We start from the raw sequence: 57,671 nt of genomic DNA, 5'->3' as shown, positions 1-57,671 counted from the left end.
AGATTTCAATCCAATTTTCGGGAGTAATATAAGAAAAAATTTTGAACATATAGACATATCTTTTCAGAAACATTTTAATCAACTTTTAAATTGTTCAAATTTGGCTCATAATTATAAAGATAAATTTTCAGAGCTTTTTTTGGAGAATTTTGAAGAAAATTGTATGTTGGCCGAAATATCTGCTAAAATATCCCATACGATAAATTATGACAAATTACATTCGGCTTTATGCCACCTTGATTATGTAAATAAAAATATAATATTCGATAATAACAGACATATTTGGATAATAGATTTCGACAAATGCTCAACAGCTCATTGTTCTCATGATATATCTTACTTCTTGAGAAGATTTTTAAAGAGGACAAATACAAATTGGAATCTAAATTATGCGGCAGCCTGCCTTGAAACCTATGAAAAAAATTTCACTTTGAATCTGGATGATTACAAATATATAATTTCATATTTATCTTTTCCTCAAAAATTTTGGAAAATATCTAGAGATTACTACAATAATATAAACAAATGCAATCATAATTCTTTTTTTTATATACTTAAAAAGGCATCTGATAATACTAATGCCCAGCTAAAATTTATAATCGAATTTGGAAGATATATAGAAAAAAAATTTGATACAATATTAAGGTAAAAATATAAAAATGCCGTAAAATTTATTTTATGGCATTTTCATATTATAATTTTTCAGTATTATCTTGGATTCTTTACCTGGGCTTGTGCTGCTGCAAGTCTTGCCAAAGGGACTCTAAATGGTGAACATGAAACATAATCAAGTCCTACATTGTGGAAAAACTCTACAGATGACGGATCTCCTCCATGTTCTCCACATATTCCAAGATGTATATCAGGTCTTGTCTTTTTTCCTAGTTTAACTGCAATGTCTACTAGCTTTCCTACACCATTCTGATCCAGTCTCTGGAATGGATCAAATTCATATATCTTATTATCATAATAATAGTTCAGGAATTTTCCTGCATCATCCCTTGAAAAACCAAATGTCATTTGAGTGAGATCATTTGTGCCGAAAGAGAAGAATTCAGCTTCCTTTGCTATCTCATCAGCTGTAATAGCAGCCCTTGGTATTTCTATCATTGTACCAACTTTATATTTTAAATCAATTCCTGATTTTTTTATTATTTCATCTGCAACTCTTACAACTGTATCTTTAACATACTTTAACTCCTTCAATTCTCCAACAAGAGGTATCATTATTTCAGGAACAATATCATATCCTTTTCTCTTTTTGACATCTATTGCAGCTTCAATTATAGCTGTAGTCTGCATTTCTGCTATTTCTGGATAGGAAACTGTAAGTCTGCAACCTCTATGTCCCATCATAGGATTGAATTCATGGAGAGATGCTATTGTTGCCTTTAATTCTTCAAAGCTTATATTCATTTCCTTTGCTAGGTTCTCTATATCTTTATCATCTGTTGGTAGAAATTCATGTAGTGGAGGATCTAAGAATCTAATTGTAACAGGTCTTCCTTCCATAGCTTCATATATACCTATAAAGTCCTTTCTTTGCATAGGAAGTATACTATTCAATGCAGTTCTTCTCTGTTCTTCATTATTTGAAACTATCATCCTTCTTACAGCAGGTATTCTATCCTCGTCAAAAAACATATGTTCAGTTCTGCAAAGTCCCACACCTTCGGCACCAAATTTAACTGCCTGCCTTGCATCTTTAGGGGTATCAGCATTTGTCCTTACCTTTAATTTTCTAATACCATCAGCCCATTCCATAAATATTCCAAAGTATCCTGTTATTTCAGGTGCAGTTGTTTTTATAGGCTCTCCATATACATTTCCAGTACTTCCATCCAGAGATATATAGTCCCCTTCCTTATAGGTTTTTCCAAGTACTTCAAATGTATTATTTACCTCATTTATATTTATATCTCCGCACCCAGCGACACAACATGTACCCATACCTCTAGCTACAACTGCAGCATGAGATGTCATTCCTCCTCTTACTGTAAGTATTCCCTCTGCTGCTGCCATACCCTCTATATCTTCAGGAGAAGTTTCAAGTCTGACGAGTATTACCTTTTCCCCTTTATCATGATGTTTTTTTGCAGTATCCGCTGTAAAATAAATCCTTCCACAAGCAGCTCCCGGTGATGCAGGTAATCCAGTCGCAATTACAGCTGCCTTTTTAAGGTCATTCTTGTCAAAATTGGGATGTAAAAGAGTATCAAGTTGCTTAGGCTCAACCTTTAAAAGAGCTTCTTCTTTAGTTATAAGTCCTTCATTCACCATATCAACTGCAACTTTAAGTGCAGCTTGTGCAGTTCTCTTTCCATTTCTTGTCTGAAGAAAATATAATTTTCCTTGCTCTATTGTAAATTCCATATCCTGCATATCTTTATAATGCTCTTCCAGATTGTGTGCAATTTTAATAAATTCTTTATAACATTCAGGAAGATCTTTCTCTAATTTGGCTATTGGCTGCGGAGTTCTAATACCTGCTACAACATCTTCACCTTGTGCATTTATAAGATATTCGCCAAATATATCTTTTTCTCCTGTTGCCGGATTTCTCGTAAAAGCAACTCCAGTACCCGAAGTATTCCCCATATTTCCGAATACCATGGATTGAACGTTTACAGCAGTTCCCCAGTCCCCTGAAATATCATTCAATCTTCTATATACTATTGCCCTTGGGTTCTCCCATGACCTAAATACAGCTGTAATAGCCTCAATCAACTGTTTCCTAGGATCCTGCGGAAACTCACTTCCTATTTCATCTTTATATATTTTTTTAAATCTGGCAATTACATTTTTCAAATCCTCTTCAGATAATTCCGTATCAAATTTTACTCCTTTGGAATTTTTTATTTCATCCAATACATCTTCAAATTTTCTTTTTTCAATTGTCATAACAACATCTGAAAACATCTGAATAAATCTTCTATAAGAATCATAGGCAAATCTCTGGTTGTTCGTAAGCTTGCCCACTGCCTTTACCGAATCGTCATTTAATCCTAAATTTAATATTGTATCCATCATTCCAGGCATGGAAACCCTTGCCCCTGATCTTACTGAAACAAGTAAGGGATTATCTAGACTTCCGAATTTTTTTCCTGTAGCTTCTTCAAGCTTTTTAAGACTTGAATAGATTTGATCTGTAATATCATCATTAATTTTCTTGTTGTCCTTATAATATTTTGTACATGCTTCTGTAGTTACAGTAAATCCGTGTGGAACAGGTATTCCAAGATTAGTCATTTCTGCCAGATTGGCACCTTTCCCTCCAAGCAGATTTCTCATACCAGCATTTCCTTCACTGAAAAGATAAACATATTTTTTTCCTTTCATGAAATGTACATCCCCTTTTCTATAATATTTTTACATTTAATTATGTTTATTATATGTAAACGGAATAACCCGCTCACTTGCCCTATTTATTTTCTCCCATTTTCACAAAGAGTCTTGTTATATTTGTTTTTGAAACTTTCCCTACTATCTTAAGTTTATCTTTTGGATCATTTTTAAATCTTTCAATTACTGGAAGACTATCTACTTCATGTTCAATAATCTTTTGAGCTGCCAGATAAGCAGAATCCTTTCTCTCTACAGATATTATATTAGGCATTCTAGTCATTATTATTCCAACAGGTACTTTACGCATATCAGTACCTCCTATAGCTATTTTCAAAAAATCCTTACGTGAAACAGCTCCGATCAAAATACCCTCATTTTGTATAAAAAGAGTTCCAACATCATTTAAAAACAGGTTAACTACTGCATCATGTATAGTAGTATTCTCATCAACTACAATTGGCTTCGACATTATGTCTTCAACACTTATATTTCTTATATAATCATATAAAAGACTATATGAAGGTTTCTTTGAATATATATAACCTACTTTTGGCTTAGCTTCCAGTATACCTGTCATAGTCAATATTGATAAATCTGATCTAAGTGCTGCTCTTGTAACTCCAACTCTATCTGCTAACTGCTCACTTGTTATAGGTGCATTTTCTTTAACTAATTCTATTATTCTATGTTGTCTGTGCGAAAATTTAATATTGTCCACCTTCTTTCCACATAGTAAGCCAAGCTACTAAAAAGATTTATAAATATAAATTTACTTTTAAAAACATTATACCACATATATACGTAAATAGTATAGCATTTTTATTTTTGTTTATGTATTACTATATCTAGGTTAGCAACTATGCCACCGAAATCTATTACATAATGTGATTTTATGTGTTATACTAATTAAAAACCATATTATAGAAATAATTCATAGATATTACCCCATTACTTTGTGTAATGGGGTAATATAAAAATCCTAATTTTCATCTGTTTTATTATTATTATCGTCTGTATCTATATCATCAAATTTCACAGTATATTTATAAACATTTTTATCATTTTCTTTTCCTTCCTTTTTAGAAAACTTATCCTTTACTGATGTAGCTGTATCAAATACTTTATCCTTAACTTCATTTACAGTATTTTTAACTCCACTTTTAATTATCTTATTGACTACTTCAACTGACCCATCATCTTTAATTATTTCTATAGTCACCCTGGTAAATACAGCTGTAAGTATTCCAATTGCAATTAGAGGAGGCCATACAAGGGCTGTAAGTGTAGCTGCAATACCTGCATTTACGGGAATGTCTACAACTACTTTATCGTCTCTTTTTATTTTTATCCTGTTTACATTGCCTTTTTTTACTGTATTTTTAAGCCATTCCATGAACTCATCTTTAGTAGTATAAATATTGTCTTTAGTAGTTTTCTTGTTCTTTTCAATATATATGAGAGCATCTACAACATTTCCATCGCATTCCTCAAGTGCCTCCTTGGCATCAGCATAGCTTACATCAGTTCTCTCTCTTATAATATCGATTTTTTCCAGTGTTATTTCACTCATTTTATCCTCTCCTCTTAAATAATTTATTTTTTTAGATCAGGCACATAATTTAAAGCTTCAAGACTTTTTGGTTTCCTAAAATAATTTTGAGATATAATAAGTGCAAGAATTCTATACAATTCATCTTTTATCTCCCTGGATAGATTAATTCTATATACTTTTTCAATTGGTATCTTAGAAATATACTTAAGAGCATTAAAAGAAGCATACCTTATGAATATACCATTTATTCTGTTGCATTCATCGCATATGCCTCCAAGATACTGCATACTCAGATAATTGGAAGTACTTATTTTTTTTCTGCATATAGCACAATTTTCAAAATTGATCCCATAGCCTGTAGCTTCCAGAATTTTTAATTCAAAAGCTCTTGCCAGAGTTTCCATATCAACTGCGTTATTTTTCATAAGATAAAGTGATGTCACTAAATTTATGAATATAGATCTGCTCTTTTCATTATCATCCATAGCTATGTCAACTAATTCACAGAAATAAGATGCATAAGTTAAGCTATCTAGATCTCCTAGAAGATTCTGAAAAGAATCTATTATATTACCTTCATTTATAGCATAAAACTTTTTCCCTTTATAAAGTACATAATCTCCATAACAAAATTGAAGCGTTGTAGAAAAAAGTCTATTTCTAGTTTTCTTTGCACCCCTAACTATTGTAGATATTTTCCCCAGTTTCTCAGTAAATAACCAAACAATTTTGTCATTTTCCTTTATATCTTGGGTCTTAATTATAACAGCCCGTGTTTTTAATATAGCCAGAAAACCATCTCCCAAACTTATATATTATTTATATCCAAGTTCTTTTAAAAGTCCGCTGCTGTCTCTCCACTCCTTTTTAACTTTCACCCATACATTCAAATATACTTTTGAATTCAGGAATTTTTCCATATCCTGTCTTGCATAGGTAGATATCCTTTTAAGCATTAATCCACCTTTTCCTATTATTATTCCCTTGTGTGATGTTTTTTCACATAGTATAGTTGCATCTATATTATAAATACCTTTTTTGTCTTTTTTCATTGATACTATTTCAACAGCTATTCCATGAGGAACTTCCGCAGATAATAATTTAAGAGCCTTTTCCCTTATAATTTCAGATATTATAAACCTTTCCTGCTTATCTATTACCATATCATCCGGATAATACTTAGGACCTTCCTTCATATATTTTACTATAAGATTTTTAAGTTCTTCTATATTACTGCCCTTAAGTGCGGAAATAGGTATATATTCTTTAAAGTCAAATTCTTCGGAATACAATTTAAGGGTTTGAGCCACTTTTTCATGGGAACTTTCATCTACTTTATTCAATACAAAGAATACGGGAACTTTACATTGTCTTAATTCTTGTAAAATATATATGTCTCCATTTTTTATCTCTCTTCCGGGAGTAGTTAAAAAGAGTACAAGATCCACATCATTTATAGATTCTCTGGCAGATTTGACCATATATTCTCCCAATTTATGCTTTGGATTGTGAATTCCCGGTGTATCAACAAACACAAGCTGAAAATTCTTCTCTGTAAGTATTGCCTGTATGTTATTTCTAGTAGTCTGGGGTCTACAGGACACTATTGAAAGCTTTTCCCCAATCAACCTGTTAAGCAATGTTGACTTGCCTACATTTGGCATACCAACTATGGTTATAAATCCTGATTTAAACATATATAATTCTCCTCATAAATAGATTATATTATCATTTGTAATTAACTCATTCAGCCAAATACTCTAAAAAGTAAAACCGTTATGAGTACTCCAAAAATGCCGCCTAAAAAAACTTCCAGTATAGAGTGCACCTCTGAATCGACCCTGCTTTGTGCAACTATAAATGCCAGCAAATAACTCAATATAACTACTTCAAGCTCTTCCACCATAAGTGCAATTATAGTAGCTATAGAAAACGCAATTGCACTATGACCGCTTGGCATACCTCCTTTTAAAGGAGTACCTTCTCCAAATATAGCTTTTAAAACTATGGTGGCTATACATACTATGACAAGTATTATAAATATATTATAAGGACTTGTAGTCCTTATTTTTCTCATAAGCACAAAATTGATATAATTCAATTTATCCCAAAATATTATATAGCCGACAAGAATGGCATTAATTGCAGTTATGAGTACCCCGCTTGCGGCTACATTTTTTGCTATCTTAGCAAGAGGATGATAATAATTTGTAGTAGCATCTATTGCAAATTCTACTGCGGTATTAAAAAGTTCCGCCATTATTACCATAGTTATTGTTATTGTTATTGCCAGCAATTCAATTTTACTTAAATCATAAAAGAAACACAATACAAGAACTAGAAGTGCTGCTGCCATATGTATTTTCATATTTCTCTGAGTTCTAACTGCATATATTATACCCTGTATGGCATAATTAAAACTATCTAAAAGTTTTTTGACTTTCATATTAATTCCTCTTTATAGCTGAAAATTTTTCAGAATTTTTTCTTCTCTTTCTCTCATTTTCTTTTTTTCGTCTTCTTGCATGTGATCATATCCTAAAAGATGGAGCACAGAGTGAACGGTCAAATAACAGATCTCTCTAAAAAAAGAATGTCCAAACTCTTTTCTCTGCTCTTCTGCCTTTTCTAAGGATATGGCAATATCTCCTAGTATCAAATTTTTGCCGTCCATGTCACTTTCTTGAAATTCATATCCTGGATAAACTTCCTTGAATACTTTTCCTTCCGGATACTCCAACATGGGAAAGGAAAGTACATCTGTAACTTTATCTATTCCCCTATTTTCTCTATTTATATTTCTTATACTTTCATTATCTATAAATATTATACTTATTTCACAGGGTACATCTACCTTTTCTTCCTTTAATGTATGCTCTATAACTTCTACTATAATATTTTTTAATTCATCCGTAATACCTATTTTGCTTTGTCTGTTATCTATAAAAATCATATTAATCCTCCGTATGCTTTGGTGTATTCTCTATTCTTTCTATAATTTTATCATCAATAATTTCATCATTTTTTTTCTCCCATTTATCCTTAGGATATTCTATTCTACGATGATATATACTAAGCAATACCTTTAAAAAAGCTGTTTTTATTTTTCCTATATCCTTTAATGTGAGATCACAGTTATCAAGCTGTCCTTCCTCGAGTCTATCTCTTATTATACTGTTGACCATATTTTCTATATTTTCTTTATTGGGTTCGTTAATCGACCTAACCGATGCCTCCACTCCGTCAGCAAGCATTATTATACCAGATTCCTTAGTCTCAGGTATAGGCCCCGGATATCTAAAGTCCTCCTTCTTTATTTCTTCGGGATCTTCACTTGAGTTTTTCATGGTAACATAAAAATATTTAACAAGAGATGTTCCATGATGCTGTTCTATAACATCTTTTATAACTTTTGGGAGTTTATATTCCTTTGCCATTTCTACACCATCTTTTACATGCGATATTATTATAAGGGCACTCAATGCTGGTGTTATTTTATCGTGCGGATTATCATTTCCAAGTTGATTTTCCTTAAAAAAATATGGTCTCTTTATTTTCCCTATATCATGGTAATATGCAGCCACCCTGGACAAAAGTGAGTTCCCCCCTACTTCTTCCGTAGCCATCTCAGCAAGATTTCCTACCAATATACTATGATGATATGTTCCAGGTGCTTCAATAAGCAGTCTCTTCAACAGCGGATTATTGGGATTGGAGAGTTCCAGAAGCTTTATGGTAGTCACTATATTGAAAGTACTTTCAAAAAGTGGCAAAAATCCTATTACAAGTATTCCTGAAATTATACTTGCTGCCCCTGTAAACAATGCCTTCTTAGCTACATCCAGTACATTGTTACTTAATAAAAATCCCATTGAAGACGTAAGTACGATATTTATAACAGCAATATAGAAAGATGCATATAATATATCATTTCTTTGTTGCAATCTTCTAAGAATTATAGAACCTACAACTGTATTTATAATTGCAAGTATAGTAACCTCTATATTGAACTCCACTGCAGTACTTATCAATACACAGACAATGGTATTCAATATCAATGATACCCTTCCATTTACAAGTATTGAAAAAATCATAGGTATAAAAGCAAGCGGTATGAAAAAGGGTGATGCGAGTCCAAGCACCCTTGCAAACAGCACAGCCATACAGTTTAGTATATTTATCATAGCAAGCATACTTACATTGTCATATAAATCTCTACTGTATATTATCAAATATCCCCATTGGAGAAATAATATCAAACCTATAAGTATACCCAGCGATAAGTATATATACCACTTGAAATAAGAGCCATCATTTAATAGTCCAAGATCCTTTAAAACCCCTATTTGATATTTAGTTACCGGTTCTCCTTCCTTGACTATAATCTGGTCCTTTTTCACCATCACAGGGGGAACCTTTTTTGCAGTTTCTTCTTTTAACTCTTCGGTCTTATTTTTGTCATAAAAAAAGTTTGGAGATATTTGTGTATAAGCTATGTTTGTAGCTAAATCTCTGGTAGATTTAATAAAATTCGAGTCTCCAATTTTCAGCATTATATCTTCCTGTGCCTTTTTTATGTCTGCTTTGTTGTCTTTCTGGCTATTATCACTTATATTGTTATTATCATATAAGTCAGACATTATATTCACCAAAAACCCTTGAAGAGTTTTCATATCATTTTTATCCATCCTAATAAGGGAAAGATAATCATTATCAGATAATTTTATTTCCGGATTATTTTTAAGTTTTTGCTCTTTCTGACTTTCATCCAACTGATTATCTGCCGATACCTCCTGAACTCTAGAAAAAAAATTGTTCAACCTATCCACAGTCTGTGTTTTTATCTCAGGATTTTTATTATATTGAATTGGAACAGATTCTAGTACCTGATTTATTCTATCCTGGGTAGAGAGCTCATCCTTTACTTCTCTTGGAGCCTTAATATCAACTCTGGCAATCTCTCCTACCTTCAGGTTATATCTTTTAGTAGTAAGCCCTGTTAAAAGTACACCATATATAAATATAAAACTAATTGCAAAAATAATAATCTTGTTCTGTTTTCCTTTTATAAGGAATTTATCTAATACTAGCTTTTTCATTAGAAATCACCCTTTGTACACTAATTACTACTATTTTTCACGTTATCCTTTTCCTGTTTATCTTCTTTATGTTCTGCCTGAGATACTATATTTTCTTCTGCCACAACAAGTACTCTCACTTCAAGAACTTTACCATCTTTTTTATCAACTATCTTGTTCATTATTTTAACTGACTTATCCAAATTCGAACATATTTTCCTGTAAAGTTGATCAGAGACTTCGCTAGTTATTTTTTCTACATTACCTGTAACCAAAACTTCTTTTACTTCATAAAAAGTTTCTTTTTTTAAAAACAATTTACTTTCCTCTATTTTATCATACTTGCTAAAATTATTTTCATGTTTTTTTAAATATAGCTTCTTGCCATTTATGTTTATATAATAATTTTCTATTTTCCTACCTGTTCTATTTCTCTTTATGTTATCTAACTTAACACTTTTACTTTTTTCATAAAATGTTCTGCATATAACCTCTCCTGCAGCATGAACAGGATAGGTTCCCCCTTCCTTACCCTGTACTCCTTTTACAAGAATTTGCCCTTTTTTAACCATATCCCCTATCTTTACAACAGCTGTGCCCGCTGTTGTATAAAATCTTACCACTTCACCATCTTTTGATGCTACAAGATCACAGGGTGAATTGTCTGAGATTATATTGGGAGGTGACTTTCTTTCTTCTGCACTTATTACGAGCCTTGAACCATCAATTCTAGCCTTTACCCACATTATATTATCATCACTCTTTATAAGAAATTCCTCTATTTTATATACATCCAAGTTCTTTTTATTGATTCCCGGAACTATTCCATAATTTTTTAATTTCTGTCTTATCTCGTAGGGTGGCAAATTGGAATCAGAATTTATCTGTATCTCCCATATGAATGTTGACATATAGTATATTATTCCTATAAATAAGGCTATTCCTACAATCATCATTCTATTTTTTTTAAGTTTCAATATTAAAAATGAAAGTCCCCATCTTTTAATTATTTTTATCTTTACACCGCTTTTCTTGGCTATTCTCGCTATTTTATAATAATCCTGCAATTTTATATCCATTACTATGGTAGTTATACTCTTTTTCTTTATATTTTTTATATAGACATCATTCTTCCATATGAGATTTATAAACCTTTCAGGTATAATGGACCGTATCTCAATTGTTATAACTGCATTTTTATATTTGCCAAAATTAAATCTACTACTTCCCTTCATAGATTATAGATTTAAATTTTCCTCCTATTGTTATAGTACTTCCCCCCATAAAAAGTACTTCAAAATCTTTTCCGCATATTGAGATCAATCCTACCCCTGAATTAATTCTTATCCTATCCTTTTCAAATAACACTATGCCTCTATGATTTTCTATTACTATTTCCTTATCTCCTGTTACTAAAATCTTAGGCATATTCAAAATTATATCTCTTGGAAGATCCAACTTATCTGCGATATTTTGTTTCGTATTATACAACTTATCTCCCACAATATCACCTCTAAATTTATATAGTTTTTCTTCTTTTATTAATTTATGAATTATGCATCCAATAAATTACTTAAAGGCAATACTCATAATAATAAAAAAATAAAACCTTATAAAATATAAAGGTTTTATAAATAAAAAAGGCTGAGAAAACCCAACCCTTTATTTATTCAAATATTGTTTTACAATTTGACTCACAAGTTTACCATCTGCTCTACCTTTTGTCTTCGGCATAACACATGCCATAACTTTTTTCATGTCCTTTATACTATTTGCCCTGACTTCATTAACTGCTTGATGAACAATTTCGGTAATCTCTTCTTTATTCAACTGCTGAGGAAGGTACTCTAACAAGATTTTTATTTCCTTTTCTGTATCGTCAACCAAATCCTGTCTATTCCCCTTTTTAAATTCCAGTACAGCTTCACGCCTTTGCTTGACTTCCTTTGCCAATATACCTATAACTTGTTCATCGTCAAGTTGTTTGCCATCAGTCTTTTCAACTAACAGCACAGCCGCTCTTGCCATACTTATGGTATTAGCTTTAAATTTGTCTTTAGACTTTAAGGCCTGTTTCCAATCCTCTTGTAATCTTTTTTTAAGAGACATTAATTTGAACCCTCTTTCCAAAAGAACCCTACTTAAATTTTCTCTTTCTAGCAGCTTCTGATTTCTTTTTTCTCTTTACACTTGGCTTTTCATAATGTTCTCTCTTTCTAACTTCTGAAAGAACACCAGCTCTAGCACATTTCCTTTTAAATCTTCTTAATGCACTTTCAATAGTTTCATTTTCTCCAACTTTTATTTCTGACATATTATATCCCTCCCTCCGCTAGCTCAATTTAATTTTAAAAATTAAATACAGTTAACATAGGTCAAATAGCATATAGATTATTATACAACAAATGTTTTTCTACTGTCAACATGTTGAATTTAGCCCGGTGGCCAACTAAGTGATCTTCCACCTAGTAGATGAAAATGTACATGAGGTACAGTCTGTCCTCCATCTTTTCCAGTATTTGAAACAATTCTGTATCCATCTTCCGCTATATTTAAATCTTGAGCAATTTTTTTTGCTACCATAAATATATGAGCTATAATATTTGAACTATCTTTATCAAGATCATTAATACTGCTTATGTGCTTTTTAGGAATTATAAGCACATGAACTGGAGCCCCAGGATTTATATCCTTAAAACTTAATACAAAATCATCTTCATACACTTTCTCTGATGGTATTTCACCCTTCACTATTTTGCAAAAAATACATTCCTCCACATGTTCACCCCCTTAATTATGCTATAAACACTACGTCTAATTCACATTACTTATATTATTCAATATTAATAATAAATATCCTTCTAAATTAAATAAAAAATTTTTCCAAATTATAAAATTATACTTCCTTCCATATATCCTTTTTCAATTGTCAAAAGCCTTGTTTTAATTATACTATCCTTTAAATTTTTATCCGACCTTGTAACAACCTTTATGTAATTTGGCGTATAACCTTCATAGATATTTTCTGCTCCAGTAATATGCTGTTCATATAATACATCCATATCTCGGTTTAAAAAACGACTCATAAATTCTCTTTCCAAAATTTCATCTAACTCTATAAGTTTAGAACTTCTATATTCCTTTATATTTCCATTCACCTGATTGTCCATAGCTGCAGCTTTAGTTCCCTCTCTTGGGCTATATTTAAATACATGAATTTTTGAAAGTTTGATTCTTTTTAAAAATTCATATGTAATATCAAATTCCTCCTGCGTCTCTCCTGGGAAACCAACTATAACGTCAGTAGTTATGGATACATTCGAAATACTTTTTCTCAATTTATTCAAAACATCTTCATATTCAGAGGTAGTATATTTTCTATTCATTCTTCGCAGTGTTTCATCACAACCACTTTGAAGTGAAATGTGAAAATGTGGGCATAATTTTCTCAGAGAACTTATTTCTTCTATGACTTCAGATGTAAAAAATTTAGGATCTATTGACCCTATCCTGATCCTCTCAATCCCATCTACCTTATCTACTTTCTGCAAGATTCGGATAAGATTCCACTTTCCATTCATATCAGTACCATAGGAAGCTATATGTATACCTGATAATATTATTTCCTTAAAATTATTTTTAGCCAGTTTTTTGACCTCTTCCATAACCATTTCTGGTTTTTTACTGCAAACTGATCCTCTTGCAAATGGAATTAAACAATATGAGCAAAATCTATTGCAGCCGTCCTGTATTTTTAAAAACGCTCTAGTTCTATGCTGATACTTTTCAATACTTAGATTTTCAAACATGTTGTCTCTTAATACCTTGTTTACCTCCACAAATCTTTTCTTTTCTTTTTGAACACGACTTATCCAGTATAAAATATCGCCCTTATTTCTTGTACCTAAAACTACATCCACACCTTCTATTTTGGATACCTCTTCAGGTGCAACCTGAGAATAGCATCCTACCACCGCTATAATAGCATTTGGATTTTTTCTTCTGGCCCTGTGAATCATCTGCCTTGATTTTTTATCACCCATATTGGTTACAGTACACGTATTTATCACATATACATCTGCACATTTATCAAAATCTACAATATTATATCCTTCATTTATAAATTTTTCTATCATTGCTTCTGTTTCATACTGATTTACCCTGCAGCCCAGTGTAGCCATTCCTACTGCCTTTTGTCCATTATAAACACAAGAAAACTTATCCAAACTAATTCAATCCTCCTAAATCACCTAATTCATACATTAGCAATGATATGCACACAAAGCCTGCTGTTTCCGTTCTAAGTACCCTTGGGCCAAGAGTTACTATATTTGAAGGAACCTTTTTTAAAATATCTATCTCCGATTCTGAAAAACCACCTTCAGCACCAACAACTACCGCTATATTTTTTATATTGTCTTTATTTATTTTGCTCACCATATTTTTTATACCAAGTTTTTTCTCATTTTCATATGGAACTACCACCAAATCCATAGATTCCAATTTTTCTATAATTTGCTTGAAATCCAGAGGCAAGCCAACCTCAGGAATTATACTTCTTCCACACTGCTTACATGCCTCTTTAGCTATCTTGTTCCATCTTTCTATTTTTTTTAACTCTCCATTTTTGTTCTTTACAATTACTCGCTCTGTAAATATAGGTATTATCTTTCTTACTCCTAGTTCCGTGGTCTTCTGCACAATTAAATCCATTTTATTTGACTTCGGAAATCCTTGAAATAAATGAATTTCTATATCGCTCTCACTGTTCAGATCAAGTTCTTTCATTACTTTTATCTGAACCCTATCCCTATCTATTTTATATATTATTCCATAAAATTCACGGCCACAGCAATCATTTATTGCCACTTCATCATTTTTTTTCAATCGTAGTACTTTATATATATGCTTAACATCTTCATCTGAAATGTATGCCATACCATCTATTATATTTTCTTCTGGTACAAAAAATTTATGCATTTAGACAACCTCTTCTATATAATTTATATATCAGCCAGCCTTGCAGTTATACAAAACCATTCTCCATCTTTATTTATCTCTTCTATATTGAAATTACATTTTTTCAATTTGTCTATTACCTCATATTGCCTTCCATCAATTATTCCAGAAGATATAAAAATTCCATTTTTATTCAGGAAGCATTTAACCTGATCACTCAATGGTATTATAATATCAGCAATTATATTTGCAACTATAATATCTGCTCTGTCATGAATTACATCCATAAGATTGCCATGAAATATTTCTATATCTGAAACATCATTATACTTTATATTTTCCCTGGCAGATTTCACAGCCACCTCATCAAGATCAACACCTAAAACATGATTTGCTCCCAGCTTAGCTGCCGTTATTGAAAGTATGCCTGATCCAGTTCCTATATCAAATACAGTAGAATCTCTATTTACATGTTTTTCTAATTGCTTAATACACATTCTTGTGGTTTCATGACTTCCAGTCCCAAAGGCCATCCCTGGATCCAGTTTTACTATTATATCACCATCTTTTTTTTCATACTTCTCCCATATTGGAACAATCACTATATTTCTCCCTACCTTAGTAGGTTTATAATATTTTTTCCAATTGTTCTCCCAGTCTTCCTCATTTACCTTTCTTACCTTAACTGAACCACTGCCTTTATCTATGTTAAATTCTGATAGATTATCTATTGATTGTTTTATATAATTTAAACTCTCTTCAAAATTTTCATTTTTCTTGAAATATGCCTTTATCAATGTATAGTCCTTTACTTTTAAAAGGCTATTATCAAAATAATCCCAGTCTTCAGGGCTCTTCCTTTTAAACTCAATATCTTCTGGATCTTCTATTGATATACCGATAACGCCTATATTATACAATATTCCTGAAATTGCCTCCACTGCTTCACTAGTAGTCTCAATGGAAATTTCCATCCAATTTTTATCCATAATACACCACTTTTCAATAAATTTATATTATCAATTAGAGTTTACGCCTTATCCTATTTATAAGTGTGTCCTTTCCATTTTCTCCATCTATCGTTTCACCACCGGCTTTCATAAAATCAATCAATATTTCTCTTTGTTTTTGGCTTATATTCTTTGGAACATCAACTATTACATTTACATATTGATCTCCTCTGCCATGCCCATTTACCCTCGTTATACCTTTTCCCCTAAGTCTAAACACAGTTCCAGACTGCGTTCCTGGTGGAACATCATATTTTACTTCTCCGTCTATAGTTGGGACCTTAAGTGTAGTACCCAGAACTGCTTTCCCAAAGCTTATATGCCTATCTATATATACATCAGATCCCTCTCTTTTAAATGTAGAACTAGTACTTACCTTTATGTTTATATAAAGGTCACCTGATGGTCCTCCATTTGAACCTGCTTCTCCTTGTCCTCTTATAGGAATAATATTACCACTGTCAACTCCTGCTGGGACATTTACATTTATTCTTTTACGCTTTCTTACCTTTCCCTTACCCTTACAGTGAGGACACGGTTCAGTTATTATAGTTCCAGATCCACCGCATTTATCACAGGTACTCATGCTTACAAAACTTCCAAGAGGAGTATTCCTCTGTGTCCTTATTTGACCTGTTCCACCACATTTGTCGCAAGTATGCGGTTTTGTGCCCGGTTTGGCTCCTGTACCATGGCAGTGTTCACAAGTCTCATTTTTATTTATAGTTATCTCTTTTTTTACTCCAAAAGCTGCTTCTTCAAAAGTCAGATTAAGAGTATATTCAAGATCTGCTCCTTTTTCTGGTGCATTTCTTCTTCTGCTACTTCCATGAGAAAATCCACCGCCTCCAAAAAACGAATCAAATATATCTCCAAAACCACCAAGATCCGAAAAATCAAATCCTCCAAAGCCTGCTCCCTGTGCTCCTGCACCACCAAAATCAGTTGTACCAAACTGGTCGTATTGTGCCTTTTTTTGTGGATCTGATAGAACCTGATAAGCCTCATTTATTTCTTTAAACTTCGCTTCAGCTTCCTTATTATCTGGATTTCTATCCGGGTGGTATTTTAAAGCCATCTTTCTAAAAGCTCTTTTTATTTCATCATCACTCGCGCCCTTATGAAGTCCCAATACCTCATAGTAGTCTTTATTTGCCATTTTTATACTTCACCACCTAATGAAAACATACTAAATTTCCTAGAATAATTAAGTTTTACTTAAATTAAGGGAAGAGTAAAGAACTCATCCCTTAACTATTACCATTATACACATTTATTATATAATCGTGAAGAGAAAATACTATTTATCATCATCCACTTTATAATCTGCATCAACTACATTGCCATCATTTTTTCCTGCATTACCGTTGTCTGCCCCTGGATTTGAGCCTGCTTCCGGATTTGGACCTGCTCCCGGATTTGGACCTGACTGAGCATTCTGGCTGTATATCTTGGATGAAATGCCATAAAATGTCTGTGTCAAATCTTCGGTGGCTTTCTTTATGGCATCCATATCATCCCCATCTTTGACTTTTTTCAAAGCATCCATTTTGTCTTCTACAGATTTCTTATCCTCTGCAGATACTTTATCACCAAGATCCTTTAATGTCTTTTCAGTTTGGTAAAGCGCCTGATCCGCATTGTTTTTGATTTCTATAGATTCTTTTCTCTTTTTATCCTGCTCGCCAAATTTTTCTGCATCCTTAACAGCTTTATCTATTTCATCATCACTCAAATTAGTAGAAGCAGTAATTGTTATATTTGCTTCCTTTCCAGTTCCTTTATCTTTAGCAGATACATTTACAATGCCATTTGCATCTATATCAAATGTAACTTCTATTTGAGGAATTCCTCTTGGAGCTGGTGCTATACCTGAAAGCGTGAATCTTCCAAGAGTTTTATTGTCGGCGGCCATCTGTCTTTCACCCTGAACTACATGAATTTCAACAGAAGTCTGACCATCTGCCGCCGTTGAAAACACCTGGCTCTTCTTAGTCGGTATCGTAGTATTTCTTTCAATAAGCGGAGTAGCAACTCCTCCTAAAGTTTCAATACCAAGTGTAAGAGGTGTAACATCAAGCAACAATACATCTTTTACATCTCCTGTTAGAACTCCTGCCTGGATAGCTGCACCTACAGCTACACATTCATCAGGATTTACTCCCTTTGATGGTTCTTTTCCTGTAAAATTCTTAACAGCTTCCTGAACTGCAGGAATTCTTGTAGAACCACCAACTAATATAATCTTGTTTATATCATTTATTGTAAGTCCAGCATCGCTTAATGCCTTCTTCATAGGTTCTATTGTCCTCTGAACCAAATCTTGAGTCAGTTCATTGAATTTTGCCCTTGTCAGATTCATATCTATGTGCTTTGGACCCGTAGCATCTGCTGTAATAAAAGGAAGATTTATATTTGTTTGCATAGATGATGATAATTCAATTTTAGCTTTCTCAGCCGCTTCCTTCAACCTTTGAAGTGACATCTTGTCATTTCTCAAATCTATTCCATTTTCAGCTTTGAATGTATCTGCTATATAATCTATTATCTTCTGATCAAAATCATCACCGCCTAGACGTGTATCTCCATTTGTTGCTTTAACTTCAAATACCCCATCTCCAAGTTCAAGTATGGATACATCAAAAGTACCACCGCCAAGGTCATAAACAAATATCTTCTGACTCGTTTCAGTTTTATCAAGTCCATATGCAAGAGAAGCTGCTGTAGGTTCATTTATTATTCTTCTTACATTAAGTCCTGCAATTTTACCTGCGTCTTTGGTTGCTTGTCTTTGGCTGTCATTAAAATATGCTGGTACTGTTATAACCGCTTCAGTAACAGGTTCTCCCAAATATGCCTCTGCATCAGATTTTATTTTTTGAAGTATCATTGCAGATATCTCCTGCGGTGTATACTGTTTTCCATCTATATCTACCTTATGGTCTGTTCCCATTTGTCTCTTTATTGACATTATTGTCTTATCAGGATTTGTTATTGCCTGCCTTTTTGCCACCTGTCCTACAAGTCTTTCTCCATTTGCCTGAAATGAAACAACGGATGGAGTTGTTCTTGCCCCTTCCGAGTTTGCTATAACTACAGGATCTCCACCTTCCATAACGGCAACACAGGAATTTGTTGTACCTAAATCAATACCTATTATTTTTGACATGTTAACTTACCTCCTAAATTGACTAACTTCAAAATTCCCTTAATAAATTATTTATATTTTGTATTAATTTGCAACTTTAACCATGCTGTATCTTATTACCTTATCTCCCTTTTTATATCCTTTCTGAAATACTTCTACGATGGAATTTTTATCATATTTTTCATCTTCTATATGCATAACTGCATTATGTAGATGCGGATCAAATCCACTATCCACTGGAATTTCTTCAACATCCAATTTCCTTAAAGCATCATTAAATTGTTTCATTGTCATTTCTATACCCTTTTTCAGATCTTCCGCATTTCCTTCTATTGAAACAGCCCTTTCCAAATTATCAAGTACCGGAAGTACTTCCTTAAGTACATCCTCACAAACATCAGTATATATCTTTTCTTTTTCTTTGGCTGTTCTTTTCCTAAAATTATCATACTCTGCAACTGTTCTTGATAATCTGTCTTTTAGAGTTTCAAATTCACTCTTAATCTTATTATTTTCATCTTTTAAATTTTTGTTCTTATCTTTTAAACTTTTTATTAGTTTTTGATCTTCTATACTTTGGATATTAGCTGATTTTTTCTTACTATCATTATTTTCTTCATTACTTCCTTCTTCATTGTATTCCTCATACTCTTCAGAAACTCCTACTTCCTCATTACATTCAGACTTATCTAAATCTTTTTCTGAATTTTTTTCCAAGTTTTCATCTTCTTCAATATTATTGGCCTTAATATCATCCTTCTTTTTAAACATCTGATTGTTTCCTCCAATCTCAATTTAATATTTATATTAAAGGCAGGCCTACATAGAATTCAATCATCATCAAAATAAGTATTAGTCAAAATATAATTCAATTCCCTAACTACATTTGACAATACAGATATGACTTTTGAATAAGGCATTCTTGTAGGGCCTATCAATCCAATCTTTCCTATAGGCTTACTGCCTAAATTATAAACTGTTGATACAACACTACAGTCTTCTGCCCCTTCTATATAATTTTCACTGCCAATCTTCACTGAAATATTTGATGAATCATTTAAAAGTTCATTGACCTTATCTTTATTATCAAGCATTGATAAAAACTCTCTTGCTTTTTCAACATCCTTGTATTCCGGATAATTAAATATATTTACAGTACCTTGCATATATATATCAGAATTATCTGCGCTTCTCAGATTTTCGTATAGCACAGGAATTATTGCATTAAATATATCTTCGTAGCCTTTTAAATCATTTTTTATATTATTTATTACCTCTAAATTTATTTGTTCACTGTTTAGCCCTCTCAGTCTATTGTTGAGAAGATTGCTAAGCTTTGTAAGGACTTTATCAGAGACATTTTTTTTAACTTTTATTACATTATTTTTTATAACACCACTGTCTGTAACCAATACTAACAGTATATTATTGTTGAACTCCATATTTATAAGCTGCATATGTTTTATATAACTCCTACTTACAGATGGCGTTCTTACTATGCATGTAAGTTTAGTCAATTCAGCCAGCAGAAGAGTTGCCTGTCTTATTGCCCTATCCATCTCAAAAATTGCACTGTCTAAAATTTGTCTTTTTATTTCGTACATTTCCTCTTCGCTAAGATTTGGTATTTGCATTAATTTATCAACATAAAGCCTATACCCCTTATTTGACGGCTTCCTTCCTGAAGAACTGTGAAGTTGCTCTAAGTACCCCATATCTTCAAGATCAGCCATCTCATTTCTTATAGTAGCTGAACTTATTCCCAGATTATACTTTTTAGCTATGGTCCTGGATCCCACAGGCTCCGCAGTTTTTATATAATCATTTATTATTGCCTGAAGTATTTTTATTTTTCTTTCATCCATTTCCATATCATCACCTTTTTATTAGCACTCGCTATCGTTGAGTGCTAACTACCATGATTAAAAAATATCACTGATATTTTTTTTTGTCAACTATATACAATGTGTATTATATAGACAGATTTCACAATATATTAAATTTAAACAAATATTTATAGAAAATACTCAAGTTTCCTTTTGATATCTACATCATTTATCTATGAAGTCAAAATAAACTCACACATAACACTATTTGATACCTGTATTCCCCTTCTACTCAAGTACAACCTATCTCCTTCTCTAATTAATGTTCCAAATTTTATATGCTTATTTATAACATTTTTATATATGGAATATATGTCTACTTTGAACCTCAGTTCAAATTCAGATATGGATATTCCACTAAGCTTCCTAAGCCCCATAAATATAAATTCTTCCATATCATCTTCTATGGAATTTTTATGAAGATCATATTTAATAAATTTATTTTTTTCTGCTTCTTTTATATATTGTTCTATATTCCTTGATTTTCTATACCTGTACCCATTTAAATATGAACAGGCACCTAACCCACATCCAATATACTCTTGAAGATTCCAGTATGTTAAATTGTGGACACACTTGAATCCCTTCTTTGAAAAATTTGAGATCTCGTATTGTTCATATCCCTTTGAATTCAAAAAATCTAGGGCAAAATCATACATTCTCCTTTCTTTATCCTCATTTGGGAGCTCAATATATCCTCTCCTGTACATATTATAAAATGGAGTATTTGGTTCAATTATAAGACTATAGCAGGATATATGCTCTGGTTGCAATTTCACTACATTTTTTAGAGTTTCTTCCCAATCTGAAACCTCTTGACCAGGAATCCCAAACATCAAGTCCACATTTATATTTAAAAATTCAAGTTTTCTAGCACGATTATATCCTTCTATAAACTCTTCCACAGTATGTATTCTTCCCAGATTTTTAAGTATATGATTCTGCCATGCCTGGAGGCCAATGCTCAATCTGTTAACTCCTATTTTCTTTAAAAATCTTAATTTTTCTTCTGTAAGACTTCCTGGATTTCCTTCTACAGTGAATTCCATATTTTCAATAGTTTTAAGATTTACTATAGAACCATATATATTTCTCCATGAACTTATATTCATATAAGTAGGTGTACCACCTCCTATAAATATACTTTTTATTTTCATCTTTGACAAATTGCTTATATCTTTAGCAAGAGCCATGGAGTATTTTGACATTAATCCTTCAATTCCACTAAAGGATGTGAAATCACAATACAGACATTTTTTGCAGCAAAAGGGCATGTGTACATATAGTGATATGCCCTTTTTTAAATTGGTTCCATATTTATATAGTTCCATTAAAACATCACTAATCCTCCGTCTTTAAAATAGCCATAAAAGCTTCCTGTGGTATTTCAACAGAGCCTACCTGTCTCATTCTTTTTTTGCCCTCTTTCTGCTTTTCAAGCAATTTCTTCTTTCTGGATATATCTCCTCCATAACATTTTGCAAGAACATCTTTTCTCATAGCCTTGACTGTTTCTCTCGCTATAATCTTTCCACCAACAGCTGCCTGAATAGGTATTTCAAACAGCTGTCTTGGAATTATTTCTTTCAATTTTCCTGCTGTATATTTTCCTCTTTCATATGCCCTTTCTTCAGGAACAATCATTGACAGGGCATCCACTATATCTCCATTTAGCAGTATATCCAGTTTCACAAGCTTTGCTTCACTATAACCTTTCAATTCATAGTCAAAAGATGCATATCCTCTTGTTCTTGACTTTAGAGCATCAAAAAAATCATATATTATTTCATTAAGTGGTATATCATAATTTAAACATACTCTCGTAGTTTCAATATACTGCATATCCCTAAATGTACCTCTTCTATCCTGTGCAAGTTTCATAACGGCACCTACATAATCTGAAGGAGTTATTATTGAAGCTTTTACTATAGGTTCTTCCATATATTTTATTTCAGATAGTTCAGGCATATTAGTTGGGTTGGTAAGTTCTAAGATAGTACCATCAGTTTTCATTATTTTATATATAACTGAAGGTGCTGTGGTTATAATATCTAAATTAAACTCCCTTTCTATTCTCTCCTGAATAACATCCATATGTAAAAGTCCCAAGAATCCACATCTAAATCCAAATCCCAATGCTATAGAAGTTTCAGGCTCAAAAGAAAGAGCTGCATCATTAACCTGAAGTTTTTCAAGTGCATCTTTCAACTCTCCATATTTTGCTCCATCTACAGGATAAATACCACTAAATACCATTGGTACGGCAGGTCTATATCCTTCAAGGGGTTTTTCTGCCAATCTGTCATTTTCAGTTACAGTATCACCTACCCTAGCATCTCTTACATTTTTTATCGAAGCAGTAAAATACCCTACATCTCCTGCTTTTAATCCGTCATTTGGCATAAAACCCGGCACAAATACCCCTGTTTCAGTTACCTCATATATTTTATTTGTAGCCATAAGTTTTATAGTCATTCCAGGCTTTATTTCTCCCTCTTTTACCCGTATGTGGCAAACTACTCCTCTATAGCTATCATAATTCGAATCAAATATAAGCGCTCTAAGCGGTGCAGACTCGTCGCCTTCTGGAGATGGGACTTTTTCTACTATGGCATCAAGTACATCTTCTATATTAAGTCCTGTCTTTGCAGAAACCATAGGTGCATCCTGTGCTTCTATTCCAATAACATCTTCTATTTCATCCTTTATTTCATTTGGTCTGGCACTTGGAAGATCTATTTTATTTATCACGGGAACTATCTCCAAATCATGATCCAAAGCTAAATAACAATTTGCAAGTGTCTGAGCTTGTATACCCTGAGTTGCATCTACTACAAGTACAGCCCCCTCACATGCCGCTAAACTCCTTGATACCTCATAATTAAAATCCACATGTCCTGGAGTATCTATTAGATTCAATATATACTCTTCATTTTCAGATTTTTTATATATCAACCTTACAGCCTGTGATTTTATAGTTATTCCTCTTTCTCTTTCAAGTTCCATATTATCAAGTACCTGTGATTCCATTTCTCTTTTTGTAAGAGTTCCTGTCTTTTCAATAAGCCTATCTGCAAGTGTGGATTTCCCATGATCTATATGCGCAACTATAGAAAAATTTCTAATATATTTTTGCCTTTCACTCTGCATATTAATAACCTCCATTACTGGTCACTACATAAATTAAAAGATTTGCATATTTTGCAAATCTTTATATATAAAATCTATTATTGCTATAGTAAATTATAGCATAACACATATTTACTGAAAAGACTATTATCAGACCAATCTTCAGTATTTTAATACAATAACACTATAGAAATTAATGTCCTATATTTGCTTTAATTTCATAAAATGTTTTTTCTACACTGTCAGCTGCTGCATCTACTTTATATCTTATATTCTCTCCAACGTTCGTTATTGTTCCTAATAAATTTTCCTTAAAATTATAAATTGTATTTCCATTCATATTAACAAAATAATTTTGAGTTTCAATTTTGAAATCAAAAGGAGAAAAACTACAATTTATACTAAAATCAGATCTATCTTTAACAAACTTCGGCATACTGGCATTTACAATAACTATACCCGTTAGAATCAGTATAATGCAACATATAACCACTGATTTAAATGCCCTTCTACTCATAAAACCACCCTCAAAACAAAAAATTTCTATTATTAAGGATAAACAATTTTACATATTTTATTCAATAAATGAATTTATCTCTTCTAAATTGAGTTCTGGTTGTAATGCCATATTTACCGCACTTGCAAGTATTTTTGATATTGATTCTATGACTATATCAACATCTTTCGGAGTGACCATAATATTTTCAGAATATGGATTCAATACTTCGAGTATTAATTTTCTCTTTTCTTCCTTATCTATGGACTTTAACATCCTATAAAATTCTTCCCCCCTCTTTGACTTAGATATCATATCATTTAAAACCAGATCAATGGTATCATTTGCCATAGTTGCAGCATCTACTACAGTTGGGACTCCTACTGCTATTACTGGGATCCCCAGTGTCTTCTCACTTAATTCCATTCTCCTGTTTGCAACTCCCGATCCAGGAGATATTCCAGTATTACTTATTTGAATAGTACTATTAACCCTTTCAACCTTCCTAGAAGCCAATGCATCTATACATATTATAAGATTGGGTCTGATTTTATCAACAATTCCTCTTATAATCTCACTGCTTTCTATTCCGGTGATTCCCAACACCCCTGGAGCCACTGCACACACCGGTCTTATCCTTTCATCTATTTTATCGGGAATCAACTGCCTTAAATGCCTTGTGATCATCAATTTTGAAATAACTTTTGGTCCTAGTGAATCCGGAGTTATATTCCAGTTTCCAAGCCCTACAACCAAAACTGTCATACTTTTATCTATTCTAGTATCGATTGAATCCAGTATGCATTTTAATTCATCTCCAACAACCTTGCTCAATTTATTTCTCAGTTCACCATCATAATAGGCATATTTAGGTATATCCAGTGTAATATAAGAGCCCTTGGGTTTACCAATTTTTTTTTCGCCAGTATCCCCCGTTATTTTAACATCAGTTATTTTGATATTATCTCTCAGTCTCTCATTTACCTTAACTCCATCAACTTCTTCTCCTATTTCGCTTTCATATATTTCTTTAGCTTCTAAAGCCAAGTCCGTTCTGACATCCAACATTGCTCATCACTCCAAAATAGTTTTTTAATTTTCAAACTTATTATTTGTGTTTTCGCTTTATCTATTCATATGGCTAGTCTAACTGAAAATGCAAAATTTATGATTTTATCTTGAAGAAAGTTTATTTTAATGTTATAATAGCTTTTGTTAAATATTAGAGACTCACTGGCATTCCCCAAAGCTTCTGAGACTCTATAAAATTATAAGGGGGTGAAATATATGGCAAACATTAAATCAGCAAAGAAGAGAATAAAAGTTATCCAAACTAAAACTTTAAGAAACAAAATAATAAAGTCTTCATTAAAGACTACTATAAAAAAATTTTTAGCTGCTGTTGAAAATAAAAATGTTGATGAAGCAAAGGTTACTTTTATAAATTCAACAAAAGCTTTAGATAAAGCTGCTTCAAAAGGTATAATACATAAAAATAATGCAGCAAGGAAAAAATCTAGATTGGCAGCAAAATTAAATAATTTATCTGCCTAATATTTAATAGATAATATAAATAGAAACGTACCTGGATTTTTCTAAATCAAGGTACGTTTATTTTTGACCTCTAATTCAAGGGTATTTGAACATCTGCCTGCATTCCGGATTTGAGTATTCCACTCTTGTCCTTTATAGCAATTTTTATTTTTGTAGATATATGGTCTTTATCTGAGGCCGACTGCTTATCTTTAGGAGTATATTCTTTCTTTAAATCTATATAATTTATCCTGCCCTGCTGGTTTCCTCTTGATGTACTGACAACTATAGACTGATTATAGTATATTTTATCCAAATATTTGTCCGGTAAATAACAGACAACATATAGATCATTTTTTACAGCTATATCTGCAATATTGCTTCCGGCTGCAACAATATCTCCCAATTGAAAATTTTTACTTATTATAATTCCGTCACAAAGTGCGGCTATATTGAATTCATTAAGTTGATTCTTGGCTTGGTTCAACTGTGCTATAGATTGATTAACATCTTCCCGTGCTGCTTCGATTTCATCGGTGGCAGGTCCATTTTCAAGAAGCTTCAGCTGTTCAGAAACAGCTTCATAATTTGCAACTGCAGTTTCAACGGCCTGTGAAGTGGATCCTTCCTCCATCAAGCTCAACTGTTGTTTTGCATTGTCAAGCTTTGATACTGCAGATGCAAGGGAATAATTTGAAGTATCCATTTTCAACTTTACATCTTCCAATTCTTTTTGGGACACAGCTCCTGATTTATTTAAAAGAAGATATTTCTCATAATCAGACTTTGAATCTTCATAGGCGGCCCTGGCTGTATATAATTCATACTGTGCAATTGACATATTGTTTTTTGACTGATTTATTTGCTCCTGTCTGTTACCTGACTTTAACAGGTCCACCTGTGCCCCGGCAGCCCTAACCTGTGCCTTAGCTTGTCCAATTTGCTCAGGACGGGTACCTGCCTTCAGTAAAGCCAGTTTGGCTTTTTTCATACTAACTATCGCCTGCAATTGAGCTACCTGATATTTTTGATTTGAATTATCTATAACAGCAATTAAATCGCCTTTTTTTACTTCTTCTCCCTGATTTTTCTTCATAACTGTAATTTTGCCACCAACAGTACTGCTGGCAGAAACAACATCATTTTGAATATCTCCCTTTAAAGTTACGGAGGACTTTTTTCCACAGCCTGCAAGTAAAAGCATTGCAAGTAAAATCCATATAAATATCCGTTTCATAACCTCATCACCCTTCTACCTTCAAATAATTTTTCTAAATCCTGCGGTACTTTTTTAACGCTAATATATTCAATAAGATAAATGCAACACATATTGCCAGCAGCACAAAGATATCTGTGTAAATTGAATATAAACCTTTCCCCCGTATCATAATCTTCTTAAGCGCATCTGCTGAATAATATAAAGGCATGAATTTCCCTATCATTTGCAGCCAGGTTTCCATCGTACTCATGTCAAATATTCCAGAGAAAAACACCTGGGGAACTACAATAAGCGGTATGAACTGTATCATCTGAAGTTCATTATCTGCAAATGCAGATAATGCAGTTCCCATAGTAAGTGCAGTCATTGAAGTCAAAAATGTAATTATAAGTACTAGAAAAAAAGATCCAACCATCATCATATTAATAACATGAACTGAAAACCAGGCTATAAGTACTGCCTGTATTATAGTAAATGTCCCAAAGCCCAGGACATACCCCATTACAATTTCCCATCTTTGTACCGGAGTTGCAAGCAGTCTTTCCAATGTTCCCTGTGTACGTTCTCTTAAAAATGAAACTCCTGATATCAAAAACACAAAGAAAAATACGAAAAATCCAATAAGTATTGGTCCAAAGCTGTCAAAGGAGGACATATCCCTGTAACCGTATAAATAGGTTATATCAGGTTCAATATTAAGATTAAGTCCCTTGAGGCTGTTTTGAACCAGTACAATAACAGCCCTGCTTTTTTCAGGATCACTTCCCTCAAGAGTAATATAGGGAAGGCCTCTTTTATAATTTATGATCGCATCCAATTTGGATTCATTCAGGAGGGTATCTGCCTCACTTTCACTATATCTCCTGACAACTGCATTTTTATCTTCCAGTTCATTTATAAAACCCTGTGGTGAATTTATAACTCCTATGTTAGGATTATATTGCTTTCCATTGAATATATAGGACATCAGTGTAAGTACAAAAATAGGGGCCAGTATCATAAGTGCCACTGTTCTTTTGTCATTTTTAAGCTGACGTAAGATACGCAGGGCAATTGCAGCAATTTTCATTTTACAGCACCTCCGTAGTACAGAAAAGCTTCCTCTATAGTAGATGAATTTGTACTTTTTTTAAGATTTTCAGGAGTATCTATGGCAGTTATCTTTCCACCACGTATCATACAGAGATTATCACATTTATCCGCTTCATCCATTACATGTGTCGTAATTATAATAGTTGTGCCTTTTTTGCATAAGTTCTCAAGTTCATCCCATATTGATCTGCGGAGCAGCGGGTCAATTCCCACAGTAGGCTCATCCAGGATAAGTAGCGGAGGTTGATTCAGCATTGCTATGGCCAATGACAATCTCCGTTTCATACCTCCAGAATAATGACTGACCTTCTTCTTTAAATGTCCAGATAAATTCACAAGTTCCATGACATCATCAATACGTTTTATACAATCTTTTCTAGATATATTGTACATGGAAGCAAAAAACTTCAAATTTTCTTCCGCAGTAATATCTCCATATAGAGCATCAGATTGTGCCATATATCCAATTTTGCCCATGATTGAAAGTTCAGGCATCTTTCTCCCGAGTACATAAACCTCTCCATGTGTTGGTGCATCAATACCCGAAATCATTTTCACAAGGGTTGTCTTGCCTGAGCCTGACGGTCCCAGCAATCCAAAAATTTGAGGTGAGGATATCTCAAAATTTATATTCCAAAGTATTTTCTGTTTTCCAAAATATCTGTCTACATCTTTTACTTTTATAACGTAAGAATTGTATTCCATAATAATCCTCCAATTCCGTCCTTCACTCAACTTATGCATAAATTATACTATACATACAGATTTATATGATGAACACTTTTTTGAATTGTGTAAATCAGATAAAAAAATTGAAATAATTTATTTATTCATATAGAATATTACATGAGTTGAACTTAATATGAGGTGATTACATATTGAAGAATAGAAATAATACCGGAAAAGCTTCAGGAACAATAGACCAGCTGCTCAGGGATACATTTATTCAAATATACAAAAATAAACCACTTAACAAAATAAGGGTGAAAGAAGTATGTAGCACAGCTGGTTTGAATAGAGGAACCTTTTATATTCATTATGAAAATATTTATACCCTGCTTGAGGAAATTGAAGAAGATTTGCTTACAGATTTAAAAAGTCTTGTAAAAGTAGATAAGCTTATTGTTTATACAGAAAAAGATATTCCCGCCTTCATAAAAACTATTAAAAATCTGATAGAATATATAAAACTTCACAATACTTATTTTAAAGTACTTCTAGGTAAAAACGGAGATGCTCTATTTATATATAAAATAAAACGTATCATAAAAAACAATCTCCTTATAAAATTCAGAGCCGAAAACAGGCATTTTGGAAATCTTGACGAATATCTTCTGGAATACATTGCTTCGGGAAATATGGGAATTATGATATACTGGCTGGAAACCGGCATGAAGATAAGTCCCGAGGAACTAATTGGTTTAGTAATTAAAATACTGTTCAAGGGTCCTTTCAATATAAGGTAAAACCTGCTTATGCAGCAGTTGTATTTATTATCAAAAGCTCCATTTCAGTTTTTTCATTCACGGGCAGATTTTTCATTCTCTGTTCCGCATCCATACAGAATTCCACAGCTCGTTTTAACTGTTTCAAGGTAAATTTCTTACTCTGGTTAACCATGATACTATAGGCATAATCAGACCTAATTCCAAACATGCTCATTATATCTTTTTTCTGTATTTTATTATTCAATGCAATTTTTATCTTGAGTAAAATGCCAAACTGCCTTTCTACCATTGTTAAAATGTAATTTATCTTTATACCCTTATATATAAGCTCATCTAGAATAGACAGAGCCTCTTTGACCCTTTTATTTGCTATGGAATTCACCAAATCAAATATATCTTCATCGCTGTCTTTTACAAACAATTCCTTTATATCATCCTTACTTATATCTCTTCCATATGTATAATTGCAGAGTTTTTCCACTTCATTCTCTATTATACTAAAATTGCTGTCCTGCATAAGACTGCAAAATATCCTAAGTTCTACTTTATTTATATCCTTTTTTCTGTCGTTAAACAGTTTTTCAACTTTGTTTTCCAGCCTCCTACCTTTTAATTTATCTACTTTAACAGTACATATATCTTTACTCTGCTTATCAATTTTATACATTTTCCTACCGACTTTATCCCTTTTGCTCCCAAAAATATCATAGAGTATAAGTATACAATGCTCTGGAATTTTATTTAAATATTCACATATATTCTTAAATTCCTTCTCACCGGATAGTTTACCTTTATTTTTGGAATTATCATTTATAAAATATGCTCTATAGACAAGAACCACTTTCTTATTACTCATAAAGGGAAGTGTCTGACAGGCATTTATCACAGGGGAAAAACTTTCAAGTGAGTTTCCGTCAAACTTTATATAATTTAGCTCTAAAAAACTTGGATTAACAGCCCTGTCAATTATACTTTTTATACACTCACCTATAATTTTTTCATCCAATCCACAAAAGACATAACATTTCTTTAAATCTTCCTTTCTAATATTTTGTTGAAAGGTAGATGCATCTATCATAAATATCCACTCCGATTAAAAAATTATCTGATCCTAACGATCCTGTTAAATATTATAACATAAGCTGTACTTTTATCTAAAGGATTCTCATATCTATATAAAAATTTATTATTTGTATATTTCGGTATAAAGATCGGTTTACTAATTTTAAAAGCTTTAATATCATTATTCCCATTTCCAAGTAGAAAATTGAATTGTCTTTCTTTACTATATAAATTTACAGTCATAGAATTCTTATTCTCAAAATTCACATTTACAAATTTATTCTCATCCAGAAAATAAATGTACCTGTCTTTGGGGTTAGTTACAATTTTATCTATATTCATGGAATTTTTTATGTCGGTTACCCAGCTAGAAGAAAAAGAATCATAATTACATATCATCAGTTTATTGCTTCTACTATTTAAAATTACTGCTTCTCCTTTTTGAAAATTCAAGAAAGTTATTTCTGTAAAAAAACTATAACTCTCAAAAAATATCCCAATAAGCAATATGGCAGGAAGATATTTGATTTTCCTGTAACCTGCTCTGTAAAGTATACATGCCATATATGAAAATAATATAATAATACCTTCCATATAACTTAAACAAGCTACATTGGAGTATAATTTCAATATCAAAGAGGAAGCTCCTTCTGATGCTGTTAATACTATATTAATAAAAAAAGAAAGTAGATTAAAAGCTGGCTTTATAAATGAAATTGCAAGAGATGCATTACCCAATATAACAATTATTGAATAGAGGGGAAGTAAAATCAAATTACCAATTATTGATATATAACTAAAACTTTGGATAGTAAAAGCAACATAGGGAGTAGAATATATCTGTGAAGATAAGTCAAGACTTATACAAGCATTTAACTTCTCAGGAAGCATATATAATTTTCTTGAAATACTATTGTAATATAAAATTATACCAAGAGTAGATAAAAATGATAATCCAAAACCTATATCAATTATATAATACGGCTTTGCCATCATCAGTATTATAGCTGAAAGGCTCAAGGAGGACATGCTGTCATATTCTTTAAAAAACACTTTAGACATCTTAAAAATTAATATCATTATAAATGATCTCATAGTTGCTGCAGACATCCCTGTAAAAAAAGCATATATTGCTGAAAGTAAAACTGCCGTCTTGAAACCAAGTACACCTTCAACTGCCTTATATAGTATGGCCATATGGAAACCTGAAACACTAACAGCATGAACTATGCCTAATTTTTGAAATTCCATACTTTGATCAGAATCAATATACTTGGTATCCCCATAACATACAGCCATAACTACAGAAGTTCTATCCTTCCCAAGTATATTTTTAAATTTATTATAGATGTATCTCTTATATTCATATGAATAATATACAAGATCTTTTTTCAATAACTTATATTTATTTACAGTGTACTTTCCACATATTCCCCTTGAAAAATCCCTATCCGCTTCAAAATTTCCGTAAGCATCTATTTTATATCCTTCTTTTAATGCTCCTATATTTCCATCCAATATTACTTTTCTACCATTTATATTGCCTATCAGATAATAATTTTTACTTTGAATTATCCTGATCTCTGCATTTTTTCCCGGATTTAAATTGAAGTAGTTGAATGAACTCATCACCGCCAGGATAAAAAACATAATATTTAAAACAAAAAACTTTGTCTCCAAAGTAGTAAAATATATTACAAAAAATAAAACAGCAATAGCTATGCCTATAAGGGAATTATCAATAAATTCCAGTGCTGATAGACAACCACTTGCTGTAGAAATCGCATAAAATATCAACGGTTTTTTCATAAACGGCACCTCTGTCTACAATTATGTCCACGCCAGCCGTTGTATAAACAAATCTCATTAAATTTTTATTGTATATATCAATCGATATAATAATTTTCTTTATCCAATTTATAAAACACACAAAATAAAAACCATACTAAAGCAAAGGCAAAAATAATTATCCAGTAAATAACATCAAATAAACTATTAAATCTGTCAAGGAATATTGCCATGATGAGTTGAAGCATAAAATTAATAACTATTATAAAGCTTGAAAGTTTATTTTTAAACAGTCTATTATTGGAAAAACTATATGTAAGCAATACTGCACAAATATTTAAAATTACAAATGGTATATTATATGAAAACTTGCATCCTAAAAGATCAGCACACTCAAAAGCAGCAAATGCTGAAATGCCCATTAATACTCCAATAAATACAATAAATGGAATTCTATCTTTTACAATATTTTTATTGATAATATAATTGTTATATTCCGCAGATTCATCGTTATATTGGCATATAAGTGCCAGAGAAGACAGAAACATAATTATGGTATTAAACCATATTGATTTAAAGAAAACTCCTTCTACAATACTTGCTCCACCGCTATACAATGTTTCTATAAGTAAAAATGTTAAAATTCCAAAACTACAACTTACTATATATATAATTATCTTTCTTATAACATTTATTATTTTTCTAGAAGCCTCTATCAAGTTAAGCAAATTCATAAAATCTATATCCTGTATCAATATATCACTTAGCTTTTTAACAATATTACTTCTTGTGTTGGTTATTCCTATATTGGATATTCTAAGTGCAGGTAAATCGGTCAATTTCCATCCAGTTATGGCCGTCATATATCCGTAATCCTTCAATGTCTTTATAATTTTGATTTTATGACTCGAATTGATTCTGGAAAATACATTTATTTTTTCTCCAATACGTCTAAATTCCTCATCATCCATATTGTCTATTTCAACACCGGACAATATTTGATTAAGCCTTCGCACAATACCAAGTTTCTTTCCTACAGCCAGCGCAGTCAATTTACTATCTTCAGTAATTATAACAGGCTTTATGGAAAGTGCTGCTGATTTTTTTACAGACTCCTCTGCAGTTTCCTTCAACTTGTTGTCAAATCCTATCAATCCTGTAAATACAAGATTGCTTTCTATATTCTCTTTCTGACTCGGCTCATAATTAAAATTTCTATAGGCAAATCCAATAACATTCAATGAATCATTGGACATATTCATATCCGCATCACGTATGGAGCTTATATCATCTTCCGTTATTTGAACTTCAACTCCATTTTTCAGCACACGTGTACATCTTTCAAGTATAGAATCTACTGCACCTTTAACATTTGCCCTATATTTTTTATCCACTTCATTAACCGTAGTCATTATACGCCTATCGGTATCAAAAGAAATCTGAAATAATTTTCTATGATTTTGTTGAACTTCCTTTCTATAAATTCCATACTGTTCTGCGAACCTTGAAATAGCAGTCTCAACCAAATCCTCTTTAGAACTTTCAGTTTCCACATTATCCAATTTTATATCATTACACAACAGTCCTATATTCAACATTCTATATAAATTTTCATTCATACCATCCCTTAATGTTGCTTCACTAGTATCAATAAATCCCATGCTGCCATATGCTTTTACTATGTCCATCTTTTCTTTGGAAAATCCTCCAACTTTATCTGTACATAAAGCAGAAACCTTAGAAAATTTCTCAATACTGGAAATGTTCTTAAAAATTACATGTCCCTTTTTTAATTTATTCAATAGTACATTACTTATTGAATATAATATTATACAAAAGCCTATTGGAAAAGAACTTACTGCCGTAAATACAGAGTGAATCACCATATATGAGCTATCCCTATCCATTGCATACCTTAAAAAATTTACAATTAAAACACTACATAAAAGGAATTTAATAAACATATCAAGTATATCATTTAGATCTGATTTAAAAGAAGTATTTTTTTTACTTTCTTCCAATAATAATTTCACTATACCTGCAATTTCAGTTTTCATTCCTACAGATACCACTATTCCTGTGGCATCTCCTTTAACAACGATAGAGGATTTAAAAAGCATATTTTTCATATCAGATAAATTAATTTCATTATCCTCTATCTTAGGTTCATATTTATCTGAGAAAAATTTTTCTCCAGTAACAGAACATTCATCCACTTTCAACTCGTTGCTCTCAATAATTCTAATATCAGCAGGTACCGATTCTCCCTCGCCAACTATTACAATATCTCCTACTACTAGTTCTTCCGAAAGAATCTTTATTGTCCTCCCATTTCTTATCACCCTTGCATAACCTAAATTCAATCTCTGTAACTCTTTAATATTCTTTTCAACTTTATATTGTTCCAAAGCCACACATATGCTATTTATCAAAATTACACCTAAAGCTATATCTGCTGATAAAAATAACTTTGAGTACAACAATACTATAAAAACTGCAATAAAAAATAAAACCCAGATGTCTTTTAATTGCATTAACATAAGTAAAATGAAACTTTTAGTATTAGGTATAATTATCTTATTACTTCCATATTTTTTTCTATTAGCTTCAATCTGCTCATCATAAAGTCCATAATAGCTATTGCTATTTAATTCTTTTATAATTTCACTCCAGGATTTTTTGTACCATTTAATCATATATTTTTTATTCACCTTCCTCTATAAAAAAGGACAACATATATCTTTAATTATATCGTATTTAAATGTAGCAACTTTATAAAATTAATTTTAATACATAATTAATTTCAAATTTAATTGAAAAATGAATTCTTATACATCACTTAAATTTAATTGAAAATCATCATAATTATATTTAGTATATTAATAAACCTTCATTTTTCAGAGTTTTTTTATTAAAAGTTGCTAATAAAATCATTATTCAGAATTCAAATTATCAAGGATATTCCTTCAATATGATACTTAAATAAATTAATATACATTTAAATTTATAAATTATGCATTTTTATATAACAATTTTTTCTAATGAAAATGTTTAACAAACGGCATAATTACGTTAATATTTTTTTACGTTAAATCAATAAAGCGTTTCAACCCAATGCCTTCAATGCATTGACATAATATTAATTCTATGATACCATTACAAAAAATATATAAATTGCAATATGAATTTTATGTTCATTCATCAAAATATTTTTGAATTGAATGTTCTATTTTTTATTGTATTCTTAATATTATATAAATCTAGTACAACCTAGTATAAAAAAATTAACTTATTATGCTTAAGCATTAAAATAGTTGATATTTATTATGCTGTTTTTATAAATTATACTAATACTTCTGCTTTAACTTAAGAAAAGCAGTAAGCTTACAATAAAATACACAATTGGGGGTTAAAAAATGCCGAAGTATATTTTAAAAAGATTAGTTTATAGTGTTATTACAATCTGGGTTGTAATATCTATAACCTTTCTGTTAATGCACTTAATTCCAGGTGGTCCTTTTGACGATGAAAAAAAGCTTCCACCACAGATTAAAGCTAATCTGGAACAAAAATTTGGACTAGATAAACCACTCAACAAACAGTATACTACATATTTAGGCAATGTGGTATTCCATGGTGAACTAGGTCCATCTATGAGATATGAAGGAAAAACCGTAAATGAAGTAATATCTCAATCATTTCCCGTATCTGCCAAGGTAGGTATATTAGCTGTATGTTTTGCTCTGATATTCGGCCTATTAATGGGAATAATTGCAGCCTTACACCAAGGCAAATGGCAGGACAGTCTTGCAATGCTCATATCAACGGTGGGAGTAACTGTCCCTAACTTTGTAATGGCCACATTTTTTATTTATTTTTTTGCCGTTAAACTTGGATGGTTTCCTGCAGTTGGATTAGATACTCCTTCTGGCTATGTACTTCCATCTGTTGCTCTTGGTGCATATTCTATGTCATTTATAGCCAGGTTGTCAAGATCAAGTTTACTAGAAGTAATACGTCAGGATTACATAAAAGTGGCAAAGGCAAAGGGCTTACCTCAAAGCAAAATAATATATAAACATGCTTTGAAAAATTCACTTATACCTATAGTAACGTACATAGGTCCATTATTTGCAGGAATACTTACTGGAAGTTTTGTCGTTGAAAATTTGTTTGGAATACCAGGTCTTGGAAGAGAATTTGTCCAAAGCATATATAATAGAGATTATACTACTATATTAGGTGTTACTATATTCTACAGTGCATTTTTAATAATATGCAATCTAGTCGTAGATATATTATATGTAATCATCGATCCAAGAATAAAACTCGAATCTTAGGAGGTTAAAATATGGAATTACCAAAGGATGAATTCGAAAAAGTCTCAAAAAAAGAGAAACAGCCAGAAGCCCTAGTGAGACCCAATATATCTTACTGGCAAGATGTATGGAGGAGATTAAAACTCAACAAGCTAGCTATGGTCGGTTTGATATTTGTAATATTTGTTACTTTACTTGCAATAATAGGTCCAATCTTTTCAAGATATAATTACTACAGCCAGAATTTGAATATGGCAAATTTATCTCCAAGTGCTGACCATTGGTTTGGAACAGATAAATTTGGAAGGGATATATTTATAAGAATACTATATGGAGCAAGAATTTCTCTTACTGTAGGATATGCAGCAAGTATATTAAATATAATAATTGGAATATTGTATGGAGGAATAGCCGGTTATTTTGGTGGAAAAGTGGACAATATAATGATGAGAATAGTAGATATTCTATACTCAATACCGATGACAATTTATGTAATACTCTTCATGGTTGTATTTGGTGCAGGACTTAAAAGCATAATAATAGCCCTAGCAGTTGCTTTTTGGCTTACAATGGCAAGGATTGTAAGAGGAGAAATAATGTCACTTAAGCAGCAGGAATTTGTACTTGCCGCAAAAACTCTCGGTGCCTCATCTACAAGAATAATTTTTAAGCACCTTATTCCAAACTGCATGGGTCCGATAATCGTAACTTTAACCCTTTCAGTTCCAGATGCTATATTTACAGAATCATTTTTAAGTTTCATAGGGCTTGGTGTATCGGCTCCAATGGCCTCCTGGGGAACTTTAGCATCTGATGCTCTAGATGGCTTTCAATTGTATCCACTTCAGTTGTTCTTCCCATCTATGGCAATATGTTTGACTATGCTTGCATTTAATCTATTAGGTGATGGACTGAGAGATTCTCTGGATCCTAAAATGAAAAAATAATAGGAGGATACATAAATGGATAGATTACTTGATGTAAATGATCTACATACATCTTTCCAGACTTATCTAGGTGAAGTAAAAGCAGTACGTGGAGTATCCTTTCATCTTAATAAAGGTGAGGCACTCGGAATAGTTGGAGAATCTGGAAGTGGAAAAAGTATAACTATGATGTCAATCATGAAGCTTCTTCCTGAAAATGGTAGAATAAAAGCTGATAAAATAAATTTTTTAGATAAAAATTTGACAGAATTAAGCGACAAACAAATGGAAAATATAAGAGGAAATGATATTGGAATGATATTCCAGGATCCTATGACTTCCTTGAACCCAGTTTTCAAAATAGGTTATCAACTAGCAGAGCCACTCATAAAACACAGGCATATGAGCAAGGAAGCTGCAAATAAAAAAGTTATTGAGATGTTGAAATTAGTCGGAATACCTAGTGCTGAAAAGAGAATAAATCAATATCCACATGAATTTTCTGGTGGAATGAGGCAAAGGGCCATGATAGCTATGGCACTTATATGTGATCCAAAGCTTTTAATTGCAGATGAACCTACTACAGCTCTAGACGTAACTATACAGGCACAAATACTTGAACTCATGAAAGATCTAAGGTCCAAGCTTGGCATGTCAATAATTTTAATAACCCATGATTTAGGTGTTGTAGCAGATTTGTGCAGCAGAATAAATGTAATGTATGGTGGAATGATTATTGAGAGAGGCTCAACAAGAGATATATTTTACAATTCAAAGCATCCATATACATGGGGACTTTTAAGAAGCATACCAAACCCTAAAGAAGACATAAAACATAGACTAAAGCCAATAGATGGAACTCCACCAGATCTGTTAAAGCCTCCGGCTGGATGTCCTTTTGCTCCAAGATGTGAATACGCAATGAAAATATGCTTAAATAAAATACCTGAGGCTTTTAAAATAGACAATGAACATCTCGCTTCCTGCTGGCTCAACCATCCAAATGCACCTAAAGTAGACAGGATAAGTGTAGGAGGTCTAAAAGATGAAAACTGATAAGCCATTTATTGAAATAAAAAATCTTAAAAAATATTTTCCTGCAAAAAAGTCTTTTGTAGGAAAAGTAACAAGCAATGTTAAAGCAGTTGATGATGTATCTTTTACCATAGAAAAAGGGGAAACTCTGGGGCTAGTCGGAGAATCTGGATGTGGTAAAACCACTACAGGAAGGACTATAATTAAATTATATGAACCAACGGATGGACAGATAATATATGATGGAGTGGATATATCCAAATTTTCTACAAATAAAATGAAGCCTTATAGAAGGAAAATGCAGATGATATTTCAGGATCCCTATGCATCTCTAGACTCTAGAATGACTGTAGGAGATATAATAGGTGAATCTATAGATATACACAATTTGATGAGGGGCAAGGAAAGACAGGACAGGATTCAATATCTTTTAAATAGAGTAGGCCTGAATAAGGATCATTCAAATAGATATCCTCATGAATTTTCAGGAGGTCAGAGGCAAAGAATAGGTATAGCAAGAGCTCTCGCTGTGGAACCTGAATTCATAGTATGTGACGAACCTATATCCGCACTGGATGTATCAATCCAGGCCCAGGTAGTAAATATGCTTGAAGACCTCCAGGATGATTTGGATCTTACGTATTTATTCATAGCACATGATCTATCCATGGTAAAACATATATCAACTAAAATAGGAGTAATGTATCTTGGAAAAATGGTGGAAATAGCAGAAAGCAATGAATTGTACAAAAATCCTCTTCATCCTTACACCAAGGCATTATTATCCGCAATACCTATACCTGATCCAGATATGGCAGCAAAAAGCAATAGAATAATGCTCGAAGGTGAAACCCCTTCACCAATAGATCCAGCACCAGGCTGTAGATTTAAAGACAGGTGTAAATATGCAATGAAAAGATGTTCTGAAGAGGAACCTGTTTTAAAAGATATGGGTAGCGGACATTGTACAGCCTGTCACTTATATGAAAAATAAAACAAAGCTATATAAGTGTTTACATTATGTAAACACATAATATATTAAAATTTTAAGGAGGACTATTATGTTAAAGAACAAATTTAAGATTCTGGCAGTTGCAATGTCACTTACATTTATAGGTTCATTGTTTGTCGGCTGTGGAAATTCTAAAAACAGTACAGGTTCAGGCAATAAAACCACAATAAAAGTAAATATTGCTGCTGATCCTAGAACAATTGACCCTGGACTGAACAATTCAGTTGAAGGCGCCCAGGTAATCTGTAATGCCTTCGAAGGCTTGACAAATCTGGATAAGGATGAAAAAACAGTACCTGGTGTTGCAGAAAAATGGGATGTATCAAGCGATGGACTTACTTATACCTTCCATTTAAGAAAAGATGCAAAATGGTCAGATGGAAAAGGTGTTACTGCAAAGGATTTCGAATACGCCTGGAAGAGAGCTCTTGATCCAAAAACAGCTTCTCAATATGCATATCAGCTATTTTACCTGAAAAACGGTGAATCCTATAACCAAGGCAAAGTCAAAGAAGATCAGGTAGGTGTTACTGCAAAGGATGACTATACATTAGTGGCTACACTTCAAAACCCTACTCCTTATTTTCTGTCACTTACAGCCTTTCCTACTTATGACCCAGTAAGAAAAGATGTTGTCGAAAAAAATCCAACTGCATGGGCTACAAAAGCTGAAACTTATATATCAAACGGTCCTTACAAAATGGTTGAATACAAAGCAAAAGACAGCTTAAACTTTGAAAAAAATCCTAACTACTGGGATAATAAAAACATAAAGATAGACAGAATTGAATTCAAGACTCTGGAAAATGAAAGCAGTTACTATGCAGCATTCAAGACAGGAGATCTTGACTTAATCGATAAACCACCTGCTACAGAAACTCCTAATCTATTAAAGAGTGGGACCGCAAAGGCCTATCCATATTTAGGAATTTACTACTATGATATAAACGTATCTTCACAAGCCAAGAATATTAACCCTGATGCAGCAAAAGCATTAAGTGATACAAAAGTTAGAAAAGCTCTTGCTCTTGCAATAGACAGGACTTCAATAACTGAAAAAGTCACAAAATCCGGTGAGGTTCCAGCTGGTTCTTTCGTACCTAAGGGTGCCAGTGATTCAAACGGAAAAGAATTTACAGACAAGGAATACCTTCCAAAAACTGCAGATGTGGCACAAGCCAAAAAGCTTCTTTCCGAAGCCGGGTATCCTGGTGGAAAAGGCTTCCCACAGCTTGAAATACTTTACAATACAATGCAGGGACATCAGAATATAGCACAGGCCATTCAGGATATGTGGAAAAAGAATTTAGGAATAAATGTAACCCTCAAGAATGTTGAAAGAAAGGTTCATCTTACCCAGCTTCAGAACCATCAGTTCCTATTGGGAAGAGATGGATGGATAGCTGATTACAATGATGCCATGACTTTCCTTGACATATTCACAACTGGAAATGGAAACAATATGGCAGGCTATTCAAACCCTAAATACGATCAGTTTATAAATCAAGCCAAAGCAGAACCTGATAAGGCTAAAAGAGCTACTTTAATGCACCAGGCAGAGAATCAACTTATGACTGATCTTCCTATAATACCAATTTACTACTACACTGAAGTTGTCTGCATGAATCCAAAACTTAAAGATGTTCATATATCAAACTTAGGTTTCTTTATTTTTAGAGATGCACATCTTGACAAATAATTTATGAAAAACAATAAAGAGCTATCTTAATTTTTTAAGACAGCTCTTTATTTATTCTATGGCATGGTAGGATCGCATATTGTATTTATACAATCCTACCTAACATCAATTTTGTCCTTCATCTTCTCAAAGGTCTTATCTCCTATTCTATCAACATTTTTTATGTCCTCTTTCGATGAAAAATCACCGTTCTGTTCCCTGTAATCTATTATGTTCTGGGCAGTTATATCTCCTACACCGGGTATTGTTTTCAGTTCTTCTATGGATGCGGTATTTATATTTACAACTCCGTCTTCATCCAGTCCTGATTTACCTTCCACTCCTACACTTTTACCTGACTCTTCTTCCTTCTGTATCTTATCTATATATATGTAGTCCTCATCCTTTAATTTTTTAGCTAAATTTATTTTATATGTATCTGCATCATCCTTGAATCCTCCTGAAGTTTTAATCAGATCACCTATCCTGCTGTCACTTTTCAACTTATATATTCCGGGATTTTTTACCTCTCCGTTTATATAAACCGTTATATCTCCAGAACTGCCTTTCATCCCTTCCCCTTTTTCCTGTTCTTCTTTGTAATCCTCCTGCTTGAAAATACTTTCACCATCAGTTATCTTAACAGGTTTTGAATTGTTATAGCCCACAACTAGAAATATAGCAAATGCAGCTAAAATAACCACAGATCCTATAATCTTTTTCTTATATTTGTTGCTGCTGCATTTTTCTATCCATCTTGCAATTTTATTTACTATGCTCACAAATGGCTCCTCCTCCTAAAAAACAAAGTTCATTTGCAATTTATAGAATACTCCTTCAAAATATATATTTGTACTAACTATCTATATTATTGACAATTAAAAGAAATTATGTCGCATATATCATATTTTTTTGATATAATATACTAGATAACATTTAGAGGAGGGAAAAATGAAAAAATTAATCATATTTGCAGTATCATTTTTATTACTTATTAATTACATAAATCCAATAAGAATTTATGCTAAAGAAAAACCTCCTTCCGTTTCAGCTGACAGTGCAGTATTATTAGATGCAAATACTGGCAAAATTCTATTTTCCAAAAATCCTGATTCTGCCTATCCTCCAGCTTCAACAACTAAAATAATGACTGCACTTTTAGTACTTGAAAAAGGAGATTTAGACAGCTATGTAACCGTTGGCAAGAATCCACCTAAAGTAGATGGAACCAGGCTTGGACTAATTGAAGGTGAAAAATTAAAGGTAAGAGATCTATTATATGGACTATTACTTGCTTCCGATAATGACTGTGCAGAAGCACTTGCAGAACATGTAGGAGGTTCTTTAAATAAATTTGTAGAAAAAATGAATAAAAGAGCAGTGGAATTAGGTGCTTCCCATACACACTTTGCAAATCCAAGTGGTCTATTTAACAAAAATCATAAGGTTTCTTCGAGAGATTTAGCACTTATGATGGAAAAATTATCAGAGAATCCAGAGTACTCGAAAATAGCTACTACACTCTCATACACAATCAAACCAACCAATAAATCAAGTAGTCCAAGAACCGTATGGAATGAAAATAGATTAGTTCAAAAACAGTCTCATTATTACTATGAAGGATCACTTGGAGGAAAAACAGGATATACAGTACAATCACTTCATTCTTATGTAGCAGCAGCTACACGTGGAGGTCACAAATTAATTGTGGCTTTGATTCATGACAAAAACAAAACCTTTTTTCCCGATACCATATCACTATTCAACTATGGCTTCAATAATTTTAAACTTGAAAAACTCTACTCAAAAGGTGAGTTGGTAACCACATATACAAAAGATGACTTATCAATTCCATTAATAGCTGAATCTGACTTTTATTATACTAAAAGCATTGATGATAAATCCGTACCTGTATTCAACCTATCAGATAAAAAATTGGATTCGAAATCATTTAAAGCAGGAGAGCCTGTAGAAGAGGCTGTAATCTCATTCAATGGCAGCAATATTGGAAGCTTAAAGCTCTTAAGCGGTGTAGATCATAATTCTAAAACTTTATTCAATCAGCATTCAAGCCAACTTCTACATATGGAAAACACCCAGTATACTGTTATAATTATATCTTTAATTGTATTGATAGGTATAACAATTATTGTAATAAAAAAATACATATCCATATAGAAATTAAAAAGATAAATTGAAAAACTTTATTTTTCAATTTATCTTTTTAATCAAATTTTTAATATCACAAGGGATATCCGCTTCCAATTCAACTATTGATCCAGTTCTTGGATGTGGAAATTTAACTTTATAAGCATGAAGTGCCTGTCTATTTATATAATTGTTATCATTATGTTCCCCATACAGTGTATCTCCAAAAATTGGATATCCCATATTACTCAAATGTACTCTAATTTGATGAGTTCTTCCTGTTTCCAAAACTAATTTAACTATATCACCAAGCTGCAGACTTTTAATCACTTTATATCTTGTTATACTCTTCTGTCCTCTTTCATCTATTATTCTCTTTATACCCATTCCCTCGGGCTTGTATATGGGCATATCTATAATTCCCTCTTTATCCTTCATATTACCGTGTACCACTGCAATATAGCTTTTCTCAAAATTACTGCATTTCATATCCCTAGCTAACGCCATATGTGCAAATTGATTCTTTCCAACTATTACAAGGCCAGAAGTATCCATATCCAGTCTGCTTACCAACCGCACTATACATCTTTCATTATTTTCTTTAAAATGATAAAGCAATCCATTTGCCAAAGTGCCACTCTGATAATTCTTTGTAGGATGTACAACCATACCTGGCCTCTTATTTACTACTATTATATCCTTATCTTCATATGCTATATCCATATCCATCTTTTCTGGACTTATATTTTGACTTTCCTCTTTAAATGGATTAAGAGATACCCTATCCTTTAATTTCAATATGTAATTCAATTTTACCTTTTTACTGTTTACTTCAATTCTTCCATCTAAAGCCGCACTTTTTATCAATCTTCCCGATAATTTCTTATGCTTCCTAAGATATTCTCTTAACTTTAATCCCTCTTCACCCTGTTCCACATCAAAAAATAACTCACCACATTGTGACATTACTATAACCTCTCTTTTGACTGCACATAGGGGTATAAAACGCCCCTATTACAACCAGCTAACCTGCCAACGCTATTACTTCTATTTCCACAAGAGCATCTTTTGGAAGTTTTACTTCTACACATGATCGTGCCGGCATATCAGCCTTAAAATATTTAGCATAAACTTCATTCACTTTCGCAAAATCATCCATATTTTTTATGAATACCGTAGTTTTAACAACATCTTTAAAAGATGATCCCGCTTCTTTTAAAATCGCCCCAATATTGTCTAAAGATCTTTTAGCAGCTGCTTTTACGTCTTCTGAAACCAACTCCCCTGTTTCTGGATCCAATGGAATCTGTCCCGAAACAAATAGTAAATTTCCGACTTTAACGGCCTGCGAATATGGGCCTACCGCTGCTGGTGCCTTTTTAGTACTTATTATCTTCTTTTTCATAAAAATTCCTCCATTCTATCTATATTGATATTTGTATTGAGAAATCAAAAAATTTCTTCCCTTTATAGTATTCAAATGAAGCAGCTGCTTTTTGTCAATAACATGTTTTATAGTATTATTGAAAGAACCAAGCAGCGCCCTATCCAAATTCTCCATTGCATCCTTTCTTATTTTATCTACTCCTGGAAAATCTCTCATGGGTTCAATATAATCTGCTACATATATTATCTTTTCCATTAAGCTCATATTTTCTTTTCCGGTAGTATGATATGCTACAGCACTTAATATATCTTCATCATATATTCCCATCTTGTCTCTTGCTATTATAGAAGCTACAGATCCATGGAGCAAATTAGGAGTTTCCTTTAAAACTTCATCTATGATAATTTTATTCTTGTTAGCGATATCTATCAATTCATTATCGGACATACATTTGGCACAATCGTGAATGAGACCTGCAATTCTGGCCTTTGTAACATTAGCACCATACAAATCTGCAAGTTTTACTGCTGTACTGCTAACGCCCAAACTGTGTTCATATCTTTTCACTTTAAGATTTGCCTTTAAATATTTATCTATCTGTTCCTCATCCCACATTTTTTACAATCACTCCAAAACAATAAATTATTTAATTTTATCTGTAAAGATTATACTTTTTTATTATATCATAGACACTTTCTGGTATAAGATAGCTTACGTTTCTACCCATCTTTATGTTCTCCCTTACTCCCGTAGAAGATATATCTAAAAGAGGTGCATCCAAAAATATAATATGTGCTGAATATTTTTTTTCAACATTTTCTTTTTGCATTTTCACACTGTCCATATTAAATCCAGGTCTATTAAATACTATAAATTTACACAATCTGAATATACCACTTGGATCATTCCACTGGTCTATATCCATCAAGCAGTCGACTCCTGTTAAAAAATACCATTCTGTATTTTCTTCAACTTCGTTAAAATGCAGTAATGTTCTATAAGTATAACTTAAATTATTGCTGTTTATCTCATAGTCACTGACTACAAATTTGTGTTCCTTTTCAACAGCATTTTTGACCATATCATATCTTATAGCAGCATCAGTTATATCATTTTCCAATTTATGAGGTGGATTACCCGATGGCATAAATATAACCTCATCTAAATTCAGTTTATACAATGCTTCATAAGCTATATGTATATGTCCGTTATGTATTGGATCAAAAGTACCGCCAAAAATAGCTTTTTTAATCATATGCTACCTCTTTCAATAAAATTATAACATATATTCAAATTCAAAATCATTTAATCGTATAGTATCTCCATCTTTAATCCCTTTTTGAATTAATTCTTCCATTACTCCCTTATTTTTCAATACATTATAGAAATACCTAAGCTCATTATAATCATTTACATTGACGCTGGCAAGCAATCTATCTACAAAACTTCCTTCAACAATGTAAGTATTTTCTTCTTTTCTTATAGTATAAGTAAATCTCTTCTCCTCCGGTATAAACCTTTCACTTTCATCTATCTCCATATCACTTATAGGTATTTCATTGAGCATTCTAGCTGTTTCTTTCATAAGTTCTTCAACACCATAACCTGTAGCTGCCGATATTTTAAATACCTTATCATATCCCAATTTTAATACTTTATTTTTAAAATCTTTAAATACAGTATCATCATACATCATATCGGACTTATTTGCAGCAATTATTTGAGGTCTATCCCATAATTTTACATCATACTTTTTTAGCTCTTCATTTATTTTAACAAAGTCATCAAAAGCATTTCTACCCTCTATCTGAGATATATCCACAACATGTATAAGAATCCTCGTTCTTTCAATATGTCTTAGGAATTCAAGCCCAAGTCCCGTGCCAGAAGATGCTCCCTCTATTATTCCCGGTATATCAGCTACTATAAAACCATTTATACCAGGAATATCAACTACTCCAAGATTAGGATTAAGTGTTGTAAAATGATAATTTGCAATTTTGGGTTTTGCCTTGGTTACAATGGAAAGTAAAGTTGACTTTCCTACATTAGGAAATCCTATTAATCCTACATCCGCCAATATTTTAAGTTCAAGAGAAATATACATTTCCTCTCCAGGCATACCTGGCTCTGCAAATTCAGGTGCCTGTCTTGTAGGGGTTGTAAATCTTACATTCCCTCTTCCACCTCTTCCTCCCTTTGCAACCATATATTTATCACCTTTATGTGAGAGATCCGCCATTATTTTATTTGTTTTCACATCTCTTACAACAGTACCTATAGGAACCTTTATATATAAATCATTTCCCTTTTTCCCAAAACATTTAGAGCCGGCACCATTTTCTCCCTTTTCAGCCTTATATTTTTTCCTATAGGTGAAATCCAGAAGAGTTGTGCTGTTTTCATCAACTATCAAAATCACACTTCCACCATCACCACCATCGCCACCGTCAGGTCCACCCAGTGGTACATATTTTTCTTTTCTAAAAGATATGGCTCCGTCACCACCATCTCCGGATTTCACAAATATTCTTGCCGTATCTACAAACATCCATATCACTCCCTTTATTATAAAGCTCTAGATTTAAAAAGGCACCCTGCTAATGGGTGCCTTATAAATATTATTCAGCTATTAATTCTTCCTCTGGTAAAGGATAAACGCTGGCTTTCTTTCTGCTTTTACCTACTCTTTCAAATTTTACTACACCATCTATTTTAGCAAAAAGAGTATCATCTGAGCCTCTTCCAACATTATTTCCTGGATGAATTTTTGTTCCTCTCTGCCTAACCAATATATTACCTGCTAAGACAAACTGTCCGTCCGCAGACTTAGCACCTAATCTCTTGGATTCACTATCCCTACCATTTTTTGAGCTACCTACTCCTTTTTTATGAGCAAATAACTGAAGATCCATAATAATCATTTAAACTACACCTCCTCTACATATGTACTTATATATTTACCGTAACTTAATTCTATTCTCTTTAAACCAAATAACATAGTTTTCATTAGTACCTGACATTTTTCTATATCACTTTGCGGCATATTCTCCAAAGAAAAACTTAAAAAGCCATTTTCTATAGAATAATTAACTTCAAGTCCCAACACTTCTGTCAGCCCAATCAATATACTCTGTGATAATACAGAAACGGCACAACAAACCAAGTCATAGCCATTGTTCTCCGAATCTGCATGCCCTGTCAGTCTAGCTGAAACCAAATTACAAGATTTACGTTTAAACTCTACCTTAATCATAATTAAGCATTTATTTTTTCTATCTGCAATTTAGTATATGGTTGCCTATGTCCCTGTTTTTTTCTGTAGTCTAATTTTCTCTTGTATTTGAATACAATTATCTTTTTGTTTTTACCATGAGACAAAACCTTGGCACTTACTTTTGCGCCATCAACTTTAGGCTTTCCTACAACTAAATTTCCATCTTCCTTCCCTACTGCAAGTACATTATCAATTTCAACTGTTGAATCAACTTCAACATTTAATTTTTCAACATATATAACGTCTCCTTCTGAAACCTTATACTGTTTTCCTCCTGTAACTACAACTGCGTACATTAAAAACACCTCCTCAATCCAGTCTCGCCTAAAAGGTATGCAGAAAATATTATTTCTACAATTTTAACCTACTTCGTGCGGCCTACAAAGGGTATTTTAGCACAGATAGCTTACTTTGTAAAGTTTTAAGTTCAAATCTATAACTCAAGTTTAAATTTCTGGAAATGCTGAATCTGGTTTGGAAACACAAGAGCTTCCATCTTGAAATATTCTCCATGACCATAAGTCAAATATATATTTTTGCCACAGCTGTCTATGTTTTTTAAGAATGAACCCCTATTTTCTTCAATATCTTTTTTATAATTATCCCCAATCTGAATATGTATATTCATTTCATCCATTTTATCTATTTCATTTCCTATAAGCATGCTCATATATGCTAATTTTATTCTACGTCCTCTCCCTCCACAATAGCCACAATCTTCATCTATATAATCACTTATAGGTCTTCCAGACCTTTTTCTAGCTATTTGAACAAGATTTAGCTCTGTAAAGGGATATACTATAGTTTTATTCTTATCATCATTAAATCCAACCTTTAGTATATCTATAATTTTCAACTTATTCTCAATTTTATCCATATCAATAAAATCTATCAATATAATTCCACTTAGATTTCTAAGCCTTATTTGTCTTACAATCTCTTCCGCAGCTTGAAAATTTGTAGTAAAAACTGTTTTTTCCATGGATCTATTCTTTACATTTTTACCTGAATTCACATCTATAACATACATAGCTTCAGTTCTATCAATAACTATATAGCCGCCACATTTTAAATACACTTTTCTATTTCTTAGATTTAATATTTTGTTTTCAATATTATAACAACTAAATAGGTTCCTAGCTCCACTATAAAATTCCACTTTATTTTCTGCATAATTATATCTTCTTAAAAAATATTTTATATTTTCGTAATCATTTTTATCGCTTGCATATATTTTAAAATCACTTGTTTCCAGCTTATCCCTTAGAATTTTTTTTACAAGCCCTCCATTATCAAAAATCAATCCCGGTTTCAATGAATATTTAGTTTTTCTAATTATATTCCTATAAATTTTGTGTAGTTCATCCAATTCATCTTGTATAATATCAGTTGTCATATTTTGGGCTTCTGTTCTAATCATGACTCCCATACCCTCAGGACGTTTCAAGTATCTGAGTACATTTTCCTTAAATTCACTATCTGATATTCTTCTCGAAAATTCTATGTTCCTATCAAAATTGTTCAATACACAATACTTTCCCGGCAGGGCAACTGAACTCATTACTTTAGGGCCTTTCTTACCTAGATCTTCTTTTACAACTTGAACTAAAATTTCTTCTCCCTTTTTCAAGCTAATATTTTTAAATCTGCTGTCAATATACATGTAAGCATTTCTGTCGCTTCCTATATCTATAAATGCACATTTTATAGCTGGGACCACATTCTTGACAACACCTTTATATATTTCTCCAGGATAGGTTTCACCGTCTTTTTTTAAAAAAATTTCTTTCAAATCATCATTTTTCATGATTACAGCCCTTAATAATCCTCTACTTCTATCTATAAATATATATTTCAAAGTTCCACCCCACTTATAAGAGGTATTAATTTGTCATTATAAATACTATACATTTCCTTCCTCATTATATCCACAAAAGCATTTTTATCAGGTTGCCTAGTATTGTTCTGTATATAATTTGCGAGAAGTCCTGCTGACAAATTATTTCTACTTCCACAGCTTATAACTGTATCTAATATAAGAATATTATCCTCTACCCTATAGTTCATTTCTTTTATAAACTTTTTTATATCAGTTTCAGCTTCTCCCCTTTTACTTTTCTTCATAGCTTTCCACATATCCTTTTTCATTACATTATTTATATCGACTAACAGATTAGATGCATCCAAATATTTAATTTTTATTATATACCTTGCGGCATATACTTCCGCCATTGATTTAAATATCTTTTTACCTGGATTGTCTTTTATCTTTTTAGCTTCAAATATTCTTATTCCTACTGGTGCATTTTCATTTAGCCTGCACTTTATCTCATCTTCTTCCACTTCTTTCTCAAAGCAAATATCCATATATTCTCCACAGGAATAAACACCTACTGAAAGTGGTTGTGCAATTGACATATTTATATGTGGATTAAATCCTCTTGAATACTGGACTGGTAACCTAGATCTCCTTATCATTCTCTGTATGGTTCTCATAACATCAAGATGTCCTATAAATTTCACACTACTTTCTTTGCTGAATTTAATTAAATACCGAACCACTAAAACATTCCCCCTCAAGATTTATATTTATTCCACAATTTTTACATCCTAACCTACAATCTTGAGTTACTTCAGCCTTTTTAGCTTTTTCATTCTCCCTTATTAGGAAGTTCTTATCTACTCCTATATCTATAAAATCCCAGGGTAAAATTTCATCATAACATCTTTTTCTATAGGCATAGAAATCTCCATCTACATTACATTTTCTAAAAGCATCCATCCATATATCAAAATTAAAATACTCTGACCATCCATCAAATTTCGCCCCCATCTTAAAAGCCTCTATCAAAACATCACAAACTTTCCTATCTCCTCTTGCAAATACAGCTTCAAGATAGCTTACAGGACTTTCATGCCAATTGTAATTTATCTGTTTTTTATTTATAGCTTTCCTAATTAATTGTATTTCAGCTTTTACATCTTCCATTTTTATTTGTGGCTCCCATTGAAATGGTGTAAAAGGTTTTGGGACAAATATGGAAGTACTTACTGTTACCCTCAATCCATTTTTTCTCTTTTCCCTAGGGACAGAAAAATATTCATCTACAACCTTACCTGCCAAATCTGAAATACCTATTATATCTTCTTTTGTTTCATAAGGAAGTCCAATCATAAAATACAACTTTATAGTTGACCATCCTGACTCAAACGCACTCTTTACAGAGGTCATTAGATCCTGCTCATTGACACCTTTATTTATGATGTCCCTCATTCTCTGGCTACCTGCCTCGGGTGCAAAAGTAAGTCCTGTTTTTCTGACTTTTTGTATTTCATTTATAAGCCCTACAGAAAATGAGTCTATCCGCAGGGATGGTAGAGACAACCCCACTTTGTCATCTTTATGTTCTTCTATGAAACCATTCACCAAACTCTTAAGGTCAGAATAATCGCATATGCTCAAAGATGTAAGTGAAACTTCGGAATAACCTGTATTTTTTATAAGTTCATTTGCTTGCTTCAAAAGTTTATCCACTCTTTTTTCCCTAACAGGTCTGTATATCATACCCGCCTGGCAAAATCTACATCCTCTGCTACACCCTCTAAAAGTTTCAAGCATTATCCTGTCATGTACTATATCTGTATATGGAACTATAAGCCTATCTGGATAAGGCACATCATTTAAATCCGGTATTATTCTCTTTTTGACTCTGGAAGGTACATCATCATATATCGGCGTAAATTGTCTCAAAGTACCATCTTTATTATAATCTACGGTATAAAGTGAAGGTACATATACTCCTTCTATATGAGATGCTTCTCGTAAAAATTTCTTTTTCTCCCCTTTATATCTTTTATAAAGCTCAATTATTTCCTGAAGTTGTCTTTCACCTTCACCGATGGCAAATAGATCTGCTATGTCATATAATGGCTCCGGGTTATAAGCACAAGGTCCCCCACATATTACTATGGGATCATGTTCTCCTCTTTCCGATGCTCTTACAGGCAGTCCTGCCAGATCAATCATATTCAATATATTTGTATAACTCATTTCATATTGGAGAGTAAATCCTATAAAATCAAAATTTCTAATAGGTTCTTTACTTTCCAGGGCATACAATAGAATATTATCTTTTCTCATAAGTTTTTCAAGATCCGGCCAGGGTGCAAAAACCCTTTCGCAATAAGTATCTTCCCTTTTATTTAAAATATAATACAATATCTTCATTCCAAGATGTGACATTCCAACTTCATAAACATCTGGAAAACAAAAAGCAAATCTAACATCTATATTTTTACTATCCTTTATAAAGGAGTTCATTTCTCCTCCAATATAGCGGGCTGGTTTTTCTACTTTAAACAATATGTCATCAGAAATTCTGTTCATCAAAATCTTCCTCCTAAGTATATCTCTATATTCTAACATAACACCAGTTTTTTTTAAATGATGTGATTGTCACTTAACTTTAAAAATTCCTCCAATGTTATATTACCATAAAATTTAAGCGCCTCTATTATTTCCTCCTCATACACCATATCTACAATCTTCATACAATCATCTAGTACAGTAAATACATTATATTTATTCTTGTCAAAAAGAGACATGGCAGTAAGCAAGCTTTGTCTATAATGTATAGAAATATTTCTGTTTTCTATATAACCTCTTTTTACAAATTTATACTTTTTTTTGATAATATCACCCATAATTATATATGATACCCTTTCATTCTCTCTAAGTGAAGACACAACTATAAACAGTCCTATAATTCCAATATTAAAGATATTGGTTCCTTTGAGAAAACCTATTACATAAATAAGCATTAATATACTTCCTATAATAATGCTTATGACAATCATAATTTTATTCGCTCTTCTATAATCAGTCTTAAAATTTAATATGCTTCTTAAAATCCTTCCACCATCCAGAGGAAATGCCGGTATTAAATTAAACAAACCTATAATGAAATTTATGCAAAAAAGCATATAAAATATTTCAACCTGAAACTTTTTATTCAATATATAAAATATGATAGAAAACAACAAATTAGCCATAGGTGCAGAAGAAGAAATAATAATATCTTCCTCTTTAGTGGCTTCATCCAGGTCCTTTAATTTTATTACAGTGCCAACAGCTATAAATTCTATATCAAATCCAGAGAACCTATGATACCTGGCAGCTAAATAATGAATTAATTCGTGGCAAAATACTATTATAAAAGTATAAAAAATCTGACCTCTATAGCCTATGATAATTAAAAATATTACATAAGGGATAAAATATCTGCTTATTTTTATCACAAAATCAGCCCTCGGCTATTTACTGTGGCATGTTGATTTGAACTCTATCGATTATATTTTTCGCTTTATCTTTTATAGTTTTTAGATTTATCTGACTTAGATCTTGTCTTAGCTTAGTATAATCATAGGTTTGATTCACTATTTTTTTAGAATAATTATATACAGCTTTAGTTTGGGGAGTTGATATAGCCCTACATCCCACTACAATTACAGATAATATTAGAACTCCAGTTAAATCTCTTATAATACGTCTTGTAATATAATTAACTTTAGTCGGTCTAATATTTTGATCTCCAATTTTATTATAGTGTGGTGAATATCCTGCCTTTCCCCTCAATCGATTGTAGTAATCCTCATACTGTGAATTATAATAACCCAAAACTTATCACCCTTCTATATCATTGATACATAAACTATATATATTTTAAATCATAATAAATTATGACCAAAATAATAGCCAGTAATTTAGTATTTATAAATACTAAATTACCGGCTACACATTTATTGACACTATTTGCTAGAATGCGTTCCTATTACCTTTGCAAATATCTCTGCCGCAGCCAGATTAGTAGCAAGAGGCACACTGTGTACATCACATATTCTCAAAAGTGCAGCTACATCTGGTTCATGAGGCTGCGCAGTAAGTGGATCTCTTAGAAAAAATACCAGATCTATATCTCCCTGTGCAACTCTTCCACCTATCTGCTGGTCTCCTCCAAGTGGTCCAGAAAGAAACCTATGAACTTTCAGACCTGTAATTTCATTTATAAGTTTTCCCGTAGCTCCTGTTGCAAACAATTCATGTTTTTCAAAAATATCTTTATATTTTCTTACAAAGTCAATCATGTCATCTTTCTTTTTATCATGTGCAATAAATGCAATTTTCATCATAAATCCCCCTGCAATACATTAATCAGAAATTTATCTTCTTCCTCCTCATTCCTATGCTCAACACCATGGCTATATTAATGAATGCTGTCAGTATTGAGCTTCCTCCATAACTCATAAACGGTAGAGTTATTCCCGTTATTGGAAGCAACCCTATAGTCATTCCTATATTCTGAAGTATAGAAAAAAGCATAGTAGAAACCACTCCCACACATACCATAGATCCAAATATATCCTTTGCTTCTCTGGCTATACTTATTATCCTGTAGAGAATGATACCATAAAACAAGATGAGAATTGAAGCACCTAAAAATCCCCATTCTTCCCCAACTACTGCAAATATAAAGTCCGTAGACGCAAATGGTACATATCCTCCAGAAATCTGTGTCCCATTTAAAAATCCTTTTCCTAATATGCCTCCAGAACCAATTCCTATCTGAGATTGCCTTAATTGAAGTGAATATGACATTTCATATTTTACAGGATCAAACAAGGATATAATTCTCATCTTCTGATATTTTTCTATTAAGGAAAATTTCCACGCTACTGCTACAGCTGCGGCAACAGTTATGATTCCTCCAAATATTGTCTTAATATTCAATCCTGCTACAAAATATATCCCAAGTACTGTAAAAAAACATACCATCGTCATTCCCATATCTGGCTGTTTTATTATAAATGCCATTGGTATAACTGCATATAACGTGAGTTCACAAAAATTTCTTAAATTATTTATATTACCTTTCATATCATCCAACTTTTTTGCCAGCATGACAATTATCCCTATTTTGGCAATCTCAGAAGGTTGAAAGGAAATAAATCCTAGGCTTATCCATGATGCAGCTCCATTAACCGTTGATTTTAACCCCGGGACACGATTTAAAATAAGCAAAAATACACCAAACCAATATATTATGCTCGCATAGTTTTTTATTTTGACATAATCTATGACCAATATAATATAGGTCAGTATGATTCCACCGATTATCCATATAATCTGAGTTTTAAAAGTTGAAAATCCATGTGTCATACGCGTTGCACTATATATATTTAGACTTCCAAATATGGCAATAACCATTACTGTTATTATTATTGTAAAATCAAGTTCCCGAAGGAACCTTTTCTCTATAGCAAACTTCTCCAGCATATTATCTAACCTCCACACAACTACATAAAATTATATCACATAGATTTAAAAAAGCTATGTATAATTTATACATAGCCTATTTTTTGCGCCTTACCTTCTTTATTGGTATGCTTGCAATTAATGCAGGAGAATTCTTACCTATATCTTCCGTACTTGTCATCTTCACATTTATATCTTTACAATCAATTTCTATATATTTTGAAAGTACTTTCAAAATATCTTCCTTTATATTTTCCAATAAATCAGGAGACATGTTGGATCTATCATGTATGAGTATAAGTCTCAATCTATCTTTGGCTACATCCTTAGAAGACTGCCTCGAGAAGATTTTAAATAAGTCCATTATATTACCTCCTATTTAATCCCAAATAATTTTTTTATGGATGAAAAAAAACTTTCTTGCCCCTGAGTTAAGTCCATAAATGGTACTTTTTCTCCAACTATCCTTTTAGCTATATTTCTAAAAGCTTGGCCCGCTATGGATTTTTCATTTAAAACTATAGGTTCGCCTCTATTTGTGGATACAGTTATTTCCCTGTCATCAGGTACTACTCCTATCAATTCTATAGCAAGACTATCCAGTATATCATTTACATCAAGCATTTCACCTTTTTTTGTCATCTCATAATTTATTCTGTTTACTATAAGCTGATGATTTTCAAGTTCTTTAGAATCCAATTTTCCAATAACCCTGTCGGAATCTCTTACAGACGTAACTTCTGGGTTAACTACAATCAAAGCCCTATCTGCTCCTACAATCGCATTCTCAAACCCTTGTTCAATTCCTGCAGGACAGTCAATTAAAACATAATCAAATTCTCTCTTTAATTCAGATATCAAATTAAGCATGTCCTTACTGTCTACATCTTCCTTATCCCTGGTCTGAGCTGTAGGCAAAAGATACAAACTTGAAAATTTTTTATCTTTTATAAGTGCCTGTTTTAATTTGCATTTTTCTTCTATTACATCTATAAGTGTAAATACAATTCTATTTTCCAATCCCATCAGTACATCTAAATTTCTAAGACCCGTATCACCATCAACTACAACTACACTTTTTCCCAATGCAGCCAGTCCCGTTCCTATATTAGCTGTAGTAGTAGTTTTGCCAACTCCTCCTTTACCTGATGTTACTACGATTGCTTCTCCCATAAAAAAACCTCCATTTATATAAATTTATTAGGCAAGTACGGTTCAACTATTATAGTATTACCTCTCACTCTTGCTACCTCAGGATACTGTGGCTTAACATTATCTTCAGGTGATCTTGTAACTACATTGGCAATCTGGAGCATTTCAGGCTCCAGATAAAACGAAGCAACTATTGCTTTAGAATTGCCTCCAAATCCAGCATGTGCATATCCTCTAAGCGCACCAAATACGATTATATTACCTCCAGCATATATTTCAGAACCAGCATTTACATCACCAATTACAACTATATTACCAGAATAATTTATAATTTGTCCACTTCTTACAGTGCGCCGTAAAAATTTTGTTCTTCCTTCATAAATACCGGAAAACATTTTGCTCGATTTTTCTTTTCTATCTTCAAATATACAATCCTTCACTAAAAATTCTTCAAATAGTATATCTTTAAGTTTTCTATATTGTCTTTCATTTATATATTTCAAATCTGTGGTTATTTTCAAGGTGCATCCTTCATAGAATATTTTTCCGGCCAAAAGCCTGTTATTTAAAGCCTCAACCATCTCATCAAAATCCTTATATTTATTTATATTTATGATTATGTTTATTCCATCTCTATTTCCTTTTACCACTATACCATCATCCATAATATTAGACCTCCA

Annotated in this window: 58 protein-coding genes (1 of these 58 cut by a window edge); 9 read left to right on the top strand and 49 right to left on the bottom strand. The window is 32.3% G+C overall.

Features of this window, described 5'->3' with window-relative positions:
* A protein-coding gene (locus ACSVC9_RS02220) for a CotS family spore coat protein (RefSeq protein WP_446898760.1) crosses the window boundary here: on the top strand, positions 1 to 649 show its 3' portion. The gene continues 398 nt to the left of window position 1, outside the view; only the last 649 of its 1,047 coding nucleotides appear in the window; its start codon lies beyond the left edge, outside the window; its stop codon occupies positions 647 to 649.
* 59 nt (positions 650 to 708) lie between these two features.
* On the opposite strand, the gene ppdK is transcribed toward ACSVC9_RS02220, so the two are convergent.
* From ppdK to gpr, 24 genes are all read right to left on the bottom strand, one after another.
* A complete protein-coding gene (ppdK, locus tag ACSVC9_RS02215) occupies positions 709 to 3,339 on the bottom strand; it encodes a pyruvate, phosphate dikinase (RefSeq protein WP_446898759.1) in 2,631 nt (876 codons plus the stop codon).
* Between the two features lie 82 nt (positions 3,340 to 3,421).
* Positions 3,422 to 4,063 (bottom strand): helix-turn-helix transcriptional regulator, encoded by a 642-nt coding sequence (locus ACSVC9_RS02210; protein ID WP_446898758.1) that lies wholly within the window; start codon positions 4,061 to 4,063, stop codon positions 3,422 to 3,424.
* Positions 4,064 to 4,324: 261 nt separating this feature from the next.
* A complete protein-coding gene (locus tag ACSVC9_RS02205) occupies positions 4,325 to 4,915 on the bottom strand; it encodes a DUF4342 domain-containing protein (protein ID WP_446898757.1) in 591 nt (196 codons plus the stop codon).
* Positions 4,916 to 4,938: 23 nt separating this feature from the next.
* A complete protein-coding gene (gene recO, locus ACSVC9_RS02200; RefSeq protein WP_446898756.1) occupies positions 4,939 to 5,703 on the bottom strand; it encodes a DNA repair protein RecO in 765 nt (254 codons plus the stop codon).
* 9 nt (positions 5,704 to 5,712) lie between these two features.
* Positions 5,713 to 6,594, bottom strand: coding sequence for a GTPase Era (gene era, locus ACSVC9_RS02195; protein WP_446898755.1), 882 nt, complete (start codon positions 6,592 to 6,594; stop codon positions 5,713 to 5,715).
* A 50-nt stretch (positions 6,595 to 6,644) separates the two neighbouring features.
* The gene (locus ACSVC9_RS02190; protein WP_446898754.1) at positions 6,645 to 7,343 is read right to left on the bottom strand and encodes a diacylglycerol kinase; all 699 of its coding nucleotides are present in this window, start codon (positions 7,341 to 7,343) and stop codon (positions 6,645 to 6,647) included.
* 12 nt (positions 7,344 to 7,355) lie between these two features.
* Entirely contained in the window at positions 7,356 to 7,850 is a 495-nt protein-coding gene (gene ybeY, locus ACSVC9_RS02185) for an rRNA maturation RNase YbeY (RefSeq protein ID WP_446898753.1), read from the bottom strand.
* A 1-nt stretch (position 7,851) separates the two neighbouring features.
* Positions 7,852 to 9,996 (bottom strand): HD family phosphohydrolase, encoded by a 2,145-nt coding sequence (locus ACSVC9_RS02180; RefSeq protein WP_446898752.1) that lies wholly within the window; start codon positions 9,994 to 9,996, stop codon positions 7,852 to 7,854.
* A 20-nt stretch (positions 9,997 to 10,016) separates the two neighbouring features.
* Positions 10,017 to 11,210, bottom strand: coding sequence for a sporulation protein YqfD (gene yqfD, locus ACSVC9_RS02175; protein WP_446898751.1), 1,194 nt, complete (start codon positions 11,208 to 11,210; stop codon positions 10,017 to 10,019).
* Positions 11,197 to 11,478 carry a sporulation protein YqfC gene (yqfC, locus tag ACSVC9_RS02170; RefSeq protein WP_446898750.1) on the bottom strand — a complete coding sequence of 94 codons (282 nt, stop codon included), beginning with the start codon at positions 11,476 to 11,478 and terminating at the stop codon, positions 11,197 to 11,199. Before yqfC ends, yqfD begins: the two co-directional genes overlap by 14 nt.
* Before the next feature lie 159 nt (positions 11,479 to 11,637).
* Entirely contained in the window at positions 11,638 to 12,084 is a 447-nt protein-coding gene (locus ACSVC9_RS02165) for a GatB/YqeY domain-containing protein (RefSeq protein ID WP_446898749.1), read from the bottom strand.
* Between the two features lie 28 nt (positions 12,085 to 12,112).
* Positions 12,113 to 12,289: a 30S ribosomal protein S21 gene (rpsU, locus tag ACSVC9_RS02160; RefSeq protein WP_007061146.1), complete on the bottom strand. Its 177-nt coding sequence runs from the start codon at positions 12,287 to 12,289 to the stop codon at positions 12,113 to 12,115.
* Positions 12,290 to 12,408: 119 nt separating this feature from the next.
* Complete coding sequence (locus ACSVC9_RS02155; RefSeq protein WP_446898748.1) at positions 12,409 to 12,753, bottom strand: histidine triad nucleotide-binding protein; 345 nt, start codon at positions 12,751 to 12,753, stop codon at positions 12,409 to 12,411.
* 110 nt (positions 12,754 to 12,863) lie between these two features.
* Positions 12,864 to 14,156 carry a tRNA (N(6)-L-threonylcarbamoyladenosine(37)-C(2))-methylthiotransferase MtaB gene (gene mtaB, locus ACSVC9_RS02150; RefSeq protein WP_446899785.1) on the bottom strand — a complete coding sequence of 431 codons (1,293 nt, stop codon included), beginning with the start codon at positions 14,154 to 14,156 and terminating at the stop codon, positions 12,864 to 12,866.
* Positions 14,157 to 14,202: 46 nt separating this feature from the next.
* Complete coding sequence (locus ACSVC9_RS02145; protein WP_446898747.1) at positions 14,203 to 14,955, bottom strand: 16S rRNA (uracil(1498)-N(3))-methyltransferase; 753 nt, start codon at positions 14,953 to 14,955, stop codon at positions 14,203 to 14,205.
* 23 nt (positions 14,956 to 14,978) lie between these two features.
* Positions 14,979 to 15,923 (bottom strand): 50S ribosomal protein L11 methyltransferase, encoded by a 945-nt coding sequence (gene prmA, locus ACSVC9_RS02140; protein WP_446898746.1) that lies wholly within the window; start codon positions 15,921 to 15,923, stop codon positions 14,979 to 14,981.
* Positions 15,924 to 15,957: 34 nt separating this feature from the next.
* Entirely contained in the window at positions 15,958 to 17,103 is a 1,146-nt protein-coding gene (gene dnaJ, locus ACSVC9_RS02135) for a molecular chaperone DnaJ (protein WP_446898745.1), read from the bottom strand.
* Positions 17,104 to 17,244: 141 nt separating this feature from the next.
* On the bottom strand, positions 17,245 to 19,113 hold the full coding sequence (gene dnaK, locus ACSVC9_RS02130; RefSeq protein WP_446898744.1) for a molecular chaperone DnaK: 1,869 nt from the start codon (positions 19,111 to 19,113) through the stop codon (positions 17,245 to 17,247).
* Positions 19,114 to 19,176: 63 nt separating this feature from the next.
* Positions 19,177 to 19,863 (bottom strand): nucleotide exchange factor GrpE, encoded by a 687-nt coding sequence (gene grpE / locus ACSVC9_RS02125; RefSeq protein WP_446898743.1) that lies wholly within the window; start codon positions 19,861 to 19,863, stop codon positions 19,177 to 19,179.
* Positions 19,864 to 19,922: 59 nt separating this feature from the next.
* Positions 19,923 to 20,963 (bottom strand): heat-inducible transcriptional repressor HrcA, encoded by a 1,041-nt coding sequence (gene hrcA, locus ACSVC9_RS02120; protein ID WP_446898742.1) that lies wholly within the window; start codon positions 20,961 to 20,963, stop codon positions 19,923 to 19,925.
* A gap of 188 nt (positions 20,964 to 21,151) precedes the next feature.
* Positions 21,152 to 22,309, bottom strand: a complete 1,158-nt coding sequence (gene hemW, locus ACSVC9_RS02115) for a radical SAM family heme chaperone HemW (RefSeq protein WP_446898741.1) — start codon at positions 22,307 to 22,309, stop codon at positions 21,152 to 21,154.
* 10 nt (positions 22,310 to 22,319) lie between these two features.
* Positions 22,320 to 24,128: a translation elongation factor 4 gene (gene lepA, locus ACSVC9_RS02110; RefSeq protein WP_446898740.1), complete on the bottom strand. Its 1,809-nt coding sequence runs from the start codon at positions 24,126 to 24,128 to the stop codon at positions 22,320 to 22,322.
* Positions 24,129 to 24,300: 172 nt separating this feature from the next.
* Positions 24,301 to 24,624, bottom strand: coding sequence for a hypothetical protein (locus ACSVC9_RS02105; RefSeq protein ID WP_446898739.1), 324 nt, complete (start codon positions 24,622 to 24,624; stop codon positions 24,301 to 24,303).
* Between the two features lie 57 nt (positions 24,625 to 24,681).
* A complete protein-coding gene (gene gpr / locus ACSVC9_RS02100; protein WP_446898738.1) occupies positions 24,682 to 25,671 on the bottom strand; it encodes a GPR endopeptidase in 990 nt (329 codons plus the stop codon).
* 219 nt (positions 25,672 to 25,890) lie between these two features.
* Here gpr and rpsT point away from each other — a divergent pair, with 219 nt between their 5' ends.
* Entirely contained in the window at positions 25,891 to 26,157 is a 267-nt protein-coding gene (gene rpsT / locus ACSVC9_RS02095; protein ID WP_446898737.1) for a 30S ribosomal protein S20, read from the top strand.
* A gap of 70 nt (positions 26,158 to 26,227) precedes the next feature.
* On the opposite strand, the gene ACSVC9_RS02090 is transcribed toward rpsT, so the two are convergent.
* From ACSVC9_RS02090 to ACSVC9_RS02080, 3 genes are read right to left on the bottom strand one after another with little or no spacing between them, the layout of a single operon-like run.
* The gene (locus ACSVC9_RS02090) at positions 26,228 to 27,373 is read right to left on the bottom strand and encodes an HlyD family secretion protein (protein ID WP_446898736.1); all 1,146 of its coding nucleotides are present in this window, start codon (positions 27,371 to 27,373) and stop codon (positions 26,228 to 26,230) included.
* Positions 27,374 to 27,407: 34 nt separating this feature from the next.
* The gene (locus tag ACSVC9_RS02085; protein WP_446898735.1) at positions 27,408 to 28,424 is read right to left on the bottom strand and encodes an ABC transporter permease; all 1,017 of its coding nucleotides are present in this window, start codon (positions 28,422 to 28,424) and stop codon (positions 27,408 to 27,410) included.
* Complete coding sequence (locus tag ACSVC9_RS02080; protein ID WP_446898734.1) at positions 28,421 to 29,152, bottom strand: ABC transporter ATP-binding protein; 732 nt, start codon at positions 29,150 to 29,152, stop codon at positions 28,421 to 28,423. Before ACSVC9_RS02080 ends, ACSVC9_RS02085 begins: the two co-directional genes overlap by 4 nt.
* A gap of 173 nt (positions 29,153 to 29,325) precedes the next feature.
* Here ACSVC9_RS02080 and ACSVC9_RS02075 point away from each other — a divergent pair, with 173 nt between their 5' ends.
* Positions 29,326 to 29,913 (top strand): TetR-like C-terminal domain-containing protein, encoded by a 588-nt coding sequence (locus tag ACSVC9_RS02075; RefSeq protein ID WP_446898733.1) that lies wholly within the window; start codon positions 29,326 to 29,328, stop codon positions 29,911 to 29,913.
* A 7-nt stretch (positions 29,914 to 29,920) separates the two neighbouring features.
* Here the strand turns inward: ACSVC9_RS02075 and holA are convergent, their stop codons facing one another.
* The 3 genes from holA to ACSVC9_RS02060 form a co-directional block, all read right to left on the bottom strand.
* Positions 29,921 to 30,973: a DNA polymerase III subunit delta gene (holA, locus tag ACSVC9_RS02070; protein ID WP_446898732.1), complete on the bottom strand. Its 1,053-nt coding sequence runs from the start codon at positions 30,971 to 30,973 to the stop codon at positions 29,921 to 29,923.
* Between the two features lie 23 nt (positions 30,974 to 30,996).
* Positions 30,997 to 32,766 carry a ComEC/Rec2 family competence protein gene (locus ACSVC9_RS02065; RefSeq protein WP_446898731.1) on the bottom strand — a complete coding sequence of 590 codons (1,770 nt, stop codon included), beginning with the start codon at positions 32,764 to 32,766 and terminating at the stop codon, positions 30,997 to 30,999.
* A gap of 77 nt (positions 32,767 to 32,843) precedes the next feature.
* The gene (locus ACSVC9_RS02060; protein WP_446898730.1) at positions 32,844 to 35,441 is read right to left on the bottom strand and encodes a cation-translocating P-type ATPase; all 2,598 of its coding nucleotides are present in this window, start codon (positions 35,439 to 35,441) and stop codon (positions 32,844 to 32,846) included.
* A 720-nt stretch (positions 35,442 to 36,161) separates the two neighbouring features.
* Between ACSVC9_RS02060 and ACSVC9_RS02055 the strand changes: the two genes are divergently transcribed.
* The 5 genes from ACSVC9_RS02055 (at position 36,162) to ACSVC9_RS02035 (ending at position 41,736) form a co-directional block, all read left to right on the top strand.
* Positions 36,162 to 37,085 carry an ABC transporter permease gene (locus tag ACSVC9_RS02055; protein WP_446898729.1) on the top strand — a complete coding sequence of 308 codons (924 nt, stop codon included), beginning with the start codon at positions 36,162 to 36,164 and terminating at the stop codon, positions 37,083 to 37,085.
* Between the two features lie 11 nt (positions 37,086 to 37,096).
* Positions 37,097 to 38,011 (top strand): ABC transporter permease, encoded by a 915-nt coding sequence (locus ACSVC9_RS02050; RefSeq protein ID WP_446898728.1) that lies wholly within the window; start codon positions 37,097 to 37,099, stop codon positions 38,009 to 38,011.
* Between the two features lie 15 nt (positions 38,012 to 38,026).
* Complete coding sequence (locus ACSVC9_RS02045; protein WP_446898727.1) at positions 38,027 to 39,046, top strand: ABC transporter ATP-binding protein; 1,020 nt, start codon at positions 38,027 to 38,029, stop codon at positions 39,044 to 39,046.
* A complete protein-coding gene (locus tag ACSVC9_RS02040; RefSeq protein WP_446898726.1) occupies positions 39,036 to 40,019 on the top strand; it encodes an ABC transporter ATP-binding protein in 984 nt (327 codons plus the stop codon). The genes ACSVC9_RS02045 and ACSVC9_RS02040 overlap by 11 nt, the downstream gene beginning before the upstream one ends.
* Before the next feature lie 67 nt (positions 40,020 to 40,086).
* A complete protein-coding gene (locus ACSVC9_RS02035) occupies positions 40,087 to 41,736 on the top strand; it encodes a peptide ABC transporter substrate-binding protein (RefSeq protein ID WP_446898725.1) in 1,650 nt (549 codons plus the stop codon).
* Positions 41,737 to 41,831: 95 nt separating this feature from the next.
* On the opposite strand, the gene ACSVC9_RS02030 is transcribed toward ACSVC9_RS02035, so the two are convergent.
* A complete protein-coding gene (locus ACSVC9_RS02030; protein ID WP_446898724.1) occupies positions 41,832 to 42,497 on the bottom strand; it encodes a helix-hairpin-helix domain-containing protein in 666 nt (221 codons plus the stop codon).
* Between the two features lie 169 nt (positions 42,498 to 42,666).
* On the opposite strand from ACSVC9_RS02030, the gene ACSVC9_RS02025 reads away from it, so the two are divergent.
* The gene (locus ACSVC9_RS02025) at positions 42,667 to 43,893 is read left to right on the top strand and encodes a serine hydrolase (protein ID WP_446898723.1); all 1,227 of its coding nucleotides are present in this window, start codon (positions 42,667 to 42,669) and stop codon (positions 43,891 to 43,893) included.
* 33 nt (positions 43,894 to 43,926) lie between these two features.
* Here the strand turns inward: ACSVC9_RS02025 and ACSVC9_RS02020 are convergent, their stop codons facing one another.
* From ACSVC9_RS02020 to minC, 18 genes are all read right to left on the bottom strand, one after another.
* On the bottom strand, positions 43,927 to 44,829 hold the full coding sequence (locus ACSVC9_RS02020) for an RluA family pseudouridine synthase (protein ID WP_446898722.1): 903 nt from the start codon (positions 44,827 to 44,829) through the stop codon (positions 43,927 to 43,929).
* 58 nt (positions 44,830 to 44,887) lie between these two features.
* Positions 44,888 to 45,268, bottom strand: a complete 381-nt coding sequence (locus ACSVC9_RS02015; RefSeq protein ID WP_446898721.1) for a RidA family protein — start codon at positions 45,266 to 45,268, stop codon at positions 44,888 to 44,890.
* A gap of 15 nt (positions 45,269 to 45,283) precedes the next feature.
* Positions 45,284 to 45,865: a bis(5'-nucleosyl)-tetraphosphatase (symmetrical) YqeK gene (yqeK, locus tag ACSVC9_RS02010; protein ID WP_446898720.1), complete on the bottom strand. Its 582-nt coding sequence runs from the start codon at positions 45,863 to 45,865 to the stop codon at positions 45,284 to 45,286.
* 37 nt (positions 45,866 to 45,902) lie between these two features.
* Positions 45,903 to 46,505 carry a nicotinate-nucleotide adenylyltransferase gene (gene nadD, locus ACSVC9_RS02005; RefSeq protein WP_446898719.1) on the bottom strand — a complete coding sequence of 201 codons (603 nt, stop codon included), beginning with the start codon at positions 46,503 to 46,505 and terminating at the stop codon, positions 45,903 to 45,905.
* 21 nt (positions 46,506 to 46,526) lie between these two features.
* Positions 46,527 to 47,801 carry a GTPase ObgE gene (gene obgE, locus ACSVC9_RS02000; protein WP_446898718.1) on the bottom strand — a complete coding sequence of 425 codons (1,275 nt, stop codon included), beginning with the start codon at positions 47,799 to 47,801 and terminating at the stop codon, positions 46,527 to 46,529.
* 70 nt (positions 47,802 to 47,871) lie between these two features.
* A complete protein-coding gene (gene rpmA / locus ACSVC9_RS01995) occupies positions 47,872 to 48,174 on the bottom strand; it encodes a 50S ribosomal protein L27 (RefSeq protein WP_446898717.1) in 303 nt (100 codons plus the stop codon).
* Between the two features lie 5 nt (positions 48,175 to 48,179).
* Positions 48,180 to 48,506, bottom strand: coding sequence for a ribosomal-processing cysteine protease Prp (locus ACSVC9_RS01990; RefSeq protein WP_446898716.1), 327 nt, complete (start codon positions 48,504 to 48,506; stop codon positions 48,180 to 48,182).
* Between the two features lie 2 nt (positions 48,507 to 48,508).
* Positions 48,509 to 48,823 (bottom strand): 50S ribosomal protein L21, encoded by a 315-nt coding sequence (gene rplU / locus ACSVC9_RS01985; RefSeq protein WP_446898715.1) that lies wholly within the window; start codon positions 48,821 to 48,823, stop codon positions 48,509 to 48,511.
* A gap of 137 nt (positions 48,824 to 48,960) precedes the next feature.
* Entirely contained in the window at positions 48,961 to 50,385 is a 1,425-nt protein-coding gene (locus tag ACSVC9_RS01980) for an Rne/Rng family ribonuclease (protein WP_446898714.1), read from the bottom strand.
* Complete coding sequence (locus ACSVC9_RS01975; RefSeq protein ID WP_446898713.1) at positions 50,382 to 51,089, bottom strand: TIGR03936 family radical SAM-associated protein; 708 nt, start codon at positions 51,087 to 51,089, stop codon at positions 50,382 to 50,384. The genes ACSVC9_RS01980 and ACSVC9_RS01975 overlap by 4 nt, the downstream gene beginning before the upstream one ends.
* The gene (locus ACSVC9_RS01970; protein WP_446898712.1) at positions 51,070 to 52,914 is read right to left on the bottom strand and encodes a TIGR03960 family B12-binding radical SAM protein; all 1,845 of its coding nucleotides are present in this window, start codon (positions 52,912 to 52,914) and stop codon (positions 51,070 to 51,072) included. Before ACSVC9_RS01970 ends, ACSVC9_RS01975 begins: the two co-directional genes overlap by 20 nt.
* A 53-nt stretch (positions 52,915 to 52,967) precedes the next feature.
* The gene (locus ACSVC9_RS01965; protein ID WP_446898711.1) at positions 52,968 to 53,825 is read right to left on the bottom strand and encodes a M50 family metallopeptidase; all 858 of its coding nucleotides are present in this window, start codon (positions 53,823 to 53,825) and stop codon (positions 52,968 to 52,970) included.
* A gap of 19 nt (positions 53,826 to 53,844) precedes the next feature.
* Positions 53,845 to 54,204 carry an endopeptidase gene (locus ACSVC9_RS01960; protein WP_446898710.1) on the bottom strand — a complete coding sequence of 120 codons (360 nt, stop codon included), beginning with the start codon at positions 54,202 to 54,204 and terminating at the stop codon, positions 53,845 to 53,847.
* 131 nt (positions 54,205 to 54,335) lie between these two features.
* Complete coding sequence (gene mgsA, locus ACSVC9_RS01955) at positions 54,336 to 54,713, bottom strand: methylglyoxal synthase (RefSeq protein WP_446898709.1); 378 nt, start codon at positions 54,711 to 54,713, stop codon at positions 54,336 to 54,338.
* 25 nt (positions 54,714 to 54,738) lie between these two features.
* Positions 54,739 to 55,860 carry a rod shape-determining protein RodA gene (gene rodA, locus ACSVC9_RS01950; RefSeq protein WP_446898708.1) on the bottom strand — a complete coding sequence of 374 codons (1,122 nt, stop codon included), beginning with the start codon at positions 55,858 to 55,860 and terminating at the stop codon, positions 54,739 to 54,741.
* A 76-nt stretch (positions 55,861 to 55,936) separates the two neighbouring features.
* Positions 55,937 to 56,203, bottom strand: a complete 267-nt coding sequence (minE, locus tag ACSVC9_RS01945) for a cell division topological specificity factor MinE (protein WP_446898707.1) — start codon at positions 56,201 to 56,203, stop codon at positions 55,937 to 55,939.
* Positions 56,204 to 56,214: 11 nt separating this feature from the next.
* Complete coding sequence (minD, locus tag ACSVC9_RS01940) at positions 56,215 to 57,012, bottom strand: septum site-determining protein MinD (RefSeq protein ID WP_446898706.1); 798 nt, start codon at positions 57,010 to 57,012, stop codon at positions 56,215 to 56,217.
* A 14-nt stretch (positions 57,013 to 57,026) separates the two neighbouring features.
* A complete protein-coding gene (minC, locus tag ACSVC9_RS01935) occupies positions 57,027 to 57,656 on the bottom strand; it encodes a septum site-determining protein MinC (protein ID WP_446898705.1) in 630 nt (209 codons plus the stop codon).
* Between the last annotated feature and the right edge of the window lie 15 nt (positions 57,657 to 57,671).

Source organism: Clostridium sp. LBM24168, from assembly GCF_052953915.1.
Note: the sequence above shows the minus strand (reverse complement) of the source record. Positions and strands in the feature narration are given on the sequence as shown.

Bases quoted from the DNA above. Each gene is read 5' to 3' on its own strand.
- ppdK (WP_446898759.1), bottom strand. From the start codon at position 3,339: ATGAAAGGAAAAAAATATGTTTATCTTTTCAGTGAAGGAAATGCTGGT.
- ACSVC9_RS02205 (WP_446898757.1), bottom strand. From the start codon at position 4,915: ATGAGTGAAATAACACTGGAAAAAATCGATATTATAAGAGAGAGAACT.
- era (WP_446898755.1), bottom strand. From the start codon at position 6,594: ATGTTTAAATCAGGATTTATAACCATAGTTGGTATGCCAAATGTAGGC.
- ACSVC9_RS02190 (WP_446898754.1), bottom strand. From the start codon at position 7,343: ATGAAAGTCAAAAAACTTTTAGATAGTTTTAATTATGCCATACAGGGT.
- ybeY (WP_446898753.1), bottom strand. From the start codon at position 7,850: ATGATTTTTATAGATAACAGACAAAGCAAAATAGGTATTACGGATGAA.
- ACSVC9_RS02180 (WP_446898752.1), bottom strand. From the start codon at position 9,996: ATGAAAAAGCTAGTATTAGATAAATTCCTTATAAAAGGAAAACAGAAC.
- yqfD (WP_446898751.1), bottom strand. From the start codon at position 11,210: ATGAAGGGAAGTAGTAGATTTAATTTTGGCAAATATAAAAATGCAGTT.
- ACSVC9_RS02165 (WP_446898749.1), bottom strand. From the start codon at position 12,084: ATGTCTCTTAAAAAAAGATTACAAGAGGATTGGAAACAGGCCTTAAAG.
- rpsU (WP_007061146.1), bottom strand. From the start codon at position 12,289: ATGTCAGAAATAAAAGTTGGAGAAAATGAAACTATTGAAAGTGCATTA.
- mtaB (WP_446899785.1), bottom strand. From the start codon at position 14,156: ATGGCTACACTGGGCTGCAGGGTAAATCAGTATGAAACAGAAGCAATG.
- ACSVC9_RS02145 (WP_446898747.1), bottom strand. From the start codon at position 14,955: ATGCATAAATTTTTTGTACCAGAAGAAAATATAATAGATGGTATGGCA.
- prmA (WP_446898746.1), bottom strand. From the start codon at position 15,923: ATGGATAAAAATTGGATGGAAATTTCCATTGAGACTACTAGTGAAGCA.
- dnaJ (WP_446898745.1), bottom strand. From the start codon at position 17,103: ATGGCAAATAAAGACTACTATGAGGTATTGGGACTTCATAAGGGCGCG.
- dnaK (WP_446898744.1), bottom strand. From the start codon at position 19,113: ATGTCAAAAATAATAGGTATTGATTTAGGTACAACAAATTCCTGTGTT.
- grpE (WP_446898743.1), bottom strand. From the start codon at position 19,863: ATGTTTAAAAAGAAGGATGATATTAAGGCCAATAATATTGAAGAAGAT.
- hrcA (WP_446898742.1), bottom strand. From the start codon at position 20,963: ATGGAAATGGATGAAAGAAAAATAAAAATACTTCAGGCAATAATAAAT.
- hemW (WP_446898741.1), bottom strand. From the start codon at position 22,309: ATGGAACTATATAAATATGGAACCAATTTAAAAAAGGGCATATCACTA.
- lepA (WP_446898740.1), bottom strand. From the start codon at position 24,128: ATGCAGAGTGAAAGGCAAAAATATATTAGAAATTTTTCTATAGTTGCG.
- ACSVC9_RS02105 (WP_446898739.1), bottom strand. From the start codon at position 24,624: ATGAGTAGAAGGGCATTTAAATCAGTGGTTATATGTTGCATTATACTG.
- gpr (WP_446898738.1), bottom strand. From the start codon at position 25,671: ATGTTGGATGTCAGAACGGACTTGGCTTTAGAAGCTAAAGAAATATAT.
- rpsT (WP_446898737.1), top strand. From the start codon at position 25,891: ATGGCAAACATTAAATCAGCAAAGAAGAGAATAAAAGTTATCCAAACT.
- ACSVC9_RS02090 (WP_446898736.1), bottom strand. From the start codon at position 27,373: ATGAAACGGATATTTATATGGATTTTACTTGCAATGCTTTTACTTGCA.
- ACSVC9_RS02085 (WP_446898735.1), bottom strand. From the start codon at position 28,424: ATGAAAATTGCTGCAATTGCCCTGCGTATCTTACGTCAGCTTAAAAAT.
- ACSVC9_RS02080 (WP_446898734.1), bottom strand. From the start codon at position 29,152: ATGGAATACAATTCTTACGTTATAAAAGTAAAAGATGTAGACAGATAT.
- holA (WP_446898732.1), bottom strand. From the start codon at position 30,973: ATGATAGATGCATCTACCTTTCAACAAAATATTAGAAAGGAAGATTTA.
- ACSVC9_RS02065 (WP_446898731.1), bottom strand. From the start codon at position 32,766: ATGAAAAAACCGTTGATATTTTATGCGATTTCTACAGCAAGTGGTTGT.
- ACSVC9_RS02060 (WP_446898730.1), bottom strand. From the start codon at position 35,441: ATGATTAAATGGTACAAAAAATCCTGGAGTGAAATTATAAAAGAATTA.
- ACSVC9_RS02055 (WP_446898729.1), top strand. From the start codon at position 36,162: ATGCCGAAGTATATTTTAAAAAGATTAGTTTATAGTGTTATTACAATC.
- ACSVC9_RS02050 (WP_446898728.1), top strand. From the start codon at position 37,097: ATGGAATTACCAAAGGATGAATTCGAAAAAGTCTCAAAAAAAGAGAAA.
- ACSVC9_RS02045 (WP_446898727.1), top strand. From the start codon at position 38,027: ATGGATAGATTACTTGATGTAAATGATCTACATACATCTTTCCAGACT.
- ACSVC9_RS02040 (WP_446898726.1), top strand. From the start codon at position 39,036: ATGAAAACTGATAAGCCATTTATTGAAATAAAAAATCTTAAAAAATAT.
- ACSVC9_RS02035 (WP_446898725.1), top strand. From the start codon at position 40,087: ATGTTAAAGAACAAATTTAAGATTCTGGCAGTTGCAATGTCACTTACA.
- ACSVC9_RS02025 (WP_446898723.1), top strand. From the start codon at position 42,667: ATGAAAAAATTAATCATATTTGCAGTATCATTTTTATTACTTATTAAT.
- ACSVC9_RS02020 (WP_446898722.1), bottom strand. From the start codon at position 44,829: ATGTCACAATGTGGTGAGTTATTTTTTGATGTGGAACAGGGTGAAGAG.
- ACSVC9_RS02015 (WP_446898721.1), bottom strand. From the start codon at position 45,268: ATGAAAAAGAAGATAATAAGTACTAAAAAGGCACCAGCAGCGGTAGGC.
- yqeK (WP_446898720.1), bottom strand. From the start codon at position 45,865: ATGTGGGATGAGGAACAGATAGATAAATATTTAAAGGCAAATCTTAAA.
- nadD (WP_446898719.1), bottom strand. From the start codon at position 46,505: ATGATTAAAAAAGCTATTTTTGGCGGTACTTTTGATCCAATACATAAC.
- obgE (WP_446898718.1), bottom strand. From the start codon at position 47,801: ATGTTTGTAGATACGGCAAGAATATTTGTGAAATCCGGAGATGGTGGT.
- rpmA (WP_446898717.1), bottom strand. From the start codon at position 48,174: ATGATTATTATGGATCTTCAGTTATTTGCTCATAAAAAAGGAGTAGGT.
- ACSVC9_RS01990 (WP_446898716.1), bottom strand. From the start codon at position 48,506: ATGATTAAGGTAGAGTTTAAACGTAAATCTTGTAATTTGGTTTCAGCT.
- rplU (WP_446898715.1), bottom strand. From the start codon at position 48,823: ATGTACGCAGTTGTAGTTACAGGAGGAAAACAGTATAAGGTTTCAGAA.
- ACSVC9_RS01970 (WP_446898712.1), bottom strand. From the start codon at position 52,914: ATGAACAGAATTTCTGATGACATATTGTTTAAAGTAGAAAAACCAGCC.
- mgsA (WP_446898709.1), bottom strand. From the start codon at position 54,713: ATGAAAATTGCATTTATTGCACATGATAAAAAGAAAGATGACATGATT.
- rodA (WP_446898708.1), bottom strand. From the start codon at position 55,860: ATGCTGGAGAAGTTTGCTATAGAGAAAAGGTTCCTTCGGGAACTTGAT.
- minE (WP_446898707.1), bottom strand. From the start codon at position 56,203: ATGGACTTATTTAAAATCTTCTCGAGGCAGTCTTCTAAGGATGTAGCC.
- minD (WP_446898706.1), bottom strand. From the start codon at position 57,012: ATGGGAGAAGCAATCGTAGTAACATCAGGTAAAGGAGGAGTTGGCAAA.
- minC (WP_446898705.1), bottom strand. From the start codon at position 57,656: ATGGATGATGGTATAGTGGTAAAAGGAAATAGAGATGGAATAAACATA.